This is a genomic window from Hanstruepera ponticola, assembly GCF_002940745.1.
Lineage (GTDB): Bacteria > Bacteroidota > Bacteroidia > Flavobacteriales > Flavobacteriaceae > Hanstruepera > Hanstruepera ponticola.
The window spans coordinates 1-57,671 of record NZ_POTB01000001.1; the positions used below are offsets into that span (position 1 = coordinate 1).

At 33.2% G+C, this 57,671-nt stretch carries 47 protein-coding genes and 3 tRNA genes (1 of these 50 running past the window's edge); 28 read left to right on the forward strand and 22 right to left on the reverse strand.

Annotation, left to right across the window (positions count from 1 at the left end; all coding sequences use genetic code 11):
• Positions 1–1,757 (forward strand): T9SS type A sorting domain-containing protein (locus C1S72_RS00005; protein ID WP_162919886.1); only part of this gene is annotated, 1,757 nt, incomplete at its 5' end.
• A gap of 100 nt (positions 1,758–1,857) precedes the next feature.
• Here the strand turns inward: C1S72_RS00005 and C1S72_RS00010 are convergent.
• Positions 1,858–2,223: a hypothetical protein gene (locus tag C1S72_RS00010; protein ID WP_104733640.1), complete on the reverse strand. Its 366-nt coding sequence runs from the start codon at positions 2,221–2,223 to the stop codon at positions 1,858–1,860.
• A gap of 81 nt (positions 2,224–2,304) precedes the next feature.
• Positions 2,305–4,851, reverse strand: a complete 2,547-nt coding sequence (locus C1S72_RS00015) for an ATP-dependent Clp protease ATP-binding subunit (RefSeq protein WP_104733641.1) — start codon at positions 4,849–4,851, stop codon at positions 2,305–2,307.
• 256 nt (positions 4,852–5,107) lie between these two features.
• Here C1S72_RS00015 and gyrA point away from each other — a divergent pair, with 256 nt between their 5' ends.
• Positions 5,108–7,672 carry a DNA gyrase subunit A gene (gyrA, locus tag C1S72_RS00020; RefSeq protein WP_104733642.1) on the forward strand — a complete coding sequence of 855 codons (2,565 nt, stop codon included), beginning with the start codon at positions 5,108–5,110 and terminating at the stop codon, positions 7,670–7,672.
• A gap of 11 nt (positions 7,673–7,683) precedes the next feature.
• The gene (locus C1S72_RS00025) at positions 7,684–8,928 is read left to right on the forward strand and encodes a tetratricopeptide repeat protein (protein ID WP_104733643.1); all 1,245 of its coding nucleotides are present in this window, start codon (positions 7,684–7,686) and stop codon (positions 8,926–8,928) included.
• A 53-nt stretch (positions 8,929–8,981) separates the two neighbouring features.
• On the opposite strand, the gene C1S72_RS00030 is transcribed toward C1S72_RS00025, so the two are convergent.
• Together C1S72_RS00030 and C1S72_RS00035 are read right to left on the reverse strand one after the other, a co-directional pair.
• The gene (locus C1S72_RS00030) at positions 8,982–9,734 is read right to left on the reverse strand and encodes a C40 family peptidase (RefSeq protein ID WP_104733644.1); all 753 of its coding nucleotides are present in this window, start codon (positions 9,732–9,734) and stop codon (positions 8,982–8,984) included.
• Between the two features lie 14 nt (positions 9,735–9,748).
• Complete coding sequence (locus C1S72_RS00035) at positions 9,749–10,927, reverse strand: acetyl-CoA C-acyltransferase (protein ID WP_104733645.1); 1,179 nt, start codon at positions 10,925–10,927, stop codon at positions 9,749–9,751.
• Positions 10,928–11,056: 129 nt separating this feature from the next.
• On the opposite strand from C1S72_RS00035, the gene C1S72_RS00040 reads away from it, so the two are divergent.
• Positions 11,057–13,105, forward strand: coding sequence for an HD family phosphohydrolase (locus C1S72_RS00040; protein ID WP_104733646.1), 2,049 nt, complete (start codon positions 11,057–11,059; stop codon positions 13,103–13,105).
• Positions 13,106–13,152: 47 nt separating this feature from the next.
• Here C1S72_RS00040 and C1S72_RS00045 read toward each other — a convergent pair.
• The 11 genes from C1S72_RS00045 to tsaD form a co-directional block, all read right to left on the reverse strand.
• Positions 13,153–13,226 (reverse strand) — tRNA-Arg (locus C1S72_RS00045).
• Positions 13,227–13,267: 41 nt separating this feature from the next.
• A tRNA-Pro gene (locus C1S72_RS00050) sits at positions 13,268–13,342 on the reverse strand.
• Positions 13,343–13,364: 22 nt separating this feature from the next.
• Positions 13,365–13,448: transfer RNA gene (locus tag C1S72_RS00055), tRNA-Ser, on the reverse strand.
• Between the two features lie 142 nt (positions 13,449–13,590).
• On the reverse strand, positions 13,591–14,253 hold the full coding sequence (locus tag C1S72_RS00060) for an HAD family hydrolase (RefSeq protein ID WP_104735724.1): 663 nt from the start codon (positions 14,251–14,253) through the stop codon (positions 13,591–13,593).
• 3 nt (positions 14,254–14,256) lie between these two features.
• A complete protein-coding gene (locus C1S72_RS00065) occupies positions 14,257–15,381 on the reverse strand; it encodes a THUMP-like domain-containing protein (RefSeq protein ID WP_317045749.1) in 1,125 nt (374 codons plus the stop codon).
• Positions 15,382–15,450: 69 nt separating this feature from the next.
• Positions 15,451–16,542 (reverse strand): AI-2E family transporter, encoded by a 1,092-nt coding sequence (locus C1S72_RS00070; protein ID WP_104733648.1) that lies wholly within the window; start codon positions 16,540–16,542, stop codon positions 15,451–15,453.
• A gap of 39 nt (positions 16,543–16,581) precedes the next feature.
• The gene (locus C1S72_RS00075) at positions 16,582–17,088 is read right to left on the reverse strand and encodes a TrmH family RNA methyltransferase (protein WP_104733649.1); all 507 of its coding nucleotides are present in this window, start codon (positions 17,086–17,088) and stop codon (positions 16,582–16,584) included.
• Positions 17,089–17,114: 26 nt separating this feature from the next.
• The gene (locus C1S72_RS00080) at positions 17,115–17,756 is read right to left on the reverse strand and encodes a DUF4159 domain-containing protein (RefSeq protein WP_104733650.1); all 642 of its coding nucleotides are present in this window, start codon (positions 17,754–17,756) and stop codon (positions 17,115–17,117) included.
• A 3-nt stretch (positions 17,757–17,759) separates the two neighbouring features.
• Positions 17,760–18,464 carry a 16S rRNA (uracil(1498)-N(3))-methyltransferase gene (locus tag C1S72_RS00085; protein ID WP_104733651.1) on the reverse strand — a complete coding sequence of 235 codons (705 nt, stop codon included), beginning with the start codon at positions 18,462–18,464 and terminating at the stop codon, positions 17,760–17,762.
• Entirely contained in the window at positions 18,464–19,087 is a 624-nt protein-coding gene (locus C1S72_RS00090; protein ID WP_104733652.1) for a peptidylprolyl isomerase, read from the reverse strand. The genes C1S72_RS00085 and C1S72_RS00090 overlap by 1 nt, the downstream gene beginning before the upstream one ends.
• Before the next feature lie 107 nt (positions 19,088–19,194).
• Positions 19,195–20,217, reverse strand: coding sequence for a tRNA (adenosine(37)-N6)-threonylcarbamoyltransferase complex transferase subunit TsaD (tsaD, locus tag C1S72_RS00095; protein ID WP_104733653.1), 1,023 nt, complete (start codon positions 20,215–20,217; stop codon positions 19,195–19,197).
• A 130-nt stretch (positions 20,218–20,347) separates the two neighbouring features.
• Here tsaD and C1S72_RS00100 point away from each other — a divergent pair, with 130 nt between their 5' ends.
• The 6 genes from C1S72_RS00100 (at position 20,348) to C1S72_RS00125 (ending at position 29,891) form a co-directional block, all read left to right on the forward strand.
• Positions 20,348–24,730 carry a translocation/assembly module TamB domain-containing protein gene (locus C1S72_RS00100; protein WP_230401543.1) on the forward strand — a complete coding sequence of 1,461 codons (4,383 nt, stop codon included), beginning with the start codon at positions 20,348–20,350 and terminating at the stop codon, positions 24,728–24,730.
• Between the two features lie 144 nt (positions 24,731–24,874).
• A complete protein-coding gene (gene pfkA / locus C1S72_RS00105) occupies positions 24,875–25,861 on the forward strand; it encodes a 6-phosphofructokinase (protein ID WP_104733654.1) in 987 nt (328 codons plus the stop codon).
• A 33-nt stretch (positions 25,862–25,894) separates the two neighbouring features.
• The gene (gene gap / locus C1S72_RS00110; protein ID WP_104733655.1) at positions 25,895–26,896 is read left to right on the forward strand and encodes a type I glyceraldehyde-3-phosphate dehydrogenase; all 1,002 of its coding nucleotides are present in this window, start codon (positions 25,895–25,897) and stop codon (positions 26,894–26,896) included.
• A 61-nt stretch (positions 26,897–26,957) separates the two neighbouring features.
• A complete protein-coding gene (locus C1S72_RS00115) occupies positions 26,958–27,815 on the forward strand; it encodes an N-acetylglucosamine kinase (RefSeq protein ID WP_104733656.1) in 858 nt (285 codons plus the stop codon).
• A gap of 2 nt (positions 27,816–27,817) precedes the next feature.
• Positions 27,818–28,180 carry a methylglyoxal synthase gene (locus C1S72_RS00120; RefSeq protein ID WP_104733657.1) on the forward strand — a complete coding sequence of 121 codons (363 nt, stop codon included), beginning with the start codon at positions 27,818–27,820 and terminating at the stop codon, positions 28,178–28,180.
• A 10-nt stretch (positions 28,181–28,190) separates the two neighbouring features.
• Positions 28,191–29,891 carry a phytoene desaturase family protein gene (locus C1S72_RS00125; protein ID WP_104733658.1) on the forward strand — a complete coding sequence of 567 codons (1,701 nt, stop codon included), beginning with the start codon at positions 28,191–28,193 and terminating at the stop codon, positions 29,889–29,891.
• 8 nt (positions 29,892–29,899) lie between these two features.
• Here C1S72_RS00125 and C1S72_RS00130 read toward each other — a convergent pair whose 3' ends face one another.
• Positions 29,900–30,940 carry a GMP reductase gene (locus C1S72_RS00130; RefSeq protein ID WP_104733659.1) on the reverse strand — a complete coding sequence of 347 codons (1,041 nt, stop codon included), beginning with the start codon at positions 30,938–30,940 and terminating at the stop codon, positions 29,900–29,902.
• 155 nt (positions 30,941–31,095) lie between these two features.
• On the opposite strand from C1S72_RS00130, the gene C1S72_RS00135 reads away from it, so the two are divergent.
• The gene (locus tag C1S72_RS00135) at positions 31,096–32,025 is read left to right on the forward strand and encodes a transporter (RefSeq protein ID WP_230401544.1); all 930 of its coding nucleotides are present in this window, start codon (positions 31,096–31,098) and stop codon (positions 32,023–32,025) included.
• 7 nt (positions 32,026–32,032) lie between these two features.
• Here C1S72_RS00135 and C1S72_RS00140 read toward each other — a convergent pair whose 3' ends face one another.
• Together C1S72_RS00140 and C1S72_RS00145 are read right to left on the reverse strand one after the other, a co-directional pair.
• A complete protein-coding gene (locus C1S72_RS00140; RefSeq protein WP_104733660.1) occupies positions 32,033–32,413 on the reverse strand; it encodes a Rid family detoxifying hydrolase in 381 nt (126 codons plus the stop codon).
• A gap of 15 nt (positions 32,414–32,428) precedes the next feature.
• Positions 32,429–35,179, reverse strand: coding sequence for a putative LPS assembly protein LptD (locus tag C1S72_RS00145; RefSeq protein ID WP_104733661.1), 2,751 nt, complete (start codon positions 35,177–35,179; stop codon positions 32,429–32,431).
• 86 nt (positions 35,180–35,265) lie between these two features.
• Here C1S72_RS00145 and C1S72_RS00150 point away from each other — a divergent pair, with 86 nt between their 5' ends.
• From C1S72_RS00150 to bshA, 10 genes are all read left to right on the forward strand, one after another.
• On the forward strand, positions 35,266–36,384 hold the full coding sequence (locus C1S72_RS00150; RefSeq protein WP_104733662.1) for an N-acetylmuramoyl-L-alanine amidase: 1,119 nt from the start codon (positions 35,266–35,268) through the stop codon (positions 36,382–36,384).
• Between the two features lie 55 nt (positions 36,385–36,439).
• The gene (locus tag C1S72_RS00155; protein ID WP_104733663.1) at positions 36,440–37,387 is read left to right on the forward strand and encodes an MlaD family protein; all 948 of its coding nucleotides are present in this window, start codon (positions 36,440–36,442) and stop codon (positions 37,385–37,387) included.
• Between the two features lie 12 nt (positions 37,388–37,399).
• Positions 37,400–38,707, forward strand: coding sequence for a (Fe-S)-binding protein (locus C1S72_RS00160; RefSeq protein ID WP_104733664.1), 1,308 nt, complete (start codon positions 37,400–37,402; stop codon positions 38,705–38,707).
• Complete coding sequence (locus C1S72_RS00165) at positions 38,700–38,879, forward strand: hypothetical protein (protein WP_104733665.1); 180 nt, start codon at positions 38,700–38,702, stop codon at positions 38,877–38,879. Before C1S72_RS00160 ends, C1S72_RS00165 begins: the two co-directional genes overlap by 8 nt.
• 5 nt (positions 38,880–38,884) lie before the next feature.
• Positions 38,885–39,232 (forward strand): hypothetical protein, encoded by a 348-nt coding sequence (locus C1S72_RS00170; RefSeq protein ID WP_230401545.1) that lies wholly within the window; start codon positions 38,885–38,887, stop codon positions 39,230–39,232.
• Positions 39,233–39,241: 9 nt separating this feature from the next.
• Positions 39,242–39,688: an LNS2 domain-containing protein gene (locus C1S72_RS00175; RefSeq protein WP_104733666.1), complete on the forward strand. Its 447-nt coding sequence runs from the start codon at positions 39,242–39,244 to the stop codon at positions 39,686–39,688.
• Positions 39,689–39,694: 6 nt separating this feature from the next.
• Positions 39,695–40,486 (forward strand): (Fe-S)-binding protein, encoded by a 792-nt coding sequence (locus tag C1S72_RS00180; RefSeq protein WP_104733667.1) that lies wholly within the window; start codon positions 39,695–39,697, stop codon positions 40,484–40,486.
• 18 nt (positions 40,487–40,504) lie between these two features.
• On the forward strand, positions 40,505–40,990 hold the full coding sequence (locus C1S72_RS00185) for an ABC transporter ATPase (protein ID WP_104733668.1): 486 nt from the start codon (positions 40,505–40,507) through the stop codon (positions 40,988–40,990).
• A gap of 199 nt (positions 40,991–41,189) precedes the next feature.
• Positions 41,190–44,108, forward strand: a complete 2,919-nt coding sequence (locus tag C1S72_RS00190) for a glycoside hydrolase family 3 N-terminal domain-containing protein (protein ID WP_104733669.1) — start codon at positions 41,190–41,192, stop codon at positions 44,106–44,108.
• Between the two features lie 2 nt (positions 44,109–44,110).
• A complete protein-coding gene (gene bshA / locus C1S72_RS00195; protein WP_104733670.1) occupies positions 44,111–45,247 on the forward strand; it encodes an N-acetyl-alpha-D-glucosaminyl L-malate synthase BshA in 1,137 nt (378 codons plus the stop codon).
• An 8-nt stretch (positions 45,248–45,255) separates the two neighbouring features.
• Here bshA and C1S72_RS00200 read toward each other — a convergent pair whose 3' ends face one another.
• Entirely contained in the window at positions 45,256–45,777 is a 522-nt protein-coding gene (locus C1S72_RS00200; RefSeq protein WP_104733671.1) for a GNAT family N-acetyltransferase, read from the reverse strand.
• 89 nt (positions 45,778–45,866) lie between these two features.
• Positions 45,867–46,388 (reverse strand): hypothetical protein, encoded by a 522-nt coding sequence (locus tag C1S72_RS00205; RefSeq protein WP_104735728.1) that lies wholly within the window; start codon positions 46,386–46,388, stop codon positions 45,867–45,869.
• A gap of 152 nt (positions 46,389–46,540) precedes the next feature.
• Here C1S72_RS00205 and C1S72_RS00210 point away from each other — a divergent pair, with 152 nt between their 5' ends.
• On the forward strand, positions 46,541–49,462 hold the full coding sequence (locus C1S72_RS00210; RefSeq protein ID WP_104733672.1) for an FAD-binding and (Fe-S)-binding domain-containing protein: 2,922 nt from the start codon (positions 46,541–46,543) through the stop codon (positions 49,460–49,462).
• Here C1S72_RS00210 and C1S72_RS00215 read toward each other — a convergent pair whose 3' ends face one another.
• The gene (locus C1S72_RS00215) at positions 49,463–50,323 is read right to left on the reverse strand and encodes a hypothetical protein (RefSeq protein WP_162919887.1); all 861 of its coding nucleotides are present in this window, start codon (positions 50,321–50,323) and stop codon (positions 49,463–49,465) included.
• An 88-nt stretch (positions 50,324–50,411) separates the two neighbouring features.
• A complete protein-coding gene (locus C1S72_RS00220; protein ID WP_104733674.1) occupies positions 50,412–51,248 on the reverse strand; it encodes a UDP-2,3-diacylglucosamine diphosphatase in 837 nt (278 codons plus the stop codon).
• Between the two features lie 184 nt (positions 51,249–51,432).
• Here C1S72_RS00220 and aroC point away from each other — a divergent pair, with 184 nt between their 5' ends.
• The 6 genes from aroC to C1S72_RS00250 all read left to right on the forward strand — a co-directional run.
• Positions 51,433–52,491, forward strand: coding sequence for a chorismate synthase (gene aroC, locus C1S72_RS00225; protein ID WP_104733675.1), 1,059 nt, complete (start codon positions 51,433–51,435; stop codon positions 52,489–52,491).
• 130 nt (positions 52,492–52,621) lie between these two features.
• Entirely contained in the window at positions 52,622–53,389 is a 768-nt protein-coding gene (locus tag C1S72_RS00230; protein ID WP_104733676.1) for a phosphatase PAP2 family protein, read from the forward strand.
• A gap of 180 nt (positions 53,390–53,569) precedes the next feature.
• Positions 53,570–54,895, forward strand: coding sequence for a dicarboxylate/amino acid:cation symporter (locus C1S72_RS00235; protein WP_104733677.1), 1,326 nt, complete (start codon positions 53,570–53,572; stop codon positions 54,893–54,895).
• A gap of 46 nt (positions 54,896–54,941) precedes the next feature.
• A complete protein-coding gene (gshB, locus tag C1S72_RS00240; RefSeq protein WP_104733678.1) occupies positions 54,942–55,979 on the forward strand; it encodes a glutathione synthase in 1,038 nt (345 codons plus the stop codon).
• A gap of 11 nt (positions 55,980–55,990) precedes the next feature.
• Positions 55,991–57,166: a sulfurtransferase gene (locus C1S72_RS00245; RefSeq protein ID WP_104733679.1), complete on the forward strand. Its 1,176-nt coding sequence runs from the start codon at positions 55,991–55,993 to the stop codon at positions 57,164–57,166.
• On the forward strand, positions 57,163–57,671 hold the 5' portion of the coding sequence (locus C1S72_RS00250) for an N-formylglutamate amidohydrolase (RefSeq protein ID WP_104733680.1). It continues 322 nt past the right edge of the window; only the first 509 of its 831 coding nucleotides appear in the window; the start codon lies at positions 57,163–57,165; its stop codon lies beyond the right edge, outside the window. The genes C1S72_RS00245 and C1S72_RS00250 overlap by 4 nt, the downstream gene beginning before the upstream one ends.

The following is a 57,671-nucleotide window of genomic DNA, read 5'->3' on the forward strand; positions in this document are numbered from 1 at the left end:
TAATCACAACAGATGATGAGAGTGGTGATTTAGGCTGTAACCCAGAAGTAATGGCACCAATGTTCGAAGCAACAGACAACTGTGGTGTAGGTGAGCCAATAGTAACAACAGCAGGACCAACAAATGACGGATGTGCATACAGCCAGACTTGGACAGCAAATGTTACAGATAACTGTGGTAACCAAGCACAGGCTGTAAGTGTGACATACACATGGACAGTAGATACAGAAGCACCAGTAATTACTACTAATGGCACCAGTGGCGATTTAGGATGTAATCCAGAGATTGTACCACCAATGTTTAAGGCAGATGATAACTGTGCAGGCGAGATAGATTTAGAAGCCGAGACATCAGGTCCAACAAATGACGGATGTGCATACAGCCAGACTTGGACAGCGAACTATACAGACCCATGTGGAAATGTAGCAGAAACAGTTTCTGTAACATACACATGGACAGTAGATACAGAAGCACCTGTTATTACAACTAATGGAACAAGTGGTGATTTAGGATGTAATCCAAAAATTGATCCTCCATTATTTAAAGTAGATGATAACTGTGCAGAAAGTGAAATGGATTTAGAGGCTGAGACATCAGGTCCAACAAATGACGGATGTGCATACAGCCAGACTTGGACAGCGAACTATACAGACCCATGTGGAAATGTAGCAGAAACAGTTTCTGTAACATACACTTGGACAGTAGATACGGAAGCACCAGAAATAGAGATTCCAGATATGGATCCAATATGTAATGGTATATTCCCTAAAAATGTTACTGTTAATTGGACAGATAACTGTTCAGATGGTGGAGAATTATCAGCTGGTCCAACTAACATAATAGTTTCTGAATGTCAAGAGACTGCAGACTATGTGTTTACTGTTACTGATGAATGTGGTAATACAGCCACTGAAACATTGACATTAATTCGTGAGTTTGATATTATAGGGGAATGCGAAACAGCATTTGGTCGATCTGAAGATAATAGTATTTGTTTTATTCCAGACTTTAGTCGTTGGGGTTGGACAAACTATTTTGAAGGCGAAGGAGAGTATACATTACAAATGTATGCAGGTGCAGCTCATTGTGATATTAGTAGAGGATCTTATGCAGGTGATGTTATTGTAACTTATGAAAATGGTCAAGTAACATTGATGTTTAATATTGATTCTGGCTACACAATGAGAGAGGCTCATGTTTATGTTGGTTGCGATATGTATCCAACTGGAAATAGTGGTAGACCAACAGTAGCACCAGGTCAGTATAACTTTAATCCTAGTGGATTGAGTGCTGGTGTATCTAATTACACGGTTGGACCAATAGATGCAAGTGGTCCTATATATGTCATTGCTCATGCAGTGGTATGTGAGGTAACTTGTAAATGTTCAGTGTCTGAAAATGAAGGAGGTCAATTTATACCATCTAATTATGATGCTATTAATTGTGGAGCTGATCTGACAAATCATGAAGTTCCTTCAGATGAAATTACATTTACTGCTTATCCTGTACCATTTGAAAGAGAAGTATTCATTAATTACGAATATGACTTCGAAACAGATGTAACAGTTGAAGTATTTGATGTAAGAGGCGTGGTTGTACGAAAAGTTTCTAATACAAATTATGTAAAAGGAACTGAAGGTACTACAAGAATTGACTTGTCTGATGCCAATAATCAATTCTATTTTGTAAGACTGACAACCAGCAAAGGTACAGTTACCAAGAAGATTGTTTCTTCCAGTCCTCAAAGAAGAGATTAGAGCAAATAATCATGAATAAAAAAAAGGAGCAATTTAATTGCTCCTTTTTGATTTTATATCATATACAATCTTAAGTTTTAAGAAATGGAATGTACTAATATTATTTGCACAATGCATTAGCCCAAATGATAGCATCATCAAGTTTTGAGAATGCTTTAAAGGGTTTGGTGAGAAAAACACTTTCTAATTCTGTATTATCAATAACAATTTTTTTTCCAGTAACTACAGCAAAGCCCACAAGATTTTGGATTTTAGAGGTTCTGAAATAAATATTAGGATCAACAGCATACGAATTTATTCTATGTGTGATATAAACAAAGTTCTTGTTTGTAAAAAATTGCTCTGAAATATCTTCTAAAACATCATTAAGTTCTGGTGTAACAGTAATACCTTCATTCATTACGGCAATTACGTAATTATCATGTATTGTTACTTTTCCAAACGGATATTTTAACTTATGTGACATATTTAAAGATAAGGATTTAAAACTAAAACATAAAAAACTCCGTCACACGACGGAGTTTTTACTTGTTATAAGAAAGGGTTATTAAGATTCTGTTTTCTTTTTTGGTGTTTCAATTTTGATTTTTAATTCATTACTTTTTGAATCTAAATCCATAGTTATTTTGTCACCTTCAGATATTTTAGAATTAATAATTTCTTCAGCCAAGGCGTCTTCAATATATTTTTGAATAGCACGTTTTAGTGGTCTCGCTCCATATTGTTTATCAAAACCTTTATCGGCAATATAATCTTTAGCTGCTTTACTTAATTTTAATGTATAACCTATGTCCTTTATTCTAGAAATTAATTTTTCTAACTCGATATCAATAATTTTATTAATATCCTCTCTTTCAAGGGCATTAAAGACTACTACATCATCAATTCTATTTAGAAATTCTGGTGCAAATGCTTTCTTTAAGGCGTTTTCAATGACACTTCTTGCATTAGCATCTTCTTGTGCTTTTTGGGAAGCAGTTCCAAAGCCCACTCCAGTTCCAAAATCTTTTAATTTTCTGGAACCAATATTAGAAGTCATAATAATTATTGTATTTCTAAAATCAATTTTTCGACCGAGACTATCTGTTAAATAACCATCATCAAGAACCTGTAACAACATATTAAATACATCTGGATGGGCTTTTTCAATCTCATCTAAAAGGACAACAGCATAAGGTTTGCGTCTCACTTTTTCAGTAAGCTGACCACCTTCTTCGTATCCTACATATCCAGGAGGCGCTCCAACTAGTCTTGAAATAGCAAACTTTTCCATGTATTCGCTCATGTCAATTCTAACAAGTGAATCTTCACTGTCAAATAATTCTTTTGATAACACTTTTGCTAACTGTGTTTTACCAACACCAGTTTGACCTAAAAATATAAATGAACCAATGGGCTTGTTTGGGTCTTTAAGTCCTGCTCTGTTTCTCTGGATGGCTTTTACAACTTTGGCAACGGCATCATCCTGACCAATAACTTTACCTTTTATCAATTCAGGTAATTGGGCTAGTTTATTACTTTCTGTTTGGGCGATTCTATTAACAGGAATTCCAGTCATCATGGAAACAACATCAGCAACATTATCTTCAGATACTATTTCACGATGTAATTTGGTTTCTTCTTCCCATTTTTCTTGCGCAATTGCCAATTCTTTTTCTAGACGTTTTTCATCATCACGTAATTTAGCAGCCTCTTCATATTTCTGTTTTTTAACAACAGAAGACTTCGTTTCTTTTACAGCCTCTAATTGTTTTTCCAATTCAATTATTTGATCTGGCACATTAATATTGGTAATATGAACACGTGATCCAGCTTCATCCAAAGCATCAATAGCTTTGTCTGGTAAAAAACGGTCTGTCATATACCTATTTGTTAATTTCACACAAGCCTCAATGGCTTCAGGTGTATAATCAACATTGTGATGACTTTCATATTTTTCTTTTATGTTATTGAGTATTTCAATTGTTTCTTCAACGGTAGTAGGCTCAATAATTACTTTTTGGAAACGACGCTCTAAAGCACCATCTTTTTCAATATACTGTCTGTACTCATCTAAAGTTGTTGCTCCAACACATTGAATTTCACCACGTGCTAGAGCCGGTTTAAACATATTAGAAGCATCCAAACTTCCTGTTGCGCCTCCTGCACCAACAATAGTATGAATCTCATCGATAAAAAGAATAATGTCATCATTCTTCTCTAATTCATTCATAACAGCTTTCATGCGTTCTTCAAATTGTCCACGATATTTTGTTCCAGCAACTAAACTGGCTAAATCTAAAGTAACAACGCGTTTGTTGAATAAAATTCTTGATACTTTTCGCTTTACAATTCTGTTTGCTAATCCTTCCGCTATGGCTGATTTACCAACGCCTGGTTCACCAATAAGTAATGGGTTGTTTTTCTTTCTACGGCTTAAAATCTGTGAGACACGTTCTATTTCCTTTTCTCTACCAACAACAGGGTCTAACTTGCCTTCTTCGGCTTGAGCCGTTAAATCGCGTCCAAAATTATCTAAAACAGGTGTTTTAGATTTTTTGTTCGACTTGCCGGTAGGCGAGTTGAATAAATTTTCCTTAGACGTATCGTCATCAGCCGAATCGTCATCTTGAAAAGATTCTGCTTTTGGCTCTATATAATTTTCATCGTTTGTTATCATAAACTTAAATTGCTCTTTTACATTATCGTAATCCACTTTTAATTTATTTAAAAGCTTAGTAGTAGGATCATTTTCATTTCTCAAAATACATAACAACAAGTGTGCTGTATTAATAGAATTGCTTTGGAATAATTTTGCTTCTAAAAATGTTGTCTTAAGTGCACGTTCGGCTTGACGCGTTAAATGCAGATTCTTTTTTTCATTTGAGGCTACAGCAACATTGGGGTTGGCTGGGCTTAAAATCTCAACTTTTCGGCGTAAATGATTTAAATCAATATCCAAAGCATTGAGAATATTTATAGCTTTACCATTGCCATCTCTCAATAAACCTAGCATTAAATGCTCGGTACCTATAAAGTCATGACCTAAACGTAAAGCTTCTTCTTTACTGTATGCTATAACATCTTTTACTCTTGGTGAAAAATTATCGTCCATATATAAATCCTTTCTGCATTAAATGTACTAAACATATTTTTAAGGTCAAAAACTGTACCTAAAATCTATGCTATGCTAATAGACAAAAAAAAGTTTATAAAATCAAAATAATTAACAGCATACTTATTAACTATAATAAGGTGTTAAATTGTTAATAAAAAAACCGAAAAAACAAAAAGCTAGGTCTTGCTATCACTGATGAAATGGTTATATTAGCACGTTTTGAAAACCTACACAAAATCTAATTAATTTATATATGGCAGAAGGAGAAAAATTGATCCCAATTAACATTGAAGATGAAATGAAATCAGCCTACATTGATTATTCAATGTCGGTCATTGTGTCACGTGCATTACCAGATGTAAGAGATGGTTTAAAACCAGTTCACAGACGAGTACTTTACGGTATGCATGAATTGGGTGTTAGATCTAATACAGCCCACAAGAAGTCAGCTAGAATAGTTGGAGAGGTATTGGGTAAGTATCATCCTCATGGTGATACGTCTGTTTATGATACCATGGTTCGTATGGCGCAAGAATGGAGTTTACGTTATATGTTAGTTGATGGTCAAGGAAACTTTGGTTCAATTGATGGTGATAGTCCTGCAGCAATGCGTTATACCGAGGCACGTATGCGTAAAATATCAGAAGACATGCTTGCTGATATTGATAAGGAAACGGTAGATCACAAATTAAATTTTGACGATACTTTACAAGAACCTACAGTATTACCAACGCGTATTCCAGGTTTATTGGTAAATGGTGCATCTGGAATAGCAGTAGGTATGGCAACAAATATGCCACCTCATAATTTATCTGAAGTTGTAGATGGTATTGTAGCTTACATAGAGAATAATGATATTGAAATTGATGAGTTAATCACACATGTAAAAGCTCCAGATTTTCCAACAGGTGGAACAATTTATGGCTATGATGGTGTAATAGAAGCTTTTAAAACCGGTCGTGGACGTATTGTGATGCGAGGTAAAGCTAACATCGAGGAAGTTCAAGGTCGTGAATCTATAGTTGTTACAGAAATACCATATCAGGTTAATAAAGCTGATATGATTAAAAAGACTGCTGATTTAGTCAATGATAAAAAGTTAGAAGGTATTTCAACTATTCGTGACGAGTCAGATAGAAACGGCATGCGTATTGTTTATGTGTTAAAGCGTGATGCTATTCCTAATATTGTATTAAATAAGCTTTTCAAATATACAGCACTACAGTCTTCATTTAGTGTAAACAATATTGCACTTGTAAATGGAAGACCACAGATGTTGAATCTAAAAGATTTAATTTATCATTTTGTTGAACACAGGCATGACGTTGTTGTAAGACGTACAACATATGAATTGCGTAAAGCTGAAGAGCGCGCTCATATTTTAGAAGGACTAATCATAGCCTCAGATAATATTGATGAAGTTATTGCACTTATTCGTGCGTCATCAAATGCAGATGAAGCTCGTGAAAAGTTAATTGAACGATTTGAGCTTTCTGAAATTCAAGCAAAAGCAATCGTAGAAATGCGATTACGTCAGTTAACAGGTCTGGAGCAAGATAAACTGCGTTCAGAATACGAAGACTTAATGAAGACCATTGAAGATTTAAAAGACATTCTTGATAAAAAGGAACGTCGTATGGAAATCATTAAAGATGAGCTTCTAGAAGTTAAAAATAAGTATGGTGATGAGCGTCGCTCTCAAATAGAATATGCTGGAGGTGATTTAAGCATTGAAGATATGATTCCGGATGAGCAAGTAGTTATTACTATTTCTCATGCAGGATATATTAAGCGTACGTCATTGACAGAATATAAAACTCAAAATAGAGGAGGAGTAGGACAAAAAGCATCAACAACAAGAAATGAAGACTTTTTAGAACATTTATTTGTTGGTACCAACCATCAATATATGCTATTCTTTACCCAAAAAGGAAAATGTTTCTGGATGCGTGTTTATGAAATTCCAGAAGGTAGTAAAACCTCTAAAGGAAGAGCCATTCAAAACCTTATTAATATTGAGCAGGACGATAAAGTAATGGCATTTATTTGTACTCAAGATTTAAAAGATGAAGATTACATAAATAGTCATTATGTAATTATGGCGACCAAAAATGGTCAGGTTAAAAAAACATCACTTGAGCAATACTCTCGTCCTAGAACAAATGGTATTAATGCTATAACAATTAAAGATGGTGATGAATTGTTAGAGGCTAAACTAACAACTGGTAATAGTCAAGTTATGTTGGCTTTAAAATCAGGAAAAGCTATTCGTTTTGAAGAAGCAAAAACAAGACCTATGGGTCGTAACGCTTCTGGTGTTAGAGGTATTACTTTAGCCAATGATAAAGATGAAGTAATCGGCATGATAGCTATTGAAAATCCACAAGAAGAGTCTGTTTTAGTAGTTTCTGAAAAAGGTTATGGCAAGCGTACTTATATCGACGATCCTGAAGATGGAGAAGCAGTATATCGTATTACCAATCGTGGTGGTAAAGGTGTGAAAACTATTTCAATTACTGATAAAACGGGACATTTAGTTGCTATTAAGTCGGTTACCGATGATGATGATTTAATGATTATTAATAAATCAGGAATTGCAATTCGTATGGCCGTTAATGATTTGCGTGTTATGGGTCGTGCAACTCAAGGTGTAAAATTGATTAATTTAAAAGGAAGTGATTCCATTGCCGCTGTAGCAAAAGTCATGAAAGATGAAGATGAAGAAATAATTGACGAATCTTCAGAAATAGTCAATGAAAACGAAAATGGCACAGCTATTGATAATGATGCAGAAAATGAAACTAATAACGATAATTAAAAATTTTAAACATGAATAAATCAGTATTATTTGTTTTAGCAATATTGGTTAGTACATTGTCTTTTGCCCAAAAAAAAGAATTACGTGCAGCTGAAAAAGCTATTAATAAAAGTAACTATGCCGAAGCAAAAGCGGCTTTAGCACAAGCAGAATCCATGAAGTCTTCAATGGATGAAAAAGAGGAAGCTCAATATAATTTATTGATGACTCAAACTTTATATGCTAATGGATCAGGAAGCGAAAAGGATATTAATAATGCGATAGAATATCTGAAAGCTATTAATGAAAAGTATAGTTCAGAATCTGTAGACTTAAAGAAAAGTATGGAAAATGATTTATTGGTTAAGGCTAATAATTATTACACTCAAAAAGATTTTAGTAATGCGGCTGTAAAATTTGAGCAACTTTACCAAGTAGTTCCTTCAGATACAACCTATCTTTATTATGCAGCTGTAAGTGCAATAACTGACCAAAATTACGAGTCTGCATTGGAATACTATTTAGAATTAAATGAATTGGGCTACACTGGTCAAGGTAAAGAATACTATGCAACCAATAAAGAAACAGGAGAGGAAGAAGTGATGGATAAGCAAACTCGTGATATTTTGATGAAATCTGGAGACTACATTAAGCCAGGGGAGAGAAATACGGAGTCTTTATCTGGTGAAATCACAAAAAATATTGCTTTGATTTATGTTCAATTAGACCAAAAAGAAAAGGCTATAGCTGCTATACAAAAAGCCAGACAGGATGAACCAAATAATTCTGCTCTTATTCTTACTGAAGCTAATTTGCACTATAAACTGGGTAATACTGAAGCATACAAGACTTTAATGCAAGAAGCAATAAAGCTAGACCCAAATAATGTAGATCTCATATATAATTTAGGTGTACTTTCTGCTGAAGCTAAAGATAAAGAAGCAGCAAAAGGGTATTACAGACAAGTAATTGAGATGGAGCCAACTTACGTTAATGCTTTGACAAATCTTTCAGCTTTAATATTAGAAGAAGAGCAGACCATCATTGAGGAAATGAACGGACTTGGAAATTCGGCTGCGGACAATAAGCGATATGATGAATTGAAAGAAAAGCGCAAAGGGGTCTATCAAGAAGCCATTCCGTACTTAAGTAAAGTTTTAGAGGTTGAGCCAGATAATGTTCAGGTAGCTCGAACTTTAATGAATATTTATAGTGCTATTGGTGATGCAACAAATCAAAAGAAAATGAAGGCTCTTGTTGATGAGCTTGGCGGATAAAAGTCAAGTGCATTGATATCATAAAAAAGAGCTACATATTTTGTAGCTCTTTTTTATGATATAATTTTTTTGATAACCCTTAATTTATGGGTGTGAGTTCGCTTTTCTACATTGTATATTCCAGAATGGTCTAGTCTATCAATGCGCACTTTACCATGTGCATGAATGATAAAGTTATCTTTCATTATGATACCGACATGAATAATTTGGCCTTCATTATTATCAAAAAAAGCTAAATCGCCAGGATCACTTTCCTCAATAAAACTCAATGCTTCACCTTGAGTAGCTTGTTGGGATGCATCACGAAACAACTTATGGCCATTTAGTTTATAAACCATTTGTGTGAATCCTGAACAATCTATTCCAAAAGGTGTTTTTCCTCCCCAAAGATATGGTGAGTTTAAATATAAGAAAGCCGTTTTAATTATATGATCTTTAGGAAATTTATCTTGAACAAAATTACCATCGTGAAAATGGTTAAACAGACTTAATCCATTTAGACAGGATCCAATGGGTATAGGGTATAATTGATTTGAAGCATCTTTAACAAACTCCACCAAATCAGTTGATAATTTAGGTGTTTCAGCATGTAAAGCTTGATATTGCTCTTTTAATATTTCTAAATACTGCTTATTGTCAATCCACCCCTCATATTTGTCAAAACCCAATCGGATTTTGCTCCATGATTTTCTTTGTTCTAGAATTTTAAAGTAATCACCATAAAGTACTTGTGAAACCAATTCACTAACGTCTGATGGCTCTAATCTCAAAGGAACAATGCTCAAATTGCAAATGCCGTATTGCATGTATACTTATAAAGTTAATTTCTTTCAATAACAATTGCAGAAGCACCTCCACCACCATTGCAAATGGCTGCAGCACCAATTTTTGCATTATTTTGCTCTAATACATTAAGCAAGGTAATTAAAATTCTTACTCCAGAACAACCAAGCGGGTGTCCTAATGAAACGGCTCCACCATTAACATTAACATTGGAGTCGTTTAGTCCTAAAAGTTTCATGTTTGCTAATCCAACTACTGAAAAAGCTTCGTTAAACTCAAAATAATCGACATCTTCCAATGTAATACCAGCTTTATTCAAAGCTTTTGGTAATGCCTTGGCTGGAGCTGTAGTAAACCATTCAGGTTCTTGAGCCGCATCAGCATAACTTTTAATTGTCGCTAGTATTTTTAATCCAAGTTCATCGGCTTTATCCTTACTCATTAAAATTACAGCACCAGCACCATCGTTGATTGTTGAAGCATTGGCAGCCGTCACAGTGCCATCTTTTGTAAAAGCAGGTCTTAAGGCTGGGATTTTTTCCATTTTGACATTGGTATATTCCTCATCTTTTGAGACAACAACAGCATCTCCACGTCTTTGAGGCACCTCAACTGGTACAATCTCATTATCAAACTTTCCAGCTTTCCAAGCTTCAGCTGAACGCTTATATGATTGTATTGCAAAGTTGTCCTGATCTTCTCTAGAAAAATTATATTCCACAGCACAAGCATCAGCACATACTCCCATTGCGTTTTGGTCGTAGGCATCAACAAGACCATCCTTTTGCATACCATCAACCAGAGTAGTAGGACCAAATTTTGTTCCAGTTCTCGCGTGAAGGTAATGAGGTATTAAACTCATATTTTCCATACCACCAGCAACAACAATGTTTGCATCACCTAAAGCAATGGCTTGAGCCCCTTGCATAACGGCTTTCATACCTGACGCACAAACTTTATTAACTGTTGTACAAGGAACGGTGTTTGGAATCCCTGCATAAATAGCTGCTTGTCTTGCTGGTGCTTGACCAGTTCCTGCCTGAACAACATTACCCATTAAAACTTCATCAACCATTTCTGGTTTTAAATTAATTTTATTAAGTGCTCCTTTTATGGCAATGGATCCCAATTTTGGTGCAGGTACCGTAGATAAAGAACCTAAAAAACTTCCTATTGGTGTTCTAGCAGCAGAGACAATTACAACTTCTTTACTCATTTTTTTATTCGTTTAATTTTTATAGCTGCAAAATTAATCATTTTTTCACAGAATGCGGAATGATTAGCGTTTTATGCAAGCTTATAATCGATATTATTTTTATTACATTTGACTCTACAAACTTGTTACATGAAAGACTTCATTAATTTATTGTACAGAAACCATTCTTTGGGATATAAATTACTCTTGTTTGTATGTACGACTTTTTTAATAGTTTACTTGTTTCCTAAAAGCGGAAAGTTTAAATATAATTTTGAAAAAGGAAAGCCTTGGCAATCTGAAAGCCTGCAGGCTCCTTTTGATTTTGCAATAAAAAAATCTGATGCCGAAATAGCCAATGAGAAACAGGAAATCATTGATAATGCACAATTGTATTTTGATTTGGATAATTCTGTTTTGCCAGCCGTAAAAAATCAATATCAATCTGAATTTAAAATTACATTTCCCGATTCGATTTATGCTGAAAATATTGATGAGATGTATGATTTGGGAGAACAAATTTTAAATACTATTTATCAATATGGTGTGTTAAGTACAGACCATAATTATAAGGATAGCCGGAATGTGATTATTCTTGATGATAGAATTGAAAAAGAGAAAACACAATATGATTTTCTAACTAAACAGAGTGAGTTAACTTCTATTATCCAAAAAAGTTTATCTGAAAATGAATTTGGAGAATTAAGTAAGGACATGTTGTCATTGTTTTATGATATTATAGAGCCTAACTTAATATTAAATAAAACCTTTACTGAAAAAGCAATACAAAGTGAGTTAGATAAGATTTCTTATACAAGAGGAAGTATAGAACGTGAAACTCTGATTATTTCTAAAGGAGAGGTTGTTGAGGGTGATAAATATGAAATACTTAAATCGCTTGAATCAGAATATGAATCACAAGTGTGGACAGACTCAAATTATTACTGGGTAATAGGAGCCTACACGTTATTAGTATCATTAGCACTCCTAATGTTGTTGCTATTTATTAAAAAATATAGACCCGTTGTATTTGAGAACAATACAAAAGTGACTTTTATATTTTTTAATGTTCTATTAATGATTTTTATAACCACTTTGGTTGTTAATTATAATTCACAATATGTTTATGTAGTACCTATATGCATCCTTCCTTTGGTTCTAAAAGCATTCTTTGATGCTAGGCTCGGATTGTTTGCACATGTCATAACGGTATTGCTATTAGGCTTTATTGTATCTAACAGTTATGAATACATGTTCTTGCAAATTATTGCCGGAATTGTAACAATTTTAACTGTTTCAGAGCTTTATAAAAGGGCTAATCTATTCATTTCAGTTGGTCAAATCACGCTAATTTATATCATAGCGTATTTTGCATTTTTCGTTATTCATGAAGGTAGCATTGACACATTGAAATGGGAAACATTTGGACTCTTTGTATTATGTGGATTAGCAACATTATTTGTTCAACCTTTAATTTATGCTTATGAAAAGCTGTTTGGATTGGTTTCTGATGTTTCATTATTGGAATTGTCAGACACTAATACAAAATTGTTAAAAGAACTTTCAAATAAAGCTCCAGGAACATTTCATCATTCTTTAAACGTTGCCAATTTGGCTGAAGCTGCTGCAAATGAAATTAGTGCCAACGCTATGTTGGTTAGGGTGGGAGCACTCTATCATGATATTGGCAAGATGAAGAATCCTACTTACTTTACTGAAAACCAATCAACTGGAATAAATCCTCATGACGAACTTTCGTCAAAGGAAAGTGCAGCAATAATAATTGATCATGTAATAAATGGCATTGAAATTGCCAGAAAAAACAATCTGCCCGATAGAATCATTGACTTCATTCGTACGCATCATGGCACCAGTGTTGTGTATTATTTTTACAAGAAGGAAAAGGAAATAGATGCTAATTTAGACATGACTGAATTTCAATATCCTGGACCTAAACCTTTTAGTAAAGAAACAGCCATTTTAATGATGTGTGATAGTGTTGAGGCTGCTTCAAAGAGTTTAAAGGAGCCAACATCATCTAAAATTGATGTGTTTGTTGAAAATATAATAAATAAGCAAATGAATGATGACCAATTCTTGAACGCCAATATAACGTTTAAAGAAATTCAATCTATTAAAAAGGTTCTAAAGCATAAACTCGCAAACATATATCATCTGCGAATAGAATATCCAGAATAAATTTAAGAGAAACAAAAAAGCCTCACTAGTTTTAGTGAAGCTTTTTGTGAGCCCTGAAGGATTCGAACCTTCGACCGCCTCCTTAGAAGGGAGGTGCTCTATCCAGCTGAGCTAAGAGCCCTAAAATGTAAATACAAAATTATAAAAAAAAATTGTATTTAGTCGGGGTGGCAGGATTCGAACCTGCGACCTCCGCGTCCCAAACGCGGCGCGATAACCGGGCTACGCTACACCCCGAAATTGTGATTATCTAAAAATGCGGAGAGACGGGGATTCGAACCCCGGCGACACTTACGCGTCGACAGATTAGCAATCTGCTCCATTACCACTCTGGCACCTCTCCAAAAATTATAAAGAACGTTCTTTAAATGCGGATGCAAATGTAACTTTTCATTACAAAGAACGCAACTATTTTTTGAATTTTTTGTAATGTTTATTGATTTTTTGAACCTAGTACTTGATACTTTTTACCTAAGTCATTCAATCTAAACCGTTAATAGTTTCTTTGCTCTTGGATATGCAATTTCATCAAAACTTGAAATTACCAAATTGGCTTTAGAATAATCTTGATTCTTGGAATGTGGGCTTTTAAAACCTACACAGTAAATCCCAGCTGATTTGGCTGCTTTAATGCCGTTTGTTGAATCTTCAATAACTATGCAATTTTGCTTATCATAACCAGCAATTTCAGATGCTTTTATGAAAATTTCAGGGTGAGGCTTTGATGCTTTTAAATCAGCACCGCTTAATTTTCCTTTAAAATATTTATTAAGATCAAATCTATTAAATACACTTTCAATGGTTTGCATTGAGGCAGATGATGCTAATACCAATGTCAAATCATTACTGTAATAATCTTGTATTAAGTCTAGTACACCATCTAGCAATTTAAGACTAGAGTCATTAACAAATAAGTCTTTAAAAATATTGCGTTTAGTCTGAACCAATTCTTCAGGTTGTTGTTGTAAACTAAAGTGCTCGCATAAATGTCTGCAAACGTTTATAGTAGATTGCCCAGTAAATGTTTGATAATGCGATTCAGTAACATCAATATTCATAGCATCAAACATTCCAAAATAGGCTTTATGGTGTAAGGGCTCGGTGTCTACAATAACACCATCCATGTCAAACAATACAGCTTTTAACATCATTTAATTAACTTTTATTTTTTTACAAATAATTACTATTTGTTCAAGGTTCATGTTAGTAGTGAAAAATAGGTATTGGTCACCACCATCTTTTATCTTCAATTTTTTTCTAATAGTTTGAACGGATTCTTTGAAATTTCTTGTCGTTATATTGGCTTTTGAAATATCAAGTTTTTTTAGAGATTTTTTATTATAAGGAATAATTTCAACGATATAAAAAACTCTACCGGGAAATACTATTAATTTATCACTTGTGTATAAATGAGTATGTTGATGGATTTTTTTTAAATCTAATTTTTCACCAATACTATTAAAAGCACCAGCTTTTAGTATGCCTGCATTAGGCTCGTAAAGATATTTTAATGGTAAACTATAATTAGAAATTGTATTCATCTCATCCTTTAAGAAAAACTCAAACTTATTTGGACTAGTATCAATGATATTTACTGTTGTAATTTTAATTGGTTGTTTCTTTACTTTTTTTAAGACCCACAGTAATTCTTTCACATCATTATTTACCGCCAAAACGTGAATGCTATTAACATGTTTAAGTTCATTTATACCTGAAGAAATATCTAATAAAGGTGATGTTTTTATTAAAATATGGTCAGAATATCTAAATAAATCATCAAGGATATCTGGAACATTAGGAAGGCAATCTTTTAAAAAGAATACTTTTCCTTTTTGATCATGTCGTCTTGAAGGGTCTAAATATATCCAGGAATATCGGTTAGATGATTGTTTTAAATAAGCAACACCATCATATGGAATGCATTGGACATTATTAATCTCTAGCTGTTTAAAATTATGCGCAACAATATTTGATAACTCTTTATTAATTTCACAATGTATTACCGATTCAAATTGTTTTGAAAAATAAAAGCTATCGACACCAAAACCGCCTGTAAGATCTATTAAATTATTACCATTAATTAACTGGGCTTTATAAGCAGCAGTTGTTTCAGAAGAAGTTTGTTCAATATTGAGTTTATTAGGATAATATATTTTTGGTGCTTGATACCAAGTTGGAAGTTTTTTTTTACAACGTTTTTTTGCTTCAATCTGTTCAGCAAGTAGCTTGATGTCAATTTTTATGTCTGAATTTGTTTGTAATAGTAATTCTGACACATCTTTATCTAGATTTTTATTAATAAAGTCCTGATTTTCGTTATTTAAAATGAGAGTATTCAAGACAGGTTATAAATCTTTTGTAAGTCTTTGTACTATTTTGTTTTCTGATAAAAACTCTTTTAAAATCACTTTTGTTGCCGTATAGGTGGGTACAGCTATTATCATACCAACAATACCAAAGAGTAATCCACCAATAATGATTATTAAAAAAATTTCCAACGGATGAGACTTGACACTTTTAGAAAAAATAAGAGGTTGACTTAAAAAATTATCTATTAATTGACCAATAGTTATTACGAGAATAACCTTTAGTGTTACTGGTAAAATAACTTCATTAAAGCCAGCTCCTAAATTACTTGTCATAGTTAGAAAAATCATAATTGCACCTCCAATCATTGGACCTAGGTATGGGATTAAATTAATTAAGGCACATAAAAAGGCAATAACTACTGCATTTTGAACACCTATAATTAGTAATCCAATTGTGTAAATGAGGAACAGCACTGAAATTTGTAAAACTAAACCTATAAAATATCTAGATAACAAATCTTTAATTTTTTCAATTGATCTCTTTAAGCGTTCTTCCTTATCATCTGGAATCAAAGCCATTAAGCTGTTTTCAAATAACTTACTGTCCTTTAAAAAGAAAAACGAAATAAACAAAACAGAAAATAGTCCTATGCTAAAACTACCCAAGCCACTCATTAAAGCATTTAAAAAATTTGGAATAATGGAATAGTCTATTCTTGATAATAAATGACTTTCTTTAAGAGACTCTTCAACTTCAAGCGGATTTATTCCAAAATACGACGTGGTTTGATTATAGAGGTCTTTTACATTGAGTTCAAGCTTTTCGATATCAAGCAATGACAGGTTATGACCTTGTTCAGCCAAAAGAGGTATAAATAGCCCAATCAGCCCTATCATAAGTCCAATAAGCAAAACCATTGTAACAGCTACAGCAATGGTGTTTTTGAATTTTAATCGGTGTCTTAAAAACCGAACAATTGGTCTGCCAGTTAGCGACACAACTACAGAAATTAAAATGTAAACAATAACCGATTGTACCTTGTACAAGAAAAATAATAAAACGGCAATACCTATAACTACTGAAAGTGCTTTTAGAATGCCGTTAGCTATTTCATTGGAATTATTCATTTAGTAAATATACATATTGGAGTTTAAATGATAAATAGTTTATTGGCCTTTAATTTGTTTGGTTATTTCATATAAAGCAATTGATGTGGCTTGTACAACATTCATGCTACTGTTTTGGCCATACATTTCAATGTGTAGGGAATCATCACAAAGCGATAAAACATCTTCAGATAAACCAAAATTCTCACTACCAACTATAACGGCTAATGGTTTATTATTTGGGAATTTAAAATGATGGATACGCTTACTATTTGTTGTAATCTCAATAGCTAAAATCTGATAACCTTTATTTTTATAGTTATCAACTACTTGATAAATATCTTGGTTAAGTAAGAAATTGACAGCTTTTTCGGTAGCTCTTGAAGTTTTTGTTACTTTCCTACTGAATTCAATACTTTCTCCACAGAAAATTAATTTTTCAACTCCAAAAGCGTCAGCAGTTCTAAATAGACTTCCAATGTTGGGCGCATTGATAATATTGTCGCAAATAAGTACAACAGGAAAGGTTTCTTTATTAAAATTTGTATTGTAGTGATTACGTTGCAAACTTTTGATATGGCGTTATAAGTTAATTAATTTTCAAAAGCATATTTAATAATATTGGCTCCCATTTTTAATGCTTTTTCTCTAACGTCTTCAGTGTCATTATGTACTACTTGATCCTCCCAGCCATCACCCAAATCACTTTCAAACGTAAAAAGAAGTACTAATCGTGTTTCAAAAAATATACCTATGGCTTGAGGGCGTTTGCCATCATGCTCATGAATTTTTGGTAGTCCGTCTGGAAAAGAATAAGCCGTATTGAAAATTTTATGGTTTGCAGGAATTTCAACCAATTCCGTATTTGGAAACACTTTTTTTAATTCCTCAGTTATATAAGGTTTCATGCCATAATTATCATCAATATGTAAAAAACCACCAGAAACCAAATAGTTTCGTAAGTTAGTGGCATCATCTTCATTAAAAAACACGTTGCCATGACCAGTCATGTGAATAAATGGATATTGGAAAATATCAGGACTTCCAGCTTCAACAGTTTCTGGTTTTAAGTTTATCTTGGTTTTAATATTGTTATTGCAAAATTTTATGAGATTGGGTAATGCAGTTGGATTTCCATACCAATCACCACCTCCTTGGTATTTTAATACCGCAATGTTTTGAGAAAACAAAACGGAAGAAAGCATACATAATGAAATAAATGCAAGGTGTTTCATAGTTTATTCATTTTTAAAAACCACGCTGTGACAAGCAACCACGGCAGCTGTTTCAGTTCGTAAACGGGTTTCTCCCAAAGTTACGGGAATAAAATTACTATTTAATGCCATTTCAATTTCTTTAACACTAAAATCACCTTCTGGACCAATGAGTATGGTAACATCCTGTTTTGCTCTCAATTCATTCTTAAGCGATAGCTTTTTACCGTTATCACAATGAGCAATAAACTTTTGTCCATTGTGACTGGTGTTTATGAACTCATTAATAGGGGTTAGCTGGTTTAGTATAGGCAGATAGCACTGCAAGGATTGCTTCATAGCCGATTGGATAATCTTGCTATAACGTTCATGTTTAATAACCTTACGCTCACTGTGGTCACAAACTATAGGTGTGATTTCGTTGATACCCAATTCGGTACTTTTTTCTAAAAACCACTCATAGCGATCGTTTAATTTTGTAGGAGCAACAGCTAAATGAATATGAAAATCACGCTTACTTTTTTTTTCTTTTTCAATTATTGATGCTTGACAATTTTTAATGTTTGCTAGTGTAATAGAGGCTTTAAATAACCAACCATTTCCGTTGGTGATTTCAAGAACGTCTCCAACTGACTTTCGCAACACTTTTATTATGTGTTTACTTTCTTCCTTGTCAAAAACTACTAATTCAGTATCTTCAAGAATATTTGGATTATAGAATAATTGCATTAGCTTTTTTGCTCAACAATTTTTAGAGCCTGTATTTCTTTGATGTATTTGATATCATGTGTTTTTAAAATAACATAATACATTTGTTTGTCACCAATATTCAATGTTACTAAATCACCTATGTTTAAAGGGCTGTTAATTGCTGTATCTTCAAACTTTGGGTCAAATGAATCTTGTTTAACCCAGCCGGTATCTCCGCCGCGTCTCGCATTGATGTCCATAGAATATTGTTTTGCTAATTTATTAAAGGGAACGCCATTGGCATGCTTGCTCATAATCAGACTTGAAATGCTTTGAATTTCTGATTTTGATAATTTTTTTCCATCTAAAAAAATATAACTTACTCTGTAATGTAATACCGTGTTGCTTTCCACAACTTTGTAATGTGTAATCTTAAAATCACTTTCAATAGTAGAGCGTCCACGATCAAAAAGGTCTTTGGCTAAAGTTGTTTTATGCTTTTCCTCATTAAAACTGATGAGTTTACTGCCTTTTGAAGGATTGTTTGCCAAATACATTTCGGCTTGATCAATATTTAGAATAGAATCGAGGTCTCTGGTTAAACTTTCTTGACTATAAGTTGAATATGTAAATAATATTGTGAAAAATAAAAGTCTGTACATGGTATAGGTTTATCTGTAAACAAAAAAACAAAAATTATTCTTTTGTAATCAAAAATCCTAAAACATTATTAACAGAAGTTTTAACAATAGAATTTTAAGCAGAGTAACTATATTTTTAGTCTAGCTGAAGCAGTTACTTCGTTTTTTGCAAAGTCATTATTTAAATATTTTAAATAACCAACAATGGCAATCATGGCAGCATTATCAGTGGTATATTCAAATTTAGGTATGTAAGTTGTCCAGCCAAATTTTTGTTCGCCATCCTTTAAAGCTTGCCTGATGCCTGAATTTGCCGATACACCACCACCTATTGCAATATGGTTAATTCCTGTCTGTTTTGAGGCTAACTTCAATTTATCTATTAAAATACCAATAATAGTGTATTGTATAGAAGCGCATATGTCATTTAAGTTTTCTTCTATAAAATTGGGATTACGCTTGGTTTCATTTTGAATAAAATAAAGTATCGCTGTTTTTAAGCCTGAAAAGCTAAAATCCAATCCATCAACCTTTGGTTTAGTAAACTTATAAGCTTTTGGGTTACCAAGTTTTGCTCGTTTATCAATTTCTGGTCCAGCTGGATACCCTAAACCTAAGATCTTACCGCTTTTGTCATAAGCTTCACCAACTGCATCATCAATAGTCTCACCAATAACATCCATTTTAAAATAGTCTGAAACCTTAACTATTTGTGTGTGACCTCCAGAAATAGTCATGGCCAAAAACGGAAATGGTGGTTTATTATAATCTGCTTCATTTATAAAATGCGCCAATATATGTGCTTGCATGTGATTCACTTCAATCAAAGGGATGTCTAAGCCATAAGCAAGTGACTTGGCAAAAGACGTACCTACAAGTAGAGATCCCATGAGTCCTGGTCCGCGTGTAAAGGCTACGGCATGTAAATCTTTTTTATTAATATTTGCAATTTTTATAGCTTGATCTACAACAGGAACAATGTTTTGCTGATGTGCTCTTGAAGCTAATTCAGGGACAACACCACCATAGGCTTCATGTATTTTTTGGTTAGCTATAACATTACTTAAAACGTTACCATTGTGTATAACAGAAGCCGCAGTATCATCGCATGAAGATTCAATCCCGAGAATATAAATATTTTCTAAAGCCATTACTGAATATTAGGCATAATTATTGTTAATTTTGACTTCAAAGTTATAACTTTCAGAACGTATCAAAAAATTTTTTAAAATACTTGGTAGATTAATAGCAACCCTCTTGTTGCTGTTTATTATTTTGGTATTGATACTATCCATCCCAGCGGTTCAAACTAGTATAGGGAAATATGCAACTAAACGAATTAATAACGATTTTAAAACCAATATCAATATTGAAAAGGTGGGTTTGCAAATTAATGGTGATGTAGAGTTAAAAGGCGTTTTAATTCGTGATTACAAGTTAGATACATTAATCAGTGCTACTGAAATTAATACATCAATCTTAAATTTTAAAAATCTTTATAATGGAAATCTAGTTTTTGGGGATATTGACCTGGACGGATTAATTTTTAACATTGTAACCTATAAAGGAGAAACTGATACTAATTTAGATGTTTTCGTTGCTAGGTTTGATGAAGACACACCAACTACAGACCCTAGTGACTTCTTGCTTTCATCAAGTGATGTAACAATCACTAATGGCACATTTAGGCTTATTGATTATAATAAGGAAACTCCAAAAATATTAGAGTTTACTGATATTTTCACCAATGCTACCAATTTATTGGTTAATGGTCCTAATGTAAGTACCCGGATAAATACTTTGGCATTTAATGATAGTAGAGGTTTGAAAATGAAAAATCTAGTAACAAATTTTTCATATACCAAAGAGCAAATTTTTCTTGACGATTTGGATTTAAGAACAGCAAATTCTGATTTAAAAGGAAGTGTGAAGTTTTTGTACAAGCGTGAAGATTTAAAGTATTTTACTGAAAAGGTACAAATTGATGCTAATTTTAAGGAAGCCAATATAGCTCTTGATGAATTAAATACTTTTTATGATGAATTTGGTGTTAATCAGCGTGCGTCGTTAAGTGCCAGCATTACGGGAACCTTAAATGATATGCGTATAAATAATCTGGAATTAAATACAAGTTCCAGAAGTAAAATTTATGGAGATATCCATTTTTTAAACCTATTCAATGCTGATGAGGATAATTTTTATATGAATGGAAAGTTTACAAACTTAACTTCAAATTACAGAGATTTAAAAGCGCTACTTCCCAATATTTTGGGAGAATCTATACCAACTGCTTTTGATAAACTAGGAAACTTTACCATTGTTGGTCAATCAGAGATAACAAGTACTAACATAAAAGCAGATATAGGAATCAATACGGAATTAGGTTTTATTCATTCCAATTTAGAGTTAAAAACCATCAATGATATTGACAATGCATCATACAATGGTAATATTATTTTTGATGATTTTGATATTGGCAAATTTATTGAAAACCCTAAATGGGGTTTAACATCATTAAATTTAGATGTTGATGGAAAAGGATTTATGGTTGAAAGTTTAAAAACGGAACTTTTAGGAGATGTTTATTCTGTGGTTTATAATAATTATGAATACAATGATATTGAGCTTCTAGGTGATTTAGGGAATAATATTTATAACGGAAAATTAATATCTCACGATGAAAACTTTAGAGTGACATTTAATGGTTTGGCTGATTTTTCAAAAAAAATAAACGAATTTGATTTTATTGCTGATGTCTCTTATGCTAATTTAAACGCAATGAATTTAGTCAAGCGTGATAATACCTCTATTTTTAAAGGCTTTGTTGAAATGAAAATGGTAGGTACTACATTAGATGATGCTGTAGGTAGTATAGAATTTGATAATACTTATTACAAAAATGAACATGATGAGTATTTTTTCGATGATTTTCAGATAACATCATCTTTTGTTGATAAAGAGCGTTATATTAACGTCAACTCACCAGATATTATTAACGGTCAGTTAAGCGGTGTATTTTATTTTAAAGATATTGGGTATTTGTTTGAGAATGCCGTAGGAAGTGTTTATACTAATTACAGGCCTCATAAGGTTGATGCAGATCAATACATCGATTTTAATTTTAAAATTTACAACAAAATAGTCGAGGTCTTTGTACCTGATATAGAACTAGGTTCTAATACTTATATTAAAGGACGTGTTGAGAGTGATGAAAAAGAATTTAAACTCACGTTCAAATCTCCTAAAATTAAACTTTTTGATTATTTCGCAGATCAAATTTCACTACAAGTTGACAGTAAAAATCCACTTTACAATACTTATGTTGAAATTGATAGTATTAATACCACTTATTATAATTTGTCAAAATTTAATTTGATTAACGTAACATTAAATGATACGCTTTACATGCGATCAGAATTCCATGGCGGTAAAAACAATGTTGATTCCTATAATTTGAGTTTTTATCATACCATAAATGAAGAAAACAAATCAGTAATTGGTTTTAAAAGATCAGATGTTACTTTTAAAGGGAATGAATGGGTAATTAATGAACGACGCAATAACAACAACAAAATCATTTTAGAAAAAGATTTATCATCTATTAACATAGATTCTTTTAGAATGAGTCATCGCAATGAAGAAATTAAGTTATGGGGTGTTTTAAGGGATTCTACATATAAAGACATCAAGTTGAATTTTAAAGATGTGGATTTAGCCAAAATAACACCATCAGTTGATAGTTTGAGGCTTAAAGGCAATGTCAATGGAAAACTAGATATCCTACAACAAAAAGGACGTTATTTACCAAATTCAACAATAACTATCGATGATTTAGAAGTAAATGATTTAGTTTTAGGTTCGTTTGATGCAAAAATTATAGGCGATGAATCTCTAACCAACTACGAAGTAAATGCTAAAATAAAAGATGATACTACAGAATCATTTTCTGCAATAGGTAATATAGACGTAGCAGCAAACACATCATCAATAAATGTAGATTTAAACTTTAATAAGTTCAATTTATCACCTTTAAACCCGTTTTTATCAGATATATTGACAAATATAAGAGGAGAAGTAACTGGTGTAGCCAAAGTACATGGTAGTTTGCAGCTACCAGAAATTGATGGGCAATTGGAGCTAAATAAAGCTGGTTTAACGGTACCATATCTTAATGTTGATTATGATTTTGCTGATAAGTCATCTGTTACGTTAGATAATCAAAGTTTTGTGTTCAACACTATCAATTTAACCGATACAAAATATAATTCCAAGGGCGTGCTGAATGGCTCCATAAACCATGTTAATTTTTCTGAATGGAGTTTGGATATCGATGTAAATACATCCAGGCTTTTAGTGTTGGATACTGAAGAAGAAACTGAAGATGCGCCTTATTATGGAACAAGCTATATTGGTGGTACTGCTAGTATTTTTGGACCTACAAATGATTTAGTTATAAAAGTTATTGCTGAAACTAAACCAGGAACTATTTTTATAATTCCATTGAGTGACACAGAGTCATTTGGTGATAATTCGTACATACATTTCTTGACTCCAGAAGAAAAACGCGCCAAAAAAGAAGGAAAGGAAATAAAAACAAAAGATATTTCTGGTCTCGAGCTAGATTTTGAATTAGATATCACTCAAGATGCTGAAATTGAAATCGTTATTGATAAAGTGTCCGGAAGTACAATTAAAGGGCGAGGTGTAGGTGGATTGTTGATAGATATTAATACTAATGGGAAATTTAATATATGGGGTGATTTTTCAGTGTTTGAAGGTATTTACAATTTCAAATACGGTGGTATTGTTCAGAAAAAGTTTGAAGTAGAACCTGGTGGAACCATAGCTTGGGAAGGCGATCCTTTTAATGCTAAATTGGCAATCAATGCTATTTATAAAACTCAAACAAATCCATCACCTCTATTGGATAACCCTATCAATCGGACTATCCCTGTTCACTTAAAAACTAGCTTAACGGGACAACTTATAAAACCAGAAATCGATTTTAGCTTTGAGTTTCCAACCGTAAATTCTACTGTTAAATCTGAATTACAGTATCGTTTAGATTCAAAAGAAGATAGAGACAATCAAGCACTTTATCTGTTAGCTACTGGTGCTTTTTCTGGACGCCTAAACAGTTTAAATGTTACAGGAACCATTGCCGAAAGACTTAATGGTATTATTAATGGATTTTTTAGTGCAGGTGATAATAAGGTAAACATTGGTTTTAATTATGAGGCAGGTGAGAACACACCAGATTATCAGACTGATGATAGGTTAGGCGTGATTCTACAAACCAATATTAGTGACAGAATTTTACTCAATGGAAAGGTTGGTGTACCTGTAGGAGGTGTTAGTGAAACAGTAGTGGCAGGTGATGTGCAAATAGATTTTCTTTTAAATGAAGAAGGAACGTTGCGAGCCAAAGTTTTTAATCGTGAAAACAGTATAAGAAATTTTGGTGAGGAAATCGGTTACACTCAAGGTGTAGGTATTGCTTGGAGTGTTGATTTTGATAGGTTTGGTGAACTCATTGACATTATTTTAAAAGGGAAAAAGAAAGTCGAAGCCGAAAAGGCCAAAGAAGCTGAAGCAGCAGCAGAAGAAAATGATAAAGATCTTCCAGGTTTCGTAGGATTTAAAAAGGAAAAAGAAGAAGATTAGTCCTTTTATTCACAAAATATTTCACATTATTCAATGTTTTTATTAACGAAAACGTTTGAGTTTTTATTCTTCTCTTAAATTATCTCTAATAGCTTGTTTTATATGCTATTTCTTTATTAGATTTACTAAATCAAGTATCATTTTATGTCAAAAAATATAAAAAAAATAGGTGTTTTAACTTCGGGAGGAGATGCTCCTGGAATGAATGCTGCCATAAGATCTGTTGTTAGAACATGTGCATATCACCAAATAGAATGTGTAGGTATTTATAGAGGTTATGAAGGATTAATTGAAGGTGACTTTAAAATACTATCAGCACGTAGTGTCAATAATATTATTCATACTGGAGGCACTATTTTAAAATCAGCTCGTTCCAATGAATTTAGAACCAAGGAAGGAAGGCAAAAAGCATATTTACAGTTAAAAAGCGTAGGTATTGATGCTATGGTGTTAATTGGTGGTGATGGTACGTTTACTGGAGGTATGTTTTTTAACGAAGAATTTAACTTTCCAGTAATTGGTATTCCAGGAACCATTGATAACGATATTTATGGTACTAATTTCACTTTAGGCTATGATACTGCATTGAATACAGTAGTAGATTGTATTGATAAAATTCGGGATACTGCTAGTTCGCATAAACGCCTGTTTTTTGTTGAGGTAATGGGAAGAGATGTTGGACATATTGCCTTGAATGCTGGTGTTGGAGCAGGTGCTGAAGAAATACTGATTCCTGAAGAAGATTTAGGATTAGATAGGTTACTTGAGTCCTTAAGAAGAAGCAAGCAATCAGGTAAATCATCTAGTATAGTTGTTGTAGCTGAAGGAGATAAAATTGGCAAGAATGTTTTTGAACTCAAGGATTATGTTGAAGAAAACATGGAGGAATATGAGGTTCGTGTTTCAGTATTAGGTCACATGCAACGAGGAGGTTCACCCTCTTGTTTTGATCGTGTTTTGGCTAGCAGAATGGGAGTGAAAGCAGTGGAGTCTTTACTAGAAGGGAAATCAAATTATATGGTAGGAATTCTAGATAATAAAATTGAACTAACGCCTCTAGAAAAAGCTGTCAAGGGTAAAACAGAAATTAACAAAGAATTATTACGTGTGTCAGATATCATGACGACTTAAACAAATTATTAATAAAAATACAAGAAAAATAATATGTCAAATTTAAGATTAGGAATCAATGGTTTTGGTAGAATTGGAAGAATAGTTTTTAGAGCTACTGTAAATAGACCAGATGTAGATGTGGTAGCAATTAATGATTTGTTGGATGTTGATCATCTAGCTTACTTATTAAAATATGATTCTGTTCATGGTCGCTTTAATGGCACAATAGAGGTAGTAGATGGACATTTAGTTGTTGATGGTAAAAAAATACGCGTAACTGCTGAAAGAGATCCAAGAAATTTAAAATGGGATGCGGTTAAAGCAGATGTTGTGGCAGACTGTACAGGGATTTTTACAACTCTAGAATCTGCTCATTATCACATAGAAGCTGGTGCTAAAAAAGTTGTGATTTCAGCGCCAAGTAAGGATGCCCCTATGTTTGTTATGGGTGTTAATCACAATGATGCTAAACCATCAGATACTGTAGTTTCAAATGCTTCTTGCACAACCAATTGTCTAGCGCCATTGGCTAAAGTATTAGATGATAATTTTGGAATTGAAGAAGCATTAATGACAACTGTTCATGCTACAACAGCTTCACAACTTACTGTAGATGGTCCTGCAAAAAAGGATTATAGAGGCGGAAGAAGCGCACTTGTGAATATCATTCCTGCTTCAACGGGAGCTGCAAAGGCAGTAGGGAAAGTTATTCCGAAACTAAATGGTAAATTAACAGGTATGGCATTTCGTGTTCCAACCGCTGATGTATCTGTTGTGGATTTAACCGTAAGAACAAAAAAAGAAACATCGCTAGAAGAAATCAAGGCTGCTTTTAAGAAGGCTTCAGAAACTTCTATGAAAGGGGTTTTGGGTTACACAGAAGATTTGGTAGTGTCACAAGATTTTGTAAGTGATGTTCGAACTTCAATTTTTGATGCAGATGCAGCCATTGAGCTAAATTCTAGATTCTTTAAGTTGGTTGCATGGTATGACAATGAATTTGCGTATTCCAACAAGCTTGTGGATTTGGCTTTACATGTTAATTCACTATAATTAAAACAAACAAAAATTAAAGCTGTTAAACTTTCTAACAGCTTTTTTTTATTTTTAGCCTATGATTTTAATAGTTGACAGTGGTTCTACAAAATGTGATTGGGTTTCGGTTGATAAAAACGGCAACCAATTACTTGAGAAAATAAGGACGAAAGGATTAAATCCTGCTATTTTAAAAGAGAAAAAGCTTTTTAAAATAATCAATAAACAAACCGAGTTAAAGAAACACAAGGATGAGGTAACACATGTTTATTTTTATGGGGCAGGTTGTGGTACTGAAAAACCACGATTACAATTAAAAATGGTTTTAGAATCCATTTTTTCAAAAGCTACAGTTGAAGTGAAGGAAGATACATTTGCCGCAGTTAGGGCAACTATTTCAGAACCTAATGAAGCTGCTGTTGTCTGTATCTTGGGTACAGGATCCAATTGCAGCTATTATGACGGAAAAGAGCTGCATCAACGCGTTAGTTCCCTGGGTTATACTTTAATGGATGATGCTTCAGGTAATTATTACGGTAAGCAACTTATTAGAGATTATTATTTTAATCATATGCCAGAGAATATAAAGGTATCATTTGCTGAAAAATATAATTTGGATGCTGATTTCATAAAATATAATCTATATAAACAACCAAATCCCAATGCTTATTTAGCATCATTTGCCGAGTTTATGTTTTTGAACAAAGAGTCAGATTACATAAAAACACTCATTAAAAAAGGACTAAAACTTTTTTCTGAAAATATGATATTTCAATTCAAGGATGAATTAAAATCTGTGCCTGTTCATTTCGCGGGATCAATAGCATTTTTCTCTGAAAATGAAATACGTGAAGTAGCTAATGAACTAGGGTATAAAGTAGGAAATATTGTTAGAAGACCAATTGAAGGTTTGGTGAGTTATCACACAAGTATGTAAATATGGAAATAGCTATTATTGCCCACGATGGAAAAAAAGCTGAAATGGTTCAGTTTCTTAATCAGCATCGTGACATTTTGCATGACAAAAATATTTCATTGGTTTCAACTGGTACCACTGGAAAAAAAGTAGAAAAAGCTGGATTTGAAGTATTACGCTTGTTATCTGGTCCCATGGGTGGTGATGCTCAAATTGCTGCTAGGGTTGCAGAAGGAAAATGTAACATGGTCCTATTTTTTCGAGACCCACTTGAAAAACACCCGCATGAACCAGATGTTTTAATGCTTATGCGATTATGTGATGTGCATGACGTACCTTTAGCAACAAATCCTGCAACAGCAGAACTACTTATTACAGCCATTTAATAACATATAAATGTTAAAAACCGATACATCAAATTCCATAAAAGAAAATAGTTACGACACAATTATTATTGGTTCTGGAGTTGGTGGTTTATCTGCTGCAATATGTTTGTCAAGAGCAGGACAACGCGTATTAGTTTTAGAGCAACATGATGTTCCTGGTGGATGGTGTCATAGTTTTTATCTCAATGGTTACCGTTTTACGCCTGGAGTACATTATGTTGGTTTATTGGGTGAAGGACAATCAACTAGAGAACTTTACGAAGGTTTAGGTATTGCTAATGAATTGGCATTTTACAGAATGAATCCAGATGCTTTTGAGCATTGTTGGATTGGTGATGAACGCTTTCATTATCCTGCCAATTTTGATGAGTTCCAAAATAGGTTAATAGACAGATTTCCACATGAAAAAAAAGGAATAATCAAGTATTTGAAATTAATAAAGAATGTAAGTATACAACTGCAGTTAATCCCTAAAATCCGAACGGTTTGGCAGCAAATTACTATTCCTTTTAGAACCAAGCATATGGGGAAATATGCACCATTCACTTTAAAGCGAGTCATAAACTGGCATGTTAAAGATCCCTTATTACAACGCATCCTAAATATTCAATATGGTGATCACGGATTACCACCAGCAAAAGCTAGCTTCTTAATGCATGCTGCTATAATGGATCATTATTCAGAAGGTGGATTTTATCCTGTAGGTGGAGGAGGAGCATTGGTAAAAGCCATGACCAATTGTATTAAGAATTTTGGAAGTCAGGTACGAACACAAAGTGGCGTTTCTAAAATAATAGTTAATAAGACAAAAAAAAGAAACAAAGCAATAGGTGTTGTATTGGAAAATGGTGAATCCATTTTTGCTCATCGGATTATTTCTAATGCTGATCCTGAAACCACTTACTTAAAAATGATAGGATCAGAATATTTAAGTAATAGTTTAAAGAAGAAGCTTGAAAGAACCAAATACTCATGTACTTCCCTCATGCTTTTTCTTACAGTTGATATGGATGTGAAAAAAGCTGGTTTAGATTCTGGAAATATTTGGATGATGCCCAATAAGGATATGGATGAGCTTTTTGAAGATATGCAGAAAACAGATATACTTGAAGGAGAAGAATTCTCTGGCCTGTTTATTAGTTGTACCTCCTTAAAAGATCCCATTAGTTTTGATGGACGTTATCACACTCTAGAGGTTATAACCTATATTAATTATGATGCTTTTGCAGCTTTTGAAAACGAAACAGAAGAACGTTCTCAAGCATATTTGGAATTTAAGGACAAACTAATTCAAAAGTTTTTAAATAGTTTAGAAAAGGTTGTTCCAGGAATATCAAAAAATATTGTTCATAAAGATTTAGGAACACCCTTAACTAATGAGTTTTATTTGAACACAACACGAGGAAATGTTTATGGAACTGAAAAAAGTTTAAGACACATAGGTCCTTTTGCTTACAAATCTAAAAGTGAAATTGAGAATTTATATATGTGTGGTGCTAGTATAGTTTCTCATGGTGTTGCTGGAGCTGGATATTCAGGTGTACAAACTGCAGCAGCTATTTTAGGATGTAAACAAGATGATTTGCTTAAACCTGATCCAAATCAAAATCTTCGTATTTATGAAGCTGAAGATGATACGAACTACCCTGACTGGATGTTAAAAAAGATGGCTGTAAAGAGAGCGCGATTAGAAAAAAGTGCCCAAACTTAATAACAAGACTAATTAGTGTAAACTTGATTTTCTTGTTCAGCAACTCGAATAAAAGTGGTGCGTTTAGTTAATTCCTTTAATCTTTGAGCACCAACATACGTGCAAGCACTTCTTAAACCACCTAAAATATCTTGTAGTGTGTTTTCAATTGGTCCTCTATAAGGTACAGTTACTGTTTTACCTTCACTAGCACGATACTCGGCAACACCACCAGCGTATTTTTCCATAGCAGTTGTTGAGCTCATACCATAGAATTTTTTAAAGGTTTTTCCACCTTGTTCTATGATTTCACCACCGCTCTCATCATGACCAGCTAGCATACCACCAAGCATAACAAAATCGGCTCCAGCACCAAAAGCTTTAGCAATATCACCAGGTGTAGCACAACCACCATCACTAATTATTTGACCACCTAAACCATGTGCAGCATCTGCACATTCGATAATAGCAGAAAGTTGAGGATAGCCAACACCAGTTTTTACGCGAGTAGTACAAACAGATCCAGGACCTATACCTACTTTAATGATATCGGCTCCTGCCAATAATAGTTCTTCTACCATTTCGCCAGTTACCACATTTCCTGCAATTATAACCTTGTCAGGGTATTCATTTCTCGTGCGTTTAACAAAATCAACAAAATGTTCCGAATAACCATTTGCCACATCAATGCATATAAACTTTAACTGCGGAATCTCTTTAAAGATAACTGCTAATTTTTCAGCTTCATTTTTACTGGTACCTGTACTTACAGCAACATAGTCTTCAATTCCGTTAGGTGCTTCTGTAAAAAAAGAGATCCATTCTGATATTGAATAGTGCTTATGAATAGCAGTGAATAATTTTTTATTGGCCAATGCCAGTGCTGTTTCAAAAGTCCCAACAGTATCCATATTTGCAGCCATTATGGGTATACCTTTCCAATTTATTTTACTATTTAAAAAAGTGAAATCACGCTCAAGGTTTACTTGTGACCGACTCTTAAGAGTTGATCTTTTTGGTCTGATCATTACATCTTTAAATCCAAGTTTAATATCTTGTTCTATACGCACGGAACTTTTATTTTGAGATTGGTTATCAAATATACAAGTTCCTTTAGTAATATTAAATACGAAGTATTACAAATTACATATGTTTTCTTTCTTAAATAACTTAAGTAGAATAGTTATGGTCAAAATGATTATTTTGCAAAAAAATAACTGATTAAATGGGAATTTATAAGTCAAAAAATGTAAAGATAACGTCTGTTTTTATTATTTGTTTTTTTAATCTAACCTTATTGTTTGCACAAGATATAGAGCCTAGGCGCTGGACACCGTTGCCCATTGGAACTCATGTAATTGGTGGTGGGTATGTTCATACATTTGGAGACATAATTTTTGATCCTGTCTTGCAAGCTGAAGATGTGACACTTCATTTGGACGCTGTTGCACTATCTTACGTGCAGCCATTAAAAATTGGAAATAAATTGGGTAGATTAGATGTATTACTACCTTATGTAAATGCTAAATGGGATGGATTATTAAGAGGTACACCTACTAGTATTAGAAGAACTGGTTTTTCTGATCCACGTGTTAGGTTTTCAATGAATATAATTGGTCCTAAGGCACTTAATGCTCAAGAAATGATGACTTATTATGCTGAAAATCCATCATCTACAATGCTTGGTGCTTCCATTGCAGTCACTTTTCCTCTTGGGCAATATGCAGGTGATAGATTGTTGAATTTAGGACAAAATAGATTTGTTATCAGGCCACAGATTGGATTTGTACACAATTGGGGTTTATGGTCTTATGAATTTACAGCTTCTGTTTTTTTATATACAAACAACAAGGATTTTTTTAACAACCAAGTGAGAAAGCAAGACCCGACTTTTGCAGCTCAAACGCATCTCATTCGTAGGTTTAAAAATAGAATGTGGGCTTCAGTTAGTGCAGGTTATGGATTAGGCGGACAGTCTATAGTTAATAGTCAACCAAATAATGATGAGCGAGGTGATTTTTTAACCTCATTGGCTTTTGGTATTCCAGTAACAAAAAAACAGAGTGTAAAATTATTTTATTTACATTCAGAATCTGTTAAATCTGTAGGGTCAGATACTGACTCAATCGGTTTGGGTTACTCCGTTTTATTTTAAATAGCAATTATTTAATTGCGATCATACTAATTTCAACATTTACAAATTTTGGTAAGTTTGCAACTTCTACGGTTTCTCTAGCTGGAGCAGTTTCAGCATTAAAATAATTTGCGTAAACAGCATTAATTTTTGAAAAATTATTCATGTCACTTATGAATATAGACGTTTTCACAACGTTTTCAAAAGTCATATCTGCTGCTGCCAAAACAGCTTTCATGTTTTGCATAACCTGTTCAGATTCAGCTGTTATATTCTCAATAACTAAATCGCCAGTTGTGGGATTAATAGCTATTTGTCCTGAAGTGTATAGTGTATTTCCAACCAAAACCGCTTGATTATATGGACCAATTGGAGCAGGTGCATTTGTAGTGTTAATTATTTTTTTCATAGTGCATGTATTCTATTATAATTGCTGATCAGGCTGTCTACGTTTGTCATACTTAATGTCTTTAAGTATGTTTGACTTTATACCAATAAAGAAATACCAAGAACTTCTTGTGCTGAAGGGTACCCAGCTAAAACTCATACGCCAACTCAATAAATCCCTTTCAAAGCGGAGTTGGGTGTAGGTAAAGCCTTTATTTTTAAAGTCATAGCCCGAAGAAGCACCAACAGTCCATCGAGGAGAGAACTCAACATCTCCAGAGAACATTAATGAATGTGAAGATATCTCATTTTCACGCCTTACATTAGTATAATTAACGGCATAGGCTAGCTTTAAATTCCATGGAATTTTTGTCTTATATAAGGCACTGGGTGTTTTTTCTTCCTCATCATCATCTTCACCATAGCGTTGATCTGAAAAATCTTGAGCACGACCAAATAAATCATCAGCACGACCACCACTTCTTAAATTTTCTTGAGTGCTTCTTTCATTTTCAGTACCATCAAAATCACTGCTGGATATAGAATAACTTGTGTTGATATTGGCACTTGTCAGTCTAAATAAGCTACCACCATTATCTATGTTGAATTTATCAATTTTGGTATTGTTATTATCCAGTGCATAGGGATCCATAGTTGCGCCAAAATTTATAATCATTTTGTTTTTCAATATTTGCGTGCTACCTGTCATTCTCAAAGGGCTCCAATTTAGAGAATCACCAGCTAAATTATAAGCAGTAGAAAAATTTAAATTATCAAGTAACTTTATTTTTTTAGCTTCAGTAGCGGTTGAATCCTTGTCTCTCACTTTGGCTTCAATATTATTAGATAATGACATACCAATGGAACTGGAGTAGCGATTATTTGGTGCGCCGTAAATACCACCCTCAAAACGGGTATATTCAATCTCATCAGTCGTTGTTCCATTTGCATCGATTACTTCAAAAGTTTCGTAATAATTACTGAATGACGGATTTATGTTATAACTTATAGATGGTCGCATGACATGTCGAATAGCCTGAATTTTTGGATCTTTACCTTCTTTTCTGAAATCAAACATACCATAGAGAGTTGTACCTAAACTTGTACTAAAATTATATGTTCTAAAGGCATCAAATCCTTTTACAGGTTCCGTTACAATTTCATTTTCCTCAAAGTCATAATATTTTCTTACGGTTTCAAAAACCCAAGTTTCATCATACGAGGTGCTAGCGCTCAAACTGAAATATTTAAACACTTTAAAATTTGTAGTTAATGGAATACTGTGTTTAATACCATTTACAGCACTATCCCACATTTCCTTTTTAAAGAATAAGGAATCGGTAGTTTGTATGCGGTTTTCAGCTCTAATATTATATTGAAAGTTGACATTTTGAATAATACCTTTTTTTACACCAGTTTTAGGTGCAAAAGGAAATATACGACTTACACTAGCTTGAACGGTTGGTAAGGTCATATTAATAACTTCCGTATTGGTGTTTTGGGAGTGTGTTGCGGCAACACTCATATTTACTTGGGGTTCACCTTCAAAAGTTTTAGAATAGGATATGGAAGAAGCCAAAGTGTTATTCAAAAAACTCGGTGCATTAACCTGATTGATAGAAGTTTGATAATACCTACTACTACCTAAATTTACCGATGCAGAGAACCGTGAACTAGGGTTAGCTTTGGCGTCTTGAGAATGAGACCATCTAATATTGTAAATAGATGACTTACTGTAGTCTGGAAAACCACGTTCACTATTTATTAAATTTTCATATCTAAAACTTACATTACCATTATAGCGATATCTATTGGCATAGGCACTTTCAAAACGCAATCCATAACTTCCATTGGTATAATAATCCCCTAAAACTGCTAAATCAACAAAATCACTAATTGCAAAATAGTAACCACCATTTTGTAAAAAATAGCCTCTATTGTTTTCTTCACCAAAAGTTGGAATTATAACTCCAGAAGTTTGTTTATCAGTTAAAGGGAAAAATCCAAAAGGTAAACCAATTATTGTTGGAACATCAGCAATTACCATATTGGTTGGGCCAACTACAATTTTTTTACCAGGAACAACCTTTATTTTATTGGCTTGAAAGTAATATTCAGGGTTTTCAATGTCTTTTGCTGTAGTAAACCGACCTTTATATAAAAAGATAACAGAATCATTAACTTTTTTAGTTACGGGAGCAAGAATATTCATGCCGCCTTGCTCTGTTTTTGAGTTATAAATAAGTGCCTTTTCGGTTTTCGTATTAAATTTTATGGAGTCAGGTTCAACTACATTATTGGCTTGTTTAAAAACAGGGGCTTGATTGTAATTCCCAAGTGAATCTGTAATTCCTGCTGCAAAAACTTCATTGGTGTTATAATCAATGACAATTAAACCAGCCTTGAGTTCCATATCTTCATAATAAACTTCGGCTTCGTTATATAAATACAGTTTTTGCTCTTTATTATTAAAGGAAGCGTAATCAGTCGCTTTGTATTTAACTGGTCCAGTAAGTAGTTCTGGTTTTGGTTTTACGGAATCCTGTAAAGTAGAATCTTGTTCTTTTTCAGTCTCTATGGGTTTTAAAGTATTTCCAATAGATAAATTTTGCGTGTCATTCTTTTCACTTGGTTCAACTTTTCCACCTTCTTTTGGGATATCTTGAGCAAAGCCAGAAGTGTTGATAAACACTGTAAAACTTAAGGCAAAAAGTATGTGGAAGATGTTTGTACGCAATGCTTTTAAATGTATTTTTGTAAAAGTATGGCTCGGTTTTTGAATTGCCAAAATTACATATATTTTTTGTGATTAATTTAATATACGTGAAAATTCGAAGATTAAAATAAACCTGCCTAAAAGTTGTTATAGATACTATGAACACAATAATTAATACACGTTTTTTTCTACTAGCTATTTTATTAATAGTTTTTAATTCGCAAGTCCTTCATGCTCAAAGCTCATCAGAGAAGTTTGTGGTGGTTTTAGATGCAGGACATGGTGGTAAAGACCCTGGAAATCTTGGTAATGGTTACAAGGAAAAAAGTATAGCTTTAAATATTGTTTTAGAGGTAGGGAAGGAACTCGAGAAAAATTCAGACATAAAGGTTATATATACGAGAAAAACGGATGTGTTTATAGAACTTCGTGAACGTGCCGCAATAGCTAACAAGGCAGATGCAGACCTGTTTGTGTCAGTACATTGTGATGCTTTTACAAATAATGCTTATGGAGCAGGAACCTTTGTTTTAGGGTTGCATAAGTCTCAAGCAAATTTTGAAATAGCTAAAAAAGAGAATGAAGTTATTTTTTTAGAAGATAATTATAAAGAAACGTATGCTGGTTTTGATCCAAGCTCACCTGAATCATTAATTGGAATGACTTTAATGCAAGAAGAATATTTAGACCAAAGTATTTTGTTAGCTACTTTAGTTCAAAATAATTTTACAAATAAATTAAAAAGAAAAAATAGAAGTGTAAAGCAAGCTGGATTTTGGGTGTTGCATAATACCTATATGCCAAGTGTACTTATTGAGACAGGCTTTTTAACAAATAAAGCTGAAGGCGCCTATTTAAATTCCAAAAAAGGTCAAAGTCAAATGGCTTCAGCTATAAAAGATGCTATTTTAGATTATAAACACAGTTTAGACCTAAATGTTGGCGGTAATATTTCTACTTCCGAAATAGATAATTCAACAGTTTCAATTGATGAATCAAAGCTGATATATGAAGGAATAATTTTTAAAGTACAAATAGCAGCTAGCTCAAGAAAAATAGAACCCAAAGGTTATAATTTTAAGGGACTTGATGCTATTTCAAGAGAAGATCATGAAACTCTTTATAAATATTATTATGGTAGTACTTCGGATTATAATGAAGTGAAACGCCTTCAAAAAGAAGCCAAGGATAAAGGATATAATTCCTGTTTTATTGTTGCTTATAAAAACGGAAAACAAGTTTCATTGGCCGATGTCTTAAATTCATCAGCTAATTAGAGTCATTCTTTATAAATTTATCTTTAATTTTGTTTAATAACCAAACAACTTTACTTTGAAAATAACAAAAGAAGTTAAAACTGCCATATTAGTTATTTTAGGAATTGCCTTTTTAATTTTTGGAATAAACTATCTCAAGGGTCGAAACCTACTAGATGCATCAAACACTTATTATACTGTATTTGAGTACAATGCATTAACCGAATCTTCTCCCGTGACCATAAAAGGAAACAATGTTGGGAAAATAAAAAACATCAAATATGACTTTGAAACAGGTAAAACACGTGTTTCTTTTACTGTTGATAAAGGGCTGAAGTTTTCCAAAAATAGTATAATTAGACTCTATGAAATGGGACTCATGGGTGGAAACGCAATGGCAATAATTCCGGCTGAAGATGGTGTTTTTGCTGAAGATGGTGATGTCATTAAGTCTGAAGTAGAAAAAGGCCTGTTAGATGGTTTGGCAGGGAATTTCTCCAATTTAAGTTCAGGTTTAGATACCACACTTAAATCAGCCGATTCGTTACTAATAGGTTTAAATGCCTTGGTTGAAGATGATTCTGATAAAGGCCTCAAAAGTGCTATTGCAGAATTGAATGCGACTATTAAATCTTTTAAAAACCTGTCCTATTCATTCAATTCCTTAATTTCAAAAAACGAAGAAGGATTAATGTCAGTTATTAGTAATTTTGATTCTATTAGTCAAGATTTAGCTAGTCTCTCTGAAGATCTTAAAAAAGCTGAAATCTCAAAGACTATTAATGATTTAGACCAGACTTTGTTGAGTGTAAATGGTCTCATAAGTGATTTGGAAAATGGAGAAGGCACTTTAGGATTATTGCTTAAAGATGAAAAGTTATATAATAACCTCGAAGTTGCTACATATCAGTTAAAGGAATTGCTTCAGGATTTTAAATTGAATCCAAAACGATATGTACAAGTATCAGTTTTTGGTGGAAAAAACAAGGATGAATACCAAAAGCCTGAAGACGAACGAAAATAAAACTAGCCAGAAATGAATTTTATTCCAAACATACTTTTTGCTTTAGCCTTAATCGTTGGTATTGGTTATTTTGCGAAGAATGTCAGAAAATTAATGCGTAACATTAAATTGGGTCAAGATGTTGATGTTAGTGATAACAAACCTGAACGTTGGCGTAATATGACAAGGATTGCTTTGGGTCAAAGCAAAATGGTAAAAAGACCTATTGCAGGTTTCCTGCATTTAATTGTCTATGTTGGCTTCATTGTAATCAACATTGAAGTGCTAGAAATCATGATAGATGGTCTCTTTGGAACCCACCGTATTTTCTCCTCAATTGGAAGTTTGTATGGTATATTAATTGGTTCATTTGAGATTTTGGCAGTTTTAGTATTAGTGTCGGTCATAGTATTCTGGATTCGTAGGAATATCATTAAAATTAGACGGTTTTGGAATTCTGAAATGACAGCTTGGCCAAAAAATGATGCAAATTATATCTTGTATTTTGAAATGGTATTAATGACGCTGTTTTTGGTTATGAATGCCACAGATATAACTTTTCAGAATATGAATTCTGGAAATGTTATTAGTCAATACATAGCACCATGGTTTAGTAATTTGCCTGAGTCAACTATCCATATTATTGAACGTGTAGCTTGGTGGTTGCATATTTTAGGGATTTTAGTATTTCTCAATTATTTATACTTTTCAAAGCATTTGCATATCCTCTTGGCATTTCCAAATACCTATTATGGTCGTGTAAAGCCAAAAGGACAGTTTGATAACCTAGAAGCTGTTACCAAAGAAGTAAAAATGATGATGGATCCAAACGTCGATCCATTTGCAGCACCTCCTGAAGGAGCTGACAATGCGGTACCTGCCAAGTTTGGGGCTAGTGACGTGCAAGATTTAAATTGGGTTCAACTATTAAATGCTTATACATGTACGGAATGTGGTCGTTGTACCAGTGAATGTCCGGCTAACTTAACAGGTAAAAAATTGTCTCCTCGAAAAATCATGATGGATACGCGTGATAGACTGGAAGAAGTTGGTAAAAATATCGATGCCAATAATGGTGAATTTAAAGAGGATGGTAAACAACTTCTAGATGATTATATCACTAGGGAAGAGCTTTGGGCCTGTACCTCATGTAATGCCTGTGTTGAAGCTTGTCCCGTGAGTATAGACCCGTTGTCCATTATTATGGATATGCGTCGCTATCTAGTTATGGAGCAAAGTGCTGCGCCAGTAGAGTTGAATAATATGATGACTAATATTGAAAACAATGGAGCGCCTTGGCCTTATAACCAAATGGATCGTTTAAACTGGAAGAATGAATAGTGGGAGTAATTTTTATGACAAACCTAAAAAATTGATTATTTGGGGAATAGTATTTATCATTTTAGGTTTTGTTTTATGTTTTATTACTGACTATGGTGTTCCTTGTGGAATAGCAATAGGTTTAGGAGGTGCTTATTTTTCAATGGGATTGCACAAAAAGTATATTAAATAAAAGTTTTGAGGTTAAGCATAATCACAGCAATATTTTGTCTGGGAAATTTATTAGGTTTCTCACAAGGTTATGCTAAAGACTCATTACAAATAAAGGTATATACCGAAATTGAATACAAGAATAGAGAAGCAAAAGACATTAAACTGTTAAAAGTATTTTGCGATTATTGTACTTCGGCACAAACAAGTAAAATTGGTTATGCTGCTTTATTACGAGCACATGACGAAAGGTATTTGCCAGAGAATGTATTAGTAAACGGGAAAAAGAAATTAGCTATTATCATAAGAATATCAAAAGTTGATTTTGCAGCTATTTCTGATGAGAAAGAAACAGAAACACTAGAAAAAGAATAAAATAGGTTTATGAAACGAGAAGACGCAGATAAATTATTGCATGAAAAAGTAGAATCTGGAGAAAAAGTAAGTCCCATATTGCCAAAAGGCGTTAAAAACTATTTGATTGATATTGATGGAACCATTACTGAAGATGTGCCTAATGAGGAACCAGAACGTATGGCTACCTGTGATCCTTATCCTGATGCTTTAGTAACCTGTAACAAGTGGTATGACGAAGGTCATCTAATATGTTTTTTTACTTCGCGTACTGAAGATCATCGGGAAGTAACCGAAAATTGGTTAAACAAGCATGGGTTTAAATTTCATAGCTTATTAATGGGTAAGCCTAGAGGTGGTAATTATCATTGGATTGATAATCATTTGGTAAAAGCAACTAGATACAAAGGGAAATTTACAGATTTAGTAGATAAAAAAGTGACCATACAAGTATTTGATGATGGTCATCATGAATAAATTATTATGAGCGAGCAACTTAAAGTACCAACAATGCAAGAAGCAATGGCAGAAGGAAAACAGCCTGAATATTTATTTTGGGTAGGTTCTGCTGGAGCCTTTGATGATAGGGCAAAAAAAATTACCAAAGCATTTGTGAAATTGCTTAATAAAGCCAACGTTGATTTTGCTGTTTTAGGAACAGAAGAATCAGATTCTGGTGATGCTGCTAAGCGAGCTGGAAATGAGTTTTTATTTCAGATGCAAGCTATGACTAATATTGAAGTCATGAATATGTATCAAGTAAAAAAAATCATTACTACTGATCCGCATGACTACAATACATTAAAAAATGAATATCCAGGATTGGGAGGAAATTACGAAGTGTTGCATCACACGCAATTCTTACAAAAATTAATTTCCGAAGGAAAAATAAAAGTTAAAGAATCAGAATTTAAAGGAAAAAACGTCACGTTTCATGATCCCTGTTATTTAGGTCGTGCTAATGATGTTTTTGAAGCGCCAAGAGCATTAATAGAAACTTTGGGCGTAAATTTTAAAGAGATGAAACGTAGCCAGCGTACATCCTTATGTTGTGGAGCAGGAGGTGCTCAAATGTTTAAAGAACCTGAAAAAGGCGATAAAGACATAAACGTTTTAAGAACTGAAGATGCTTTAGAAACTAACCCAGAAGTTATTATTACTGCTTGTCCGTTTTGTAACACCATGATGACCGATGGAGTGAAAGCTAAAGAAAAAGAGGCCAGTATTCAGGTAATGGATATAGCAGAGTTAATTGCGAATGCCGAAGATTTATGATGATAAAACATAAAAATAATGCTAGTAGAATTTAATAATTTACCTGAAGAATCTCGTATTTGGATATACCAAGCCAATCGTTCTTTTACAGATGAGGAGATTATAGAAATACAAAATAAGCTAGATATATTTATAGAGAATTGGACAGCACATGGTAGTGATTTACAATCAGGCTATTTAATTAAATATAAGAGATTTATAGTTATTGGATTAAATCAAAACTTGAATAAAGCTACAGGCTGTTCTATTGATGCTTCAGTTCATTTTATTCAGCAGCTTGAAAAGGAATATAATGTTGACCTTATGGATAAAATGAATGTATCCTATAAGCAAGGTGATTATATTGCTTACAAACCATTATCAGATTTCAGAAAAATGGCAAAGGATAGAGCTGTTTCAAAAAACACTATCGTATTCAATAATTTAGTAGCTAACAAAGCGGAGTTTGAGGAGCATTGGGAAGTGCCAGCAAGTGAAAGTTGGCATGCACGTTTTGTAAAGTAAGTGACACGGAAGTACACATAAGATCTTTGTGCTTAAGTATTTAAAGTTCCAGAAATTTCTTCTTATAATTTAAATCTAGATAATCACATAAATTGTTAATTACCTTCTTTATAAATCTATCTTAAAATTTAGTATTGTATCTTCAAAATACTGTAATTTGGTATCGTTATTGATAATCTTGTAAAAAGCCCTTGATTGTATGCGAATAGTAACGTTTTTAACGCTATGTTTTTTTGTTTTTAACACATCATTTTCCCAAAATAAAAACCCTTTATTAGCTGATAACCCAGAACATCAAAAAAAATGGGTTGATAGTGTTTATAATAGTTTGGATATTGACCAAAAAATTGGTCAGCTATTTATGGTTCGTGCTTTTTCTAATCAAGGACTGAAGCACGAAAACATTATCAGTCAACTTATAATGGATCAGCATATTGGTGGTATTATCTATTCTACCGGAGGACCAGTTGCACAGGCCAAATTAAATAACAGGTTGCAAGGACTTTCCAAAACACCACTTTTGATTGGTATGGATGCCGAATGGGGTTTGAATATGCGTTTAGATTCTACTTTTGCTTTTCCTTGGAATATGACACTAGGAGCTATTAAGGATAATAAAATAGTTGAGCAAGTAGGATATCAAGTTGGTGAGCACTGTAAGCGTATTGGAGTGCATTTTAATTTTGCGCCAGTTGTTGATATCAATACCAACCCAAAAAACCCTATAATTGGAAATCGTTCATTTGGTGAAGATCGTGATAACGTCACTGAAAAGGCATTAGTATTTATGAAAGGTATGCAAGATGCAGGTGTTTTAGCAAATGCCAAACACTTTCCTGGTCATGGTGATACTGAAACTGACTCTCATAAAACTTTACCTACTATAAGCTTTGATGAAAAACGCATTGATTCAGTTGAATTATATCCGTATAGAAAGTTGATTGAAAACGGTTTATCTAGCGTAATGGTTGCCCATTTGAACGTACCAGCTTTAGAAACACAAACGGGATTTCCATCTTCCTTATCAAAGCATATTGTGACTGATATTTTAAAAGACTCATTAGGTTTTAAAGGGCTAATTTATACGGATGCGTTAGAAATGAAAGGTGTAGCTGATTTTAGTGAGCCAGGAGATATTGATTTGGCAGCTTTTCTTGCAGGAAATGATGTGATGTTGATTTCAGAAGATGTTCCTAAAGCCATGATTAAAATGCGTGAGGCCTATGATAGTGGTGTCATTACTGAAGAACGTTTGGCACATTCGGTTAAAAAAATCCTTCAGGCGAAATATAAAGTGGGCTTAAATAATTTTAAGCCTATTGTAATTGAAAATTTAGTTAACGAACTCAACAGACCAAAGGATCAAATCCTTAATGAATTAGCCTTTGAAAAGGCCATAACGGTAGTTAAAAACAAAAGTAATTTGCTGCCTATAAGAGACCTTAAAAACAAACGTGTTGCTTATGTGCAATTAGGAGACGACTCTGGTTCTGTTTTTTTTAAAGAATTACAAAAATACACCAAGGTTCATGAGGTGAAAGCTGACAATCTAGATGAACTCATTACAAAACTAAAAGCTTACAACACTGTTGTTGTTGGATTTCATCGTTCAAATGATCATCCATGGAAAGATTATCAATTTAGTGATAAAGAATTGGTTTGGCTCTATGAAATTGCTAGAACCAATACTGTTATTCTGGATGTTTTTGTAAAACCATATGCGCTTTTAGACATAGCTACTTTTGAAAATATTGAAGCTTTAGTTGTGAGTTATCAGAATAGTGATACGTCTCAAAAAATATCGGCTCAAATGATTTTTGGTGCCATTGAAGCCAAAGGTAAATTGCCAGTTTCAATAGGAACGTTTTATAATGAAGGCGATGGAGTTGATTATAATTCAATGTCTTTGTTAGGTTATACGATTCCGGAACGGGTTGGTGTGAATTCTAAAAAATTGAGTAAATTAGATTCGGTAGCTCAATATGCCGTTGATAATGAAATGACACCAGGAATTCAATTATTGGTAGCTAGAAAAGGAAAAGTTATTTACAATAAAAATTTTGGAAAACATACATATGAAGCTGATGCTGAAACTGTAAAATTTAATGACATTTATGATGTAGCTTCATTGACAAAAATTCTAGCAACGCTTCCCTTGATAATGGAGCTTGAAGAACAAGGCGTGGTATCACTAGATTCTAAACTCTCTCAACTCTTACCAGAGTATGCTAATTCTAACAAAAAGGATGTAACAATCAAAAAAATGCTTTCGCATTATGCCAGATTAAAACCATGGATTCCGTTTTATTACGCGACTTTAGATTCAGTGACTAAAAAACCAGACGCCAGGTATTACAGAAATGAAAAAAGCTCTGAATTTAGTGTAAAAGTAGCAAATGACTTATTTATGCGACGGGATTATCAGGACTCAATTCAAAAGATTATAAAGGATTCTGATTTATTAAATAGGTTGAGATATCGTTATAGCGATTTGCCTTACTACATTCTAAAGAAATTTATTGAAAAGCATTACGACAAACCAATGGATGAATTGGTTCAGGAGCATTTTTATGAATCTTTAGGCGCAAATTACACAACTTATAATCCATACAATAAGTTTAGCAATAAATCCATTGTGCCAACAGAATTAGACGATTATTATCGTTATCAAGAAATAAAAGGATATGTGCATGATATGGGAGCTGCCATGCAAGGAGGTGTTGGTGGTCACGCAGGAATTTTTAGTAATGCCAATGATGTTGCCAAAATTATGCAGATGTATTTACAAAAGGGCTATTATGGAGGAAAACGCTATTTTAAGTCTGAAACATTGGATAAATTTAATACCTGTTATTTCTGTGAAAGTGATAACAGAAGAGGGATAGGGTTTGATAAACCACAACTAGGTGAAGAAGGTCCAACATGCGGTTGTATATCAATGACTAGTTTTGGACATTCAGGATTTACAGGTACCTATGCTTGGGCAGACCCAGAAGAAGAAATTGTTTATGTGTTTTTGGCTAATAGAACATATCCTATAGCAGGATCAAATAGATTATTAAAAGAAAATATAAGAACAGAGATTCAGCGTTTAATTTATGAATCTATAGAAGATTAATTATGAAAATAGGTATTGTTTGTTATCCAACATTTGGAGGAAGCGGTGTGGTTGCTACGGAGCTTGGAATTGAATTGTCAAAACGTGGTCATGAAGTACATTTTATAACATACAAACAACCAGTTCGTTTAGAATTATTAGGTAACAACGTCCATTTTCATGAAGTAAATGTACCAGAATACCCCTTGTTTCATTATCAGCCATATGAACTAGCACTTTCTAGTAAACTGGTTGATATGGTTAAATTACATCAAATTGAAATTGTACACGTACATTATGCTATTCCTCATGCATATGCTGCCTATATGGCGAAAAAAATGTTACATGAAGAAGGTGTTTATTTGCCAATTGTAACAACCTTACATGGTACTGATATTACCTTGGTTGGTAGTCATCCGTTTTACAAAGCAGCTGTTGAGTTCAGTATTAATAAATCTGATGCTGTTACATCGGTTTCTGAAAGCTTGAAAAAAGATACCTTAAGGCTTTTCAATATTACTAATGATATTGATGTTGTTACTAATTTTATAGACATTGATAAGCACACCCATGGTTTTACAGATTGTCAACGTTCTATGATGGCGAATGAAAATGAAAAAATTATAACCCACATTAGTAATTTTAGACCTGTAAAACGCATCCAAGATGTTATTCAAGTTTTTTACAATATTCAGAAAGAAATCCCTGCTAAACTTATGATGGTCGGTGAAGGACCAGAAAAGGAGCCAGCGGAAGAGTTGTGCAAAAGTTTAGGGATCGAGGATAAAGTTGTTTTCTTTGGAAACAGTAATGAAATAGATAGAATACTATGTTTTTCAGATTTATTTATGTTGCCATCAGAAACTGAAAGTTTTGGTTTAGCCGCCTTGGAGGCTATGGCATCTGGTGTTCCGGTAATTTCAAGTAACTCTGGTGGAATTCCAGAAGTAAATATTCACGGTCTATCAGGTTATTTAAGTGAGGTTGGAGATATAGATGATATGAGTAAAAATGCGCTTTCAATTTTAAAAGACGAAGTGGTGTTAAAAACTTTCAAGACGCAGGCTAAAGACCAAGCTGATAAATTTAATATCCATAATATTGTTCCTCAATACGAGGCTGTTTACGAGAAAACACTCTCAAAATCTATGCAGTTATAGAATTGAAACTATTCTAGGTTTCGATTTTCTAAAACAAATATTAGGTTCTTTGAGTTTTCGTCATCAATACGTTCTGATTGGTGCTTAAAGCCAAATTTCTTTAGAAGATATACTGAACTTAAATTATCATATTGTGTATAAGCATCAATTTGATTTAGGTTTAACGATTGAAAACCAAACTCCAATACAGCACGCAAAGCTTCGCTCATTATGCCTTTCCCGTGAAAATCAGGATGTAAGTCGTAACCAACTTCAGCCTTGTTTAATTCTTTTGAGAAATTCCATAAACAGATTGTTCCTATAAGCTTGGAATTGGTTTTTAAGCAAATACTCCAATAACAAACTTCTTCATTTGATACTGATAATTGAATACGCTTTATAAATTCTAGAGCTTCATCTTTTGTTTTTGTTTTTTGGCGCTCAACAAATTGGTTAACTACTAGATCTGATCTTAAAAACAAAATTTGATTTACGTCATGATTCTCTAAAGCTCTTAATAAAAGGCGTTCAGTTTTTAATTCTATAAACATATAACAGTGCTTGAGATTGAAGAAATACTTAAATATAGAAAAAAAACCACCATGCAATTGGTGGTTTACTTATTCTAATAAAGTTTTTTTTAGAATTGATATCTTACACCTAATCCCACGTCAAAATCTAAATCATTATTGTCATATAAATCATCTCCAAAACCTAATTCAGGTCTAAAGTCTAGAGATAATAATAGCGGAAAATCAAAGGTATATTCAATACCAATTGTCCCAGTCACTATAGGAAAAGCATCTCTATTTTCTTCATAATAATAATCGTTCTGTCCAGGAACATATCTTTCATATTTATGTCTAAACGCTGCAAAACCAACACCTGGACCAGCATACCAATTAAAGCCACCATCTATGTTCCAAACCCACTGATAAAGCCCTATAAGTTTAATGCCATCATAGTTTTTGCCATCTCGCCAGCCAAAGTCAAACTCCAACCGATTGTTGTTTTGTCCAATTGCACGTTGATACGATATTTCAGCTCCAAATCCGTCGCTATCTCCCAAGCGAAGACCAATAGCATTTTTACTTATTTCTTGAGCATGTGCCATAGTAATAAAGCCGAACAAGGTAATTACAGATAAGATTATTTTCTTCATAGTTCTATAGTTTTTTGATTTCATGTTATATACGTAATTTGGGTTATTGTTAGATTTTTATAAAGGCAAATTAATTGAATATACTTGAAGGTTAATAACTTTAATAATATTATTTTTAGCTTTATCTATTCCTAGGCATCTATCAACCAAATATGGAAATAAAACACTTAAAGAAACTTAATCAATTGTTGGAAGGTGAACTTCATTATGATGATTTGATGAAAACTCTCTATGCGACAGATGCATCAGTTTATAGAATGTTGCCTTTGGCAGTAGCTATTCCAAAGAATGATAATGATTTGAAAGTGCTTATTGATTTTGCTAATAGTCATAAAACATCTTTAATACCTCGGGCAGCAGGAACTTCTTTAGCAGGGCAATGTGTGGGTAAAGGTATTGTGGTAGATGTTTCTAAATACTTTAATGCGATTGTAGATTTTAATGAAAAGGATAGGACCATTACTGTTCAGCCAGGTGTAATTCGAGATGAACTTAATATTTTTTTAGAGCCTTACGGCTTGTTTTTTGGTCCTAATACATCTACTTCAAACCGCTGTATGATTGGCGGTATGGTAGGAAATAACTCGTCAGGAACCACATCCATCAAATATGGTGTGACACGTGATAAGGTATTGGCCTTGAAAACATTATTGTCTGACGGGAGTGAAGTAATTTTTTCTGACATTTCTAAATTAGAGTTTGAGAAAAAAATAAATTCAGATAGTCTGGAAGGAAGGATATATCGTGTTTTGAATCAAGAATTAAAAAGTAGAAGTGTTCAGGATGAGATTAGAAGTCAATTTCCAAAAAAAGAAATCCATAGACGCAATACAGGTTATGCTATTGATGAAGTAATAAAAACTGAACCATTTTCTAATTCAGACATACCGCTAAACTTATGTAAGTTGTTGTCAGGTAGCGAAGGTACTCTGGCATTTACAACAGAGATAACCTTAAAATTAGATGTATTACCACCAGCAAACACTGTCATGATTGCGGCTCATTTCAATAATATTGAAAACTGTTTAAATGCAGTTCAGAGTGTTATGAAGCATGACTTATACACATGTGAAATGATGGATAAGACCATTTTAGATCTAACCAAGCACAATAAAACACAAGAGGTTAATAGACAATTTGTAACTGGTGATCCTAAAGCGATTTTAATGTGTGAAGTGCGTGATAATAGCATAGAAGTTGTAAACAGAAAAGCCTATAGCCTGTTAGAGACATTAAAATCTAGTGGTTTGAGTTATGCCAATCCCTTACTAGTAGGCGAAGACATCAATAAGGCTATAGAATTAAGGAAGGCTGGTTTGGGCTTATTAGGCAATATAGTTGGTGACAAAAAAACGGCACCATGTATTGAAGATACAGCTGTCTTAATTTCAGATTTAAGCGATTATATCAGGGATTTTACAGCTATTATGAATGGTTATAAACAAAAAGCAGTGTATTATGCGCATGCTGGAGCTGGAGAGTTGCATTTACGTCCTATTTTAAATTTAAAAAAGAAAGAAGATGTTGTGCTATTTCGCAAAATAACCAGTGATGTAGCGCATTTAGTCAAAAAGTATGGAGGCTCAATGAGTGGTGAACATGGAGATGGTATTGTGCGTGCGGAGTTTATTCCGATGATGATTGGAGAAAACAATTACAAAATAGTTAAGCAAATAAAGCGAGCTTTCGATCCAAATAATATTTTTAATCCTGGGAAAATTGTTGATGCATTTTCAATGGATAAATCCTTACGTTATCAACCGGATAGGGTAGAACCTGAAATAAACACGTTGTTAGACTTTTCAGATTCATTGGGTATTTTACGTGAAGCTGAAAAATGCAACGGATCAGGTGATTGCAGAAAACTTCCAGAATTTGGTGGCACTATGTGTCCGAGTTATCGTGCCACTCGAAATGAAAAAGATACTACTCGCGCTAGAGCTAATGCTTTAAGGGAGTTTTTAACCCAATCTGATAAGGTTAATAAGTTTAATCACGAAGAACTCAAAGATGTATTTGACCTTTGTTTAAGTTGTAAGGCGTGTTCTAGTGAATGCCCTAGTAGTGTTAACGTATCCGCTTTAAAGGCAGAGTTTGAATATCAATACCAAAGTATAAATGGTTCAAGTTTGCGTACAAAAGTATTTGCCTACAATAATAAATTTAACAACATTGGAAGTCGATTTTCTGGCATCAGCAACTTGATGTTTTCGAACGTATTTTTTTCATCTCTCATTAAAAAAGGATTAGGCATAGCGCCAAAAAGAAGCTTGCCTAATATTTCAAGTGTTAGTTTATTTAAATGGATTAAAAACAATAACAAACAGATGGTTAAGTCTAAATATACTAAAGAGATATATTTCTTTATTGATGAGTTTACTAATTATTTGGACACTAAAATAGGTAAGGATGCAGTTATGCTGTTGGAAGGTTTAAATTACAAGGTTAACATATTGCCAAACAAAGAGTCTGGTAGGGCATTTTTATCAAAAGGATTTTTAAAACAGGCACAACAAGTTGCTAATGAAAACGTAGCGCTTTATAAAGATTTAATATCAAAAGAAACACCATTAATTGGTATTGAACCTTCAGCAATTTTGACATTTAAAGACGAATATTTAAAAATGGCAAATGACATAGGTGCTGCAAAATCAATAGCCAGTCATACTTATTTAATTGAAGAGTTCCTTCAAAGTGAAATTGCGATAGGGAATATTAATCCTGAACAATTTACTTCTGAATCAAAAACCATTAAATTTCATAGTCATTGTCATCAAAAAGCCCTGGGTAATCAAAAGTCAAGTTTTGATGTTTTAAATTTCCCAAAGAATTATAAAGTCACTATTATACAAAGCGGATGTTGTGGTATGGCAGGTAGTTTTGGGTACGAAAAAGAGCATTACGATGTTAGCATGACAATTGGTAATCAGACTTTGTTTCCAGCAATTAGAAAAGCTGACTCCGAAGTAGTTATTGCGGCTAATGGTACTAGTTGTAGGCATCAAATAAAAGATGGGACACAACGCCAAGCGTTACATCCCATCGAAATATTATATGATGCTTTGATTAAATGATTATTCTTCAGCAACCATGTAATCTGTCATTTCTTGAACGTTAGTAGCCGAACCAGAAGTTGGAAATGGAATATCAATTCCAAATGTTGTTAATAACTCTATTGTATTTTGATTTACTTGATAATTTATTGCCGTTTCTGATTTAACTAAACCTATATTTTCTACAAAATAATTTGTACCAACTGTTACATCTTGATTGTTCAATATTGATAAATTAATAGTTTGCGAGCCAAAAGTTACAGTAGTTGAAACATTTAGGTTTAGTTTGAAATTAGTTTTAGATACAGAAGTGTAGTTTTCTCCATTTACTGTTATAGAACTATTGTTGTTTATTTGAGTTGTGGAAACAATATAATTTATCGTAACTGGAACTATGTCTCCTCCTAAATCTATGTCTTGATTTATTGTACCCGAGGTGCTTGCCAACTGACTATTGTTTGCTGCATTTAAATCGTATAAAACCATATCGGTGAAATCAATGCTTGATGTTTCAAAACCAGGAAACGGAATTGAGATAGAACCGTCTAAAATTAGTGTTGATTCCGTACGTTCTAGTGTACCATTCACTAAAATACCATTCATGGCACCATTAGCAATATCATTGGTATTAACACCTAAATCAAAGCTACCATTTGTTTCAGATGCTACATAAAGAAAATCTGAAGAACTAGAATTATTATTAGAATCATTGTTGTCAGTGTATTCAACGTCATAATTCCAATAATCATCAACAGTCAAAGGAAAGTAGTTTCCAGTATTATCGGTTGGTGGATTTGTTGGTGGATTAGTACCACCATCATCATCTGATGAGCAGGATGCCACAAAAAGGGCAACTGTTAGCATTAGAAATAATTGCTTCATTGTTTTCATTGTTGTTGTTTTAAGTTTTGTCAGTCTCAAAAATAACAATTTAATACAACTAACAATAATTAAAACAACAAAGTAGTTATTACTGTTTTTGATCAATAATGGTAATAGCAGCAATTAAATCTTTCATTTCCATTTCCTTTATATCTTCGTCGGCGTAAAAAGCTGAAAGTTTGTCGTTATTGTAATTGTAGATTTTCCAACGTTTAAATTGATATTCTAATGCAGTAAAGTTTTCAACCCAATCACCAGAGTTCAAATAGGTGGTTTCACCCATTTTATTTTTTTTAAGAAGCATTTTAGGTTGATGAATGTGACCACAAATCACATAGTCATAACCATTCTCAATGGCTAAATCAGATACAACTTCTTCAAAATCACTTATGTATTTCACAGCTTTCTTAACACTATTTTTTATGCGAAGCGATAGCGAATATTTTTCACGCCCCATACGTTCTAAACACCAATTTATAAAACGATTAATAAGAATGAGCATATCATAACCATAGCCACCTAGTTTAGCTAACCACCTAGCGTTTTGTATAGATGCGTCAAACACGTCACCATGGAAAAACCATGCTTTCTTTCCGTCTAAATTTAGTACTAGTTTATCATCAATTTTTATATTGCCTATAGCCGTTCCACTAAACTTACGTAACATATCATCATGGTTTCCAGTAATGTAAATAACTTCAACACCTTCTGATGCCATATCTATAATTTTTTTAATGACCTTTAGGTGAGATTTTGGAAAATACCGTTTACTAAACTGCCAAATATCTATGATGTCACCATTTAGAATGAGCTTTTTTGGGTTAATACTGTTTAGATAAGTGAGAAGCTGTTTTGCTTGACACCCATAAGTTCCTAAATGTACATCTGAAATAACCGAGATTTCAATTTTCCTTTTTTGCTTCAAGTTTATTGGATATTTAATGCAAATATCTACATTAAATATTACCCTAATATTACGCTGTAATTAATTGTTTGTGAGTAATTTGTTAAGTAATTGTTACTAGATTTATTTATAAATCAGAACCGATGACAGCATTCTATTTTTGTTTCTCTAATATTACAATTACTTTAGCAGTAAAATATTGAATATGGCGGGAAATAGCTTTGGTAACATTTTTAAATTAACCACTTTTGGAGAATCACATGGTAAAGCAATTGGAGGGATTATTGATGGTTGCCCTTCAGGTGTAAAAGTTGATTTAGAAGCTATTCAACAGGAATTAAACAGGCGTAAACCTGGCCAGTCTGAAATAGTAACACAGCGAAAAGAACCTGATACAGTTGAGTTTTTATCTGGTATCTTTGAAGGAACTACTACAGGAACATCCATTGGATTTATAATAAAAAACACCAATCAAAAGTCAAAAGATTACTCACATATAAAAGATGTTTATAGACCAAGCCATGCCGATTTTACTTACGAAAAGAAATATGGAATTCGTGATTATAGAGGAGGAGGTCGAAGTTCGGCTCGTGAGACAGCGTGTCGTGTGGTTGCTGGAGCATTAGCAAAACAAATAATTCCAGAAATAAAAATTAATGCTTACACCTCTTCTGTAGGTGATATTTTTTTAGAAAAACCTTATCAATCGTTAAACTTTGCTGACATAGAAAGTAATGCAGTGCGTTGCCCTCATAAAGAGACAGCTCATGCTATGATTGAAAAAATAAAAGCTATCAGAAAGGAAGGTGATACCATAGGTGGAACAGTAACCTGTGTACTTAAAAATGTTCCGATTGGACTTGGTGAACCTGTTTTTGATAAATTACACGCGGAATTAGGAAAGGCCATGTTGTCAATAAACGCAGTAAAAGGTTTTGAATATGGTAGTGGATTTTGTGGTGCTAGAATGAAAGGTAGTGAACATAATGATTTGTTCAACAACGACGGAACAACAACTACAAACTTGTCAGGTGGCATCCAGGGTGGTATTAGTAATGGTATGGATATTTACTTTCGTGTAGCTTTTAAGCCTGTTGCCACTATTATTCAAAAGCAAAACACACTGGATAATTCAGGAAGTATAGTTGAAATGCAAGGAAAAGGTCGTCATGATCCTTGTGTGGTTCCAAGAGCTGTGCCTATTGTTGAAGCAATGGCAGCATTAGTTTTGGCGGACTTTTATCTGATTAATAAAATTTATTGAGATACCAGCATGTTATTATTCAGAGTTAGAGCTTAAAATTTCATTTCCCATATTCATTTTCAGTGATTGAGCACAAATAATTTATGAAGTGCCATTAAATTTAGCATGCATTTCAAAATAGTTTTGTATTATGTTCGAACTTCTAATAACATTTGTCAAAAAATTAAGGGATTCTTTAAGAGATAAATTACGGGTTTACAATGTGACATTGCCTTATTTTATTATCGTTTTATTGGCACTGATGTTCATTGTTTTTGGTATAAACTTTTTTATAGAATTCACTGAAACATTAATTGATGACGAGTTAGTGGGCTTTGATAATTCCGTGACTGATTTTGTTTTATCTTATCGCTCACCAGCATTTACCAGTTATTTTAAATTTGTTACTGACCTTGGTGATGTGGAGGGTTATATAGCTGTTACGGTTATAGGAGCTATCATTTCTAAAGTTGTTTTAAAAAAATGGAAATACATTTTGCAAATAGGAATTGTTATGGTTATTTCTGCGCTGTCAAACCTAGCCCTTAAGCGTGTTTTTAACAGAGCACGTCCAACTATTGAGCAGTTGGTAACTGCAGAAAGCTTAAGTTACCCAAGTGGTCATGCTATGGCTGCTATGTCCTTTTATGGCTTTGTAATCTATCTTTTTTATAAAATGAAAATGAACAAGTTCCTGAAATATACAGGTATGATTATTTTTGCTTTTTTGATATTAAGTATTGGTGTTAGCAGAATCTATTTAGGAGTGCATTACCCATCAGATATTGTCGCCGGATTTATTGCAGGTGCTGTATGGGTGGTTTTCTGTATTATTGTTTTTAATTTAATTGAGGTATTCAGAAGGGATCCCAATACGGAAGCAATTGATGATCATGACGATATTTATGATGAGGAATAGTTGTTTCTAAATTTTAATTATATAATTCCATTTAATCTGAAATTTCATAATAATATTAAACATCCAAAAAATTATGTTTCTGATTAATTGTACGAGGTCAAAAAAACTTATATTGACAACTGAATATTTTTGTAAAATTTTAATTATAAAATTTCTCTCTAGGAAATTGGCAGACGTTATATGAAAAAAATAGCACTACACTGGAAAATAATCATAGGTATGGTTTTAGGTGTCATCTTTGGATTTATCATGAATTCGGTTGATGGCGGTAAAGGATTCGTTACTGATTGGATTGCACCTTTTGGAACCATATTCATTAATTTATTAAAGCTTATAGCAGTACCATTAATACTAGCCTCACTAATCAAAGGTATTTCGGACTTAAAGGATATTTCCAAAATTAAATCTATGGGATTGAGAACCATCTTGATATATGTTGGGACTACTCTTGTTGCAATAGTCATTGGATTGTCAATTGTGAATACCTTAAAGCCTGGAACAGGTATGTCTCAAGATACCATTGAGAAAATAAAACTAAAGTATGAAAATGATGCTGGCGTAACCGATAAACTAACAAAGGCATCAGCACAACATGATGCAGGTCCGTTACAAGCATTAGTTGATATATTTCCTAGTAACATTTTTACAGCTTTAGGTGAAGCGCAAATGCTTCAGGTTATCTTTTTTGCTCTGTTTGTTGGTATTTGTTTGTTATTGATACCAGAAAAAGATGCAAAACCATTGGTTAAGTTTTTTAATTCCTTAAATGAGGTAGTTATGAAAATGGTAGATTTAATAATGTTATTTGCTCCTTATGCGGTTTTTGCATTGATGGCAAATGTGATTATTGCTTTTGATGATACTGAAATTTTACTTAAATTATTGAATTATGCTATGTGCGTCGTTGCAGGTTTAGCACTAATGATTGTTTTCTATCTGATTTTAATAAAATCATTTACTGGAAAATCACCTCTTTGGTTTTTAAATAAAATATCACCTGCACAATTATTGGCTTTTTCAACGAGTTCCAGTGCCGCAACGTTACCAGTAACTATGGAACGTGTTGAAGAACATATTGGAGTAGATAAGGAGGTTTCTGGTTTTGTATTACCAGTTGGAGCGACTGTAAACATGGATGGTACTAGTTTATATCAGGGTATTGCTGCTGTTTTTATTATGCAAGTAATTTGGCCAGAAGGTTTAACTTTTACTAATCAGTTGGTTATTATTGCAACAGCCTTGTTAGCTTCAATAGGTAGTGCAGCTGTGCCAAGTGCGGGAATGGTTATGTTGGTAATTGTTTTAGAATCCATTGGATTTCCTGCTGAATTATTACCTATTGGCTTGGCTCTAATTTTTGCTGTTGATAGGCCATTGGATATGTGTAGAACCGTTGTAAATGTAACTGGAGATGCGACAGTCTCTATGTTAGTAGCCAAATCACTGGATAAATTACATGAGCCAAAACCAAAAAACTGGGATGACAATTATGATAAAGTTAAATAATATTATTAACTTAATTTTTAAGAATAATTAGCCAAAAATAAGAAAAATGAATATTTGCTTTTTAATGTATCCTTGGGAACAAATTGATCCCGAAAATGATACAAGTCTAGCTTTAATAAGAGAGTGTGTCAAGAGAAAACATGGTGTCGCTTTATGCTCTCCTGCAAACCTAACTATTCGAGATAGTGTTACCAATGCATTTTGTACTGTTGTAGGCAGAATGGATAAAGTTCCTAGTACGTTAAAAGCATTTTATAATAAAGCCAATTTACGAGAAGAAATGCTTCCTTTGGCTGGTTTTGATGCCATATTTTTTAGAGCAAATCCACCATTAGATCCTTTAATGCTGAATTTTTTGGATTCTGTCAAAGATGATGTCTTTATAATTAATTCATTACAGGGAATGCGTGAGGCCAATAATAAATTATATACGGCTGCTTTTGGTGATGCGCATAGCAACATTATTCCAAACACGCATGTTTCTAAAAACAAGAATTATCTTATTAGGCAAATTAAAGAATCTAAAGCCGATAAAATGATACTAAAACCTTTGAATGGATTTGGAGGATCGGGTGTTATATTAATTGAAAAATCGGCAATGAGTAATATTAATTCGCTATTGGATTTTTATATCAATAGTGGAGATGGTACATCAAACTATGTTATTCTTCAAGATTACATTGAAGGAGCCGATCAAGGCGATGTTCGTATTTTAATGTTAAATGGCGAGCCAGTTGGTGCTATGAAGCGTGTGCCTGGAAACGATGATCATCGTTCTAATGTTTCAGCTGGAGGTAGCGTTCAAAAACACGCACTAACCAAGGCAGAAAAGGCTTTGTGTAAACAAATTGGTCCTAAATTGGTCAAAGATGGATTGTATTTTGTTGGTATTGACGTCATTGGTGGGAAATTGGTTGAGGTAAATGTTATGTCACCAGGTGGAATTACATATATCAATAAAGTATATAAAAATAAATTTAAGGTAGAAGAGAAGGTTATTGATTTTCTAGAAAGTAAAGTGCTCGATAATCTTGAAGCATTTAATAGACGTTCTCGTTTGCGAAAAACAGTTGAAGATGCCTAACTCATTAAAGTATGGTAATTACAAAATTCCATAAGCCCATTGTTTCGGTAGAATGGTTACATAAAAATAAAGATGCTACCAATTTAGTGATACTCGACGCATCTATTCCAAAAGTTACCGAAAATACAAATAGCACTAATGATTTATGCATTCCAAAAGCACGTTTTTTTGATTTAAAGAATAAGTTTAGCGATACAGCTGCACCATTTCCAACAACATATCCAACGCAAGATCAATTTGAAAGCGAAGCCAGGAATTTAGGTATTAACAATAATAGCTTCCTTGTGGTTTATGATGATAAGGATATTTATTCAAGCCCAAGAGCTTGGTGGTTGTTTAAATCTTTTGGTTTTGAAAATGTGGCAGTTTTAGATGGAGGTTTACCTGCATGGATTGAAGCATTTTATCCATTAAGTAAAAAAGAAGTATATCAAGGAGCAATTGGAAATTTCACAGCTAAAAAAAATCAAGATTGTATGTGTTTTTTTGATGATGTTCAGAAAATAGTAAAAAACAGAACACACCAAGTTATTGATGCACGCTCTCAAGCAAGATTTATGGGTCAGGAACCAGAACCACGAGAAGGTTTGCGTAGTGGAACCATTCCAAATTCAAAAAACATACCGTTTCAAAATTTATTAGTCAATGGCCGTTTGAAATCTGAAAATGAGATTCGTGATATTTTTCAAGAAGTTTTAGAAGATGATAAACCCATGGTCTTTTCATGTGGTTCAGGTATTACGGCTTGTGTGTTGGCTTTAGGGGCAGAATTAACTGGATATAAAAACATGTCTGTTTATGATGGTTCATGGACTGAATATGGAAGTTTAATTAATAATAATGATATGGATGCTGTTCAAAATTGGTCAAAAAAAGAATTAGTAGCTTATATTTTGTTTTATGCGGCAAATTCAAATTTGTCTGAAACAAATAAAGAGCGCAACGTTATTTTATCTAAAGTTGATATGAATACGTTTCAAATGGTTTATGATGAGTTTAAAGCGGATAATGATTATCAATGTATCCAAAAAATTATTCAAGGTATGGAAACTCATAAATATTCAAAATCAGATTTAAATCAACTGTTTGTAGATATTAAAGTGTTATTTTTTGCAGATGGCGAATTTGATCAAGTGGAACATGTGGTGTTTAACTGGTTAAAACGCATTATAAATGAAGCAGCATGATAAAATTGTCAGTTGACCAAATAATTAAAAAAATAGAAGCTGAAGAGACTTTTCATGCAGTTTCAGATGATTATAGTTTTACCATAAAAATTGATAGTTATGTGCATTACGTTTGTGGTGCAGTTCATGACGGTCATCAGTTTCGAAAAGAATTATGGGATAATTGTTTACATACCGAATACGAAAGATGGTATGAAGAAGACCCTGAAACAAAAAACATGATACAATCGCATCCAATAGTGATAGCTGGTTGTGATTCTCGATTTGAATATGACTTAAATCGTTTCCCAGAAGACGCGGTATTTGATACAGCATGGGGAAAGCAATTGTGGAAAAAGCCTTTAGATTTAGATAAGAAACAAAGAAGTTTAAACAAGCATAATAATTTTTATAAAGTAGTTCATGCTTTAATTTCTAAAATTGAAGAAAAGCACAGTGTATGTATAGTTTATGACATGCACAGTTATAATTGGCAACGTTGGGATAGGAAAGTACCCACATGGAA

Coding starts and splice junctions, on each gene's coding strand:
- bshA (WP_104733670.1), top strand. CDS start 44,111: ATGAAAATAGGTATTGTTTGTTATCCAACATTTGGAGGAAGCGGTGTG.
- C1S72_RS00210 (WP_104733672.1), top strand. CDS start 46,541: ATGGAAATAAAACACTTAAAGAAACTTAATCAATTGTTGGAAGGTGAA.
- C1S72_RS00120 (WP_104733657.1), top strand. CDS start 27,818: ATGGAAATAGCTATTATTGCCCACGATGGAAAAAAAGCTGAAATGGTT.
- C1S72_RS00015 (WP_104733641.1), bottom strand. CDS start 4,851: ATGGACGATAATTTTTCACCAAGAGTAAAAGATGTTATAGCATACAGT.
- C1S72_RS00025 (WP_104733643.1), top strand. CDS start 7,684: ATGAATAAATCAGTATTATTTGTTTTAGCAATATTGGTTAGTACATTG.
- C1S72_RS00090 (WP_104733652.1), bottom strand. CDS start 19,087: ATGTACAGACTTTTATTTTTCACAATATTATTTACATATTCAACTTAT.
- C1S72_RS00070 (WP_104733648.1), bottom strand. CDS start 16,542: ATGAATAATTCCAATGAAATAGCTAACGGCATTCTAAAAGCACTTTCA.
- C1S72_RS00150 (WP_104733662.1), top strand. CDS start 35,266: ATGAACACAATAATTAATACACGTTTTTTTCTACTAGCTATTTTATTA.
- C1S72_RS00180 (WP_104733667.1), top strand. CDS start 39,695: ATGAGCGAGCAACTTAAAGTACCAACAATGCAAGAAGCAATGGCAGAA.
- gyrA (WP_104733642.1), top strand. CDS start 5,108: ATGGCAGAAGGAGAAAAATTGATCCCAATTAACATTGAAGATGAAATG.
- C1S72_RS00245 (WP_104733679.1), top strand. CDS start 55,991: ATGGTAATTACAAAATTCCATAAGCCCATTGTTTCGGTAGAATGGTTA.
- C1S72_RS00205 (WP_104735728.1), bottom strand. CDS start 46,388: ATGAAGAAAATAATCTTATCTGTAATTACCTTGTTCGGCTTTATTACT.
- C1S72_RS00140 (WP_104733660.1), bottom strand. CDS start 32,413: ATGAAAAAAATAATTAACACTACAAATGCACCTGCTCCAATTGGTCCA.
- C1S72_RS00190 (WP_104733669.1), top strand. CDS start 41,190: ATGCGAATAGTAACGTTTTTAACGCTATGTTTTTTTGTTTTTAACACA.
- aroC (WP_104733675.1), top strand. CDS start 51,433: ATGGCGGGAAATAGCTTTGGTAACATTTTTAAATTAACCACTTTTGGA.
- C1S72_RS00175 (WP_104733666.1), top strand. CDS start 39,242: ATGAAACGAGAAGACGCAGATAAATTATTGCATGAAAAAGTAGAATCT.
- C1S72_RS00135 (WP_230401544.1), top strand. CDS start 31,096: ATGGGAATTTATAAGTCAAAAAATGTAAAGATAACGTCTGTTTTTATT.
- C1S72_RS00165 (WP_104733665.1), top strand. CDS start 38,700: ATGAATAGTGGGAGTAATTTTTATGACAAACCTAAAAAATTGATTATT.
- gshB (WP_104733678.1), top strand. CDS start 54,942: ATGAATATTTGCTTTTTAATGTATCCTTGGGAACAAATTGATCCCGAA.
- C1S72_RS00085 (WP_104733651.1), bottom strand. CDS start 18,464: ATGCAATTATTCTATAATCCAAATATTCTTGAAGATACTGAATTAGTA.
- C1S72_RS00010 (WP_104733640.1), bottom strand. CDS start 2,223: ATGTCACATAAGTTAAAATATCCGTTTGGAAAAGTAACAATACATGAT.
- C1S72_RS00160 (WP_104733664.1), top strand. CDS start 37,400: ATGAATTTTATTCCAAACATACTTTTTGCTTTAGCCTTAATCGTTGGT.
- C1S72_RS00080 (WP_104733650.1), bottom strand. CDS start 17,756: ATGAAACACCTTGCATTTATTTCATTATGTATGCTTTCTTCCGTTTTG.
- C1S72_RS00040 (WP_104733646.1), top strand. CDS start 11,057: ATGAAAGACTTCATTAATTTATTGTACAGAAACCATTCTTTGGGATAT.
- pfkA (WP_104733654.1), top strand. CDS start 24,875: ATGTCAAAAAATATAAAAAAAATAGGTGTTTTAACTTCGGGAGGAGAT.
- C1S72_RS00185 (WP_104733668.1), top strand. CDS start 40,505: ATGCTAGTAGAATTTAATAATTTACCTGAAGAATCTCGTATTTGGATA.
- C1S72_RS00030 (WP_104733644.1), bottom strand. CDS start 9,734: ATGCAATACGGCATTTGCAATTTGAGCATTGTTCCTTTGAGATTAGAG.
- C1S72_RS00235 (WP_104733677.1), top strand. CDS start 53,570: ATGAAAAAAATAGCACTACACTGGAAAATAATCATAGGTATGGTTTTA.
- C1S72_RS00125 (WP_104733658.1), top strand. CDS start 28,191: ATGTTAAAAACCGATACATCAAATTCCATAAAAGAAAATAGTTACGAC.
- C1S72_RS00215 (WP_162919887.1), bottom strand. CDS start 50,323: ATGAAGCAATTATTTCTAATGCTAACAGTTGCCCTTTTTGTGGCATCC.
- C1S72_RS00035 (WP_104733645.1), bottom strand. CDS start 10,927: ATGAGTAAAGAAGTTGTAATTGTCTCTGCTGCTAGAACACCAATAGGA.
- gap (WP_104733655.1), top strand. CDS start 25,895: ATGTCAAATTTAAGATTAGGAATCAATGGTTTTGGTAGAATTGGAAGA.
- C1S72_RS00115 (WP_104733656.1), top strand. CDS start 26,958: ATGATTTTAATAGTTGACAGTGGTTCTACAAAATGTGATTGGGTTTCG.
- tsaD (WP_104733653.1), bottom strand. CDS start 20,217: ATGGCTTTAGAAAATATTTATATTCTCGGGATTGAATCTTCATGCGAT.
- C1S72_RS00060 (WP_104735724.1), bottom strand. CDS start 14,253: ATGTTAAAAGCTGTATTGTTTGACATGGATGGTGTTATTGTAGACACC.
- C1S72_RS00200 (WP_104733671.1), bottom strand. CDS start 45,777: ATGTTTATAGAATTAAAAACTGAACGCCTTTTATTAAGAGCTTTAGAG.
- C1S72_RS00230 (WP_104733676.1), top strand. CDS start 52,622: ATGTTCGAACTTCTAATAACATTTGTCAAAAAATTAAGGGATTCTTTA.